At 48.1% G+C, this 56,776-nt stretch carries 61 protein-coding genes and 1 riboswitch (2 of these 62 cut by a window edge); of the genes, 12 read left to right on the forward strand and 49 right to left on the reverse strand.

All coding sequences use genetic code 11. The features are described from left to right. Nucleotides 1-15: the beginning of a hypothetical protein gene (locus HNQ47_RS05170; protein ID WP_183328241.1), read on the reverse strand. It extends 198 nt beyond the left edge of the window; the window shows 15 of its 213 coding nt (coding positions 1-15); the start codon lies at nt 13-15; its stop codon lies beyond the left edge, outside the window. Nucleotides 16-119: 104 nt separating this feature from the next. Between HNQ47_RS05170 and HNQ47_RS05175 the strand changes: the two genes are divergently transcribed. Together HNQ47_RS05175 and HNQ47_RS05180 are read left to right on the forward strand one after the other, a co-directional pair. Then, the gene (locus HNQ47_RS05175; RefSeq protein ID WP_183328243.1) at nt 120-602 is read left to right on the forward strand and encodes a flavin reductase; all 483 of its coding nucleotides are present in this window, start codon (nt 120-122) and stop codon (nt 600-602) included. Continuing rightward, nucleotides 602-991 carry an SHOCT domain-containing protein gene (locus HNQ47_RS05180; RefSeq protein WP_183328245.1) on the forward strand — a complete coding sequence of 130 codons (390 nt, stop codon included), beginning with the start codon at nt 602-604 and terminating at the stop codon, nt 989-991. Before HNQ47_RS05175 ends, HNQ47_RS05180 begins: the two co-directional genes overlap by 1 nt. Nucleotides 992-1,055: 64 nt before the next feature. Here the strand turns inward: HNQ47_RS05180 and srlE (HNQ47_RS05185) are convergent, their stop codons facing one another. From srlE (HNQ47_RS05185) to HNQ47_RS05235, 11 genes are all read right to left on the reverse strand, one after another. After that, a complete protein-coding gene (gene srlE / locus HNQ47_RS05185; protein WP_183328248.1) occupies nt 1,056-2,048 on the reverse strand; it encodes a PTS glucitol/sorbitol transporter subunit IIB in 993 nt (330 codons plus the stop codon). Between the two features lie 12 nt (nt 2,049-2,060). Continuing rightward, nucleotides 2,061-2,579, reverse strand: coding sequence for a PTS glucitol/sorbitol transporter subunit IIC (gene srlA / locus HNQ47_RS10075; protein ID WP_183328250.1), 519 nt, complete (start codon nt 2,577-2,579; stop codon nt 2,061-2,063). 285 nt (nt 2,580-2,864) lie between these two features. Then, entirely contained in the window at nt 2,865-3,887 is a 1,023-nt protein-coding gene (srlE, locus tag HNQ47_RS05195) for a PTS glucitol/sorbitol transporter subunit IIB (protein ID WP_183328252.1), read from the reverse strand. A gap of 13 nt (nt 3,888-3,900) precedes the next feature. After that, nucleotides 3,901-4,419, reverse strand: coding sequence for a PTS glucitol/sorbitol transporter subunit IIC (gene srlA / locus HNQ47_RS05200; protein ID WP_183328254.1), 519 nt, complete (start codon nt 4,417-4,419; stop codon nt 3,901-3,903). Between the two features lie 350 nt (nt 4,420-4,769). Then, entirely contained in the window at nt 4,770-6,062 is a 1,293-nt protein-coding gene (locus tag HNQ47_RS05205; RefSeq protein ID WP_183328256.1) for an NAD(P)H-dependent oxidoreductase, read from the reverse strand. A 50-nt stretch (nt 6,063-6,112) separates the two neighbouring features. Next, complete coding sequence (locus HNQ47_RS05210; protein ID WP_183328258.1) at nt 6,113-6,478, reverse strand: PTS glucitol/sorbitol transporter subunit IIA; 366 nt, start codon at nt 6,476-6,478, stop codon at nt 6,113-6,115. A 16-nt stretch (nt 6,479-6,494) separates the two neighbouring features. Continuing rightward, nucleotides 6,495-6,953: a transcriptional regulator GutM gene (locus HNQ47_RS05215; protein WP_183328260.1), complete on the reverse strand. Its 459-nt coding sequence runs from the start codon at nt 6,951-6,953 to the stop codon at nt 6,495-6,497. Further along, nucleotides 6,954-7,934 (reverse strand): sugar-binding domain-containing protein, encoded by a 981-nt coding sequence (locus tag HNQ47_RS05220; RefSeq protein WP_183328262.1) that lies wholly within the window; start codon nt 7,932-7,934, stop codon nt 6,954-6,956. It abuts the gene before it with no gap. 334 nt (nt 7,935-8,268) lie between these two features. Beyond that, nucleotides 8,269-8,958: a triose-phosphate isomerase gene (locus tag HNQ47_RS05225; RefSeq protein WP_183328264.1), complete on the reverse strand. Its 690-nt coding sequence runs from the start codon at nt 8,956-8,958 to the stop codon at nt 8,269-8,271. A gap of 2 nt (nt 8,959-8,960) precedes the next feature. Next, complete coding sequence (locus HNQ47_RS05230; protein ID WP_183328266.1) at nt 8,961-9,482, reverse strand: YjbQ family protein; 522 nt, start codon at nt 9,480-9,482, stop codon at nt 8,961-8,963. A 12-nt stretch (nt 9,483-9,494) separates the two neighbouring features. Beyond that, entirely contained in the window at nt 9,495-10,340 is an 846-nt protein-coding gene (locus tag HNQ47_RS05235; protein ID WP_183328268.1) for a class II fructose-bisphosphate aldolase, read from the reverse strand. Between the two features lie 224 nt (nt 10,341-10,564). Between HNQ47_RS05235 and HNQ47_RS05240 the strand changes: the two genes are divergently transcribed. Beyond that, on the forward strand, nt 10,565-11,320 hold the full coding sequence (locus HNQ47_RS05240; RefSeq protein WP_183328270.1) for a DeoR/GlpR family DNA-binding transcription regulator: 756 nt from the start codon (nt 10,565-10,567) through the stop codon (nt 11,318-11,320). Nucleotides 11,321-11,462: 142 nt separating this feature from the next. Here HNQ47_RS05240 and HNQ47_RS05245 read toward each other — a convergent pair whose 3' ends face one another. The 8 genes from HNQ47_RS05245 to HNQ47_RS05280 all read right to left on the reverse strand — a co-directional run bounded on the left by HNQ47_RS05245 (nt 11,463) and on the right by HNQ47_RS05280 (nt 19,001). Beyond that, nucleotides 11,463-12,434 (reverse strand): sugar-binding transcriptional regulator, encoded by a 972-nt coding sequence (locus HNQ47_RS05245; protein ID WP_183328272.1) that lies wholly within the window; start codon nt 12,432-12,434, stop codon nt 11,463-11,465. Nucleotides 12,435-12,445: 11 nt separating this feature from the next. Beyond that, the gene (locus HNQ47_RS05250) at nt 12,446-13,672 is read right to left on the reverse strand and encodes a sensor histidine kinase (RefSeq protein WP_183328274.1); all 1,227 of its coding nucleotides are present in this window, start codon (nt 13,670-13,672) and stop codon (nt 12,446-12,448) included. Beyond that, the gene (locus HNQ47_RS05255) at nt 13,665-14,330 is read right to left on the reverse strand and encodes a response regulator transcription factor (protein WP_183328276.1); all 666 of its coding nucleotides are present in this window, start codon (nt 14,328-14,330) and stop codon (nt 13,665-13,667) included. Before HNQ47_RS05255 ends, HNQ47_RS05250 begins: the two co-directional genes overlap by 8 nt. After that, nucleotides 14,327-14,923 (reverse strand): GTP pyrophosphokinase, encoded by a 597-nt coding sequence (locus HNQ47_RS05260; RefSeq protein ID WP_183328278.1) that lies wholly within the window; start codon nt 14,921-14,923, stop codon nt 14,327-14,329. Before HNQ47_RS05260 ends, HNQ47_RS05255 begins: the two co-directional genes overlap by 4 nt. Nucleotides 14,924-14,999: 76 nt before the next feature. After that, nucleotides 15,000-15,695 carry a tRNA threonylcarbamoyladenosine dehydratase gene (locus tag HNQ47_RS05265; RefSeq protein ID WP_183328280.1) on the reverse strand — a complete coding sequence of 232 codons (696 nt, stop codon included), beginning with the start codon at nt 15,693-15,695 and terminating at the stop codon, nt 15,000-15,002. Next, nucleotides 15,688-16,536 carry a patatin-like phospholipase family protein gene (locus tag HNQ47_RS05270; protein ID WP_183328282.1) on the reverse strand — a complete coding sequence of 283 codons (849 nt, stop codon included), beginning with the start codon at nt 16,534-16,536 and terminating at the stop codon, nt 15,688-15,690. The genes HNQ47_RS05265 and HNQ47_RS05270 overlap by 8 nt, the downstream gene beginning before the upstream one ends. Nucleotides 16,537-16,617: 81 nt before the next feature. Next, nucleotides 16,618-17,901 (reverse strand): O-acetylhomoserine aminocarboxypropyltransferase/cysteine synthase family protein, encoded by a 1,284-nt coding sequence (locus tag HNQ47_RS05275; RefSeq protein WP_183328284.1) that lies wholly within the window; start codon nt 17,899-17,901, stop codon nt 16,618-16,620. A 182-nt stretch (nt 17,902-18,083) separates the two neighbouring features. Continuing rightward, nucleotides 18,084-19,001, reverse strand: a complete 918-nt coding sequence (locus tag HNQ47_RS05280) for a LysR family transcriptional regulator (RefSeq protein WP_183328286.1) — start codon at nt 18,999-19,001, stop codon at nt 18,084-18,086. Nucleotides 19,002-19,113: 112 nt separating this feature from the next. On the opposite strand from HNQ47_RS05280, the gene HNQ47_RS05285 reads away from it, so the two are divergent. Beyond that, nucleotides 19,114-20,493 (forward strand): aldehyde dehydrogenase, encoded by a 1,380-nt coding sequence (locus HNQ47_RS05285; RefSeq protein WP_183328288.1) that lies wholly within the window; start codon nt 19,114-19,116, stop codon nt 20,491-20,493. Continuing rightward, nucleotides 20,490-21,371 carry a DMT family transporter gene (locus HNQ47_RS05290; protein WP_183328290.1) on the forward strand — a complete coding sequence of 294 codons (882 nt, stop codon included), beginning with the start codon at nt 20,490-20,492 and terminating at the stop codon, nt 21,369-21,371. Before HNQ47_RS05285 ends, HNQ47_RS05290 begins: the two co-directional genes overlap by 4 nt. 21 nt (nt 21,372-21,392) lie before the next feature. Here the strand turns inward: HNQ47_RS05290 and HNQ47_RS05295 are convergent, their stop codons facing one another. Beyond that, complete coding sequence (locus HNQ47_RS05295) at nt 21,393-22,343, reverse strand: sugar-binding transcriptional regulator (RefSeq protein ID WP_183328292.1); 951 nt, start codon at nt 22,341-22,343, stop codon at nt 21,393-21,395. Between the two features lie 149 nt (nt 22,344-22,492). On the opposite strand from HNQ47_RS05295, the gene HNQ47_RS05300 reads away from it, so the two are divergent. Both HNQ47_RS05300 and HNQ47_RS05305 read left to right on the forward strand, forming a co-directional pair. Beyond that, complete coding sequence (locus HNQ47_RS05300; RefSeq protein ID WP_183328294.1) at nt 22,493-22,858, forward strand: PTS glucitol/sorbitol transporter subunit IIA; 366 nt, start codon at nt 22,493-22,495, stop codon at nt 22,856-22,858. Nucleotides 22,859-22,907: 49 nt separating this feature from the next. Next, the gene (locus HNQ47_RS05305; RefSeq protein WP_183328296.1) at nt 22,908-23,951 is read left to right on the forward strand and encodes an NAD(P)-binding domain-containing protein; all 1,044 of its coding nucleotides are present in this window, start codon (nt 22,908-22,910) and stop codon (nt 23,949-23,951) included. 69 nt (nt 23,952-24,020) lie between these two features. Here HNQ47_RS05305 and HNQ47_RS05310 read toward each other — a convergent pair whose 3' ends face one another. From HNQ47_RS05310 to HNQ47_RS05320, 3 genes are all read right to left on the reverse strand, one after another. Continuing rightward, nucleotides 24,021-24,464 carry a hypothetical protein gene (locus HNQ47_RS05310; protein ID WP_183328297.1) on the reverse strand — a complete coding sequence of 148 codons (444 nt, stop codon included), beginning with the start codon at nt 24,462-24,464 and terminating at the stop codon, nt 24,021-24,023. A 148-nt stretch (nt 24,465-24,612) separates the two neighbouring features. Then, a complete protein-coding gene (gene mgtE, locus HNQ47_RS05315; RefSeq protein WP_183328299.1) occupies nt 24,613-25,932 on the reverse strand; it encodes a magnesium transporter in 1,320 nt (439 codons plus the stop codon). 176 nt (nt 25,933-26,108) lie between these two features. Then, a riboswitch (M-box (ykoK) riboswitch) is annotated at nt 26,109-26,271 on the reverse strand. 44 nt (nt 26,272-26,315) lie between these two features. Continuing rightward, nucleotides 26,316-26,516: a hypothetical protein gene (locus HNQ47_RS05320; protein ID WP_221248034.1), complete on the reverse strand. Its 201-nt coding sequence runs from the start codon at nt 26,514-26,516 to the stop codon at nt 26,316-26,318. A gap of 109 nt (nt 26,517-26,625) precedes the next feature. Here HNQ47_RS05320 and rpoD point away from each other — a divergent pair, with 109 nt between their 5' ends. Next, complete coding sequence (gene rpoD, locus HNQ47_RS05325) at nt 26,626-27,699, forward strand: RNA polymerase sigma factor RpoD (protein WP_183328303.1); 1,074 nt, start codon at nt 26,626-26,628, stop codon at nt 27,697-27,699. Nucleotides 27,700-27,730: 31 nt separating this feature from the next. Here rpoD and HNQ47_RS05330 read toward each other — a convergent pair whose 3' ends face one another. From HNQ47_RS05330 to HNQ47_RS05355, 6 genes are all read right to left on the reverse strand, one after another. Continuing rightward, nucleotides 27,731-29,581, reverse strand: a complete 1,851-nt coding sequence (locus HNQ47_RS05330; RefSeq protein WP_183328305.1) for a type I phosphomannose isomerase catalytic subunit — start codon at nt 29,579-29,581, stop codon at nt 27,731-27,733. 12 nt (nt 29,582-29,593) lie between these two features. Continuing rightward, entirely contained in the window at nt 29,594-30,130 is a 537-nt protein-coding gene (locus tag HNQ47_RS05335) for an LOG family protein (protein ID WP_183328308.1), read from the reverse strand. Between the two features lies 1 nt (nt 30,131). Beyond that, nucleotides 30,132-31,151, reverse strand: coding sequence for a putative N-acetylmannosamine-6-phosphate 2-epimerase (locus tag HNQ47_RS05340; protein WP_183328310.1), 1,020 nt, complete (start codon nt 31,149-31,151; stop codon nt 30,132-30,134). Further along, the gene (nagB, locus tag HNQ47_RS05345) at nt 31,152-31,874 is read right to left on the reverse strand and encodes a glucosamine-6-phosphate deaminase (RefSeq protein WP_183328312.1); all 723 of its coding nucleotides are present in this window, start codon (nt 31,872-31,874) and stop codon (nt 31,152-31,154) included. It abuts the gene before it with no gap. 97 nt (nt 31,875-31,971) lie between these two features. After that, nucleotides 31,972-32,289, reverse strand: a complete 318-nt coding sequence (locus HNQ47_RS05350; RefSeq protein WP_183328314.1) for a helix-turn-helix transcriptional regulator — start codon at nt 32,287-32,289, stop codon at nt 31,972-31,974. A gap of 124 nt (nt 32,290-32,413) precedes the next feature. After that, nucleotides 32,414-34,099 carry an aryl-sulfate sulfotransferase gene (locus tag HNQ47_RS05355; RefSeq protein ID WP_183328316.1) on the reverse strand — a complete coding sequence of 562 codons (1,686 nt, stop codon included), beginning with the start codon at nt 34,097-34,099 and terminating at the stop codon, nt 32,414-32,416. A 109-nt stretch (nt 34,100-34,208) separates the two neighbouring features. Here HNQ47_RS05355 and HNQ47_RS05360 point away from each other — a divergent pair, with 109 nt between their 5' ends. Beyond that, nucleotides 34,209-34,814, forward strand: coding sequence for a glycerol-3-phosphate acyltransferase (locus HNQ47_RS05360; RefSeq protein WP_183328318.1), 606 nt, complete (start codon nt 34,209-34,211; stop codon nt 34,812-34,814). A gap of 4 nt (nt 34,815-34,818) precedes the next feature. Here HNQ47_RS05360 and HNQ47_RS05365 read toward each other — a convergent pair whose 3' ends face one another. The 5 genes from HNQ47_RS05365 to lon form a co-directional block, all read right to left on the reverse strand. Beyond that, nucleotides 34,819-35,091 carry an acylphosphatase gene (locus tag HNQ47_RS05365; RefSeq protein WP_221248036.1) on the reverse strand — a complete coding sequence of 91 codons (273 nt, stop codon included), beginning with the start codon at nt 35,089-35,091 and terminating at the stop codon, nt 34,819-34,821. Between the two features lie 30 nt (nt 35,092-35,121). Continuing rightward, nucleotides 35,122-35,622 carry an HD domain-containing protein gene (locus tag HNQ47_RS05370; RefSeq protein WP_246346068.1) on the reverse strand — a complete coding sequence of 167 codons (501 nt, stop codon included), beginning with the start codon at nt 35,620-35,622 and terminating at the stop codon, nt 35,122-35,124. Between the two features lie 80 nt (nt 35,623-35,702). Continuing rightward, nucleotides 35,703-37,052, reverse strand: coding sequence for an MATE family efflux transporter (locus tag HNQ47_RS05375; protein WP_183328322.1), 1,350 nt, complete (start codon nt 37,050-37,052; stop codon nt 35,703-35,705). Beyond that, the gene (locus HNQ47_RS05380; protein WP_183328324.1) at nt 37,039-38,400 is read right to left on the reverse strand and encodes an MATE family efflux transporter; all 1,362 of its coding nucleotides are present in this window, start codon (nt 38,398-38,400) and stop codon (nt 37,039-37,041) included. Before HNQ47_RS05380 ends, HNQ47_RS05375 begins: the two co-directional genes overlap by 14 nt. A gap of 46 nt (nt 38,401-38,446) precedes the next feature. Next, a complete protein-coding gene (gene lon, locus HNQ47_RS05385; protein WP_183328326.1) occupies nt 38,447-40,720 on the reverse strand; it encodes an endopeptidase La in 2,274 nt (757 codons plus the stop codon). Between the two features lie 118 nt (nt 40,721-40,838). On the opposite strand from lon, the gene HNQ47_RS05390 reads away from it, so the two are divergent. Both HNQ47_RS05390 and nagA read left to right on the forward strand, forming a co-directional pair. After that, nucleotides 40,839-42,080: an NADP-dependent isocitrate dehydrogenase gene (locus tag HNQ47_RS05390; RefSeq protein ID WP_246346070.1), complete on the forward strand. Its 1,242-nt coding sequence runs from the start codon at nt 40,839-40,841 to the stop codon at nt 42,078-42,080. Then, a complete protein-coding gene (gene nagA / locus HNQ47_RS05395; protein WP_183328328.1) occupies nt 42,077-43,213 on the forward strand; it encodes an N-acetylglucosamine-6-phosphate deacetylase in 1,137 nt (378 codons plus the stop codon). Before HNQ47_RS05390 ends, nagA begins: the two co-directional genes overlap by 4 nt. 11 nt (nt 43,214-43,224) lie before the next feature. Here nagA and HNQ47_RS05400 read toward each other — a convergent pair whose 3' ends face one another. Continuing rightward, entirely contained in the window at nt 43,225-43,677 is a 453-nt protein-coding gene (locus HNQ47_RS05400; RefSeq protein ID WP_183328329.1) for a peroxiredoxin, read from the reverse strand. A 49-nt stretch (nt 43,678-43,726) separates the two neighbouring features. On the opposite strand from HNQ47_RS05400, the gene HNQ47_RS05405 reads away from it, so the two are divergent. Further along, on the forward strand, nt 43,727-44,236 hold the full coding sequence (locus HNQ47_RS05405) for a GNAT family N-acetyltransferase (RefSeq protein ID WP_183328330.1): 510 nt from the start codon (nt 43,727-43,729) through the stop codon (nt 44,234-44,236). On the opposite strand, the gene HNQ47_RS05410 is transcribed toward HNQ47_RS05405, so the two are convergent. The 13 genes from HNQ47_RS05410 to HNQ47_RS05470 form a co-directional block, all read right to left on the reverse strand. Further along, a complete protein-coding gene (locus HNQ47_RS05410; protein ID WP_183328331.1) occupies nt 44,233-45,219 on the reverse strand; it encodes a dipeptidase in 987 nt (328 codons plus the stop codon). The two genes, HNQ47_RS05405 and HNQ47_RS05410, sit on opposite strands and share 4 nt — an antisense overlap. Then, a complete protein-coding gene (locus tag HNQ47_RS05415; RefSeq protein WP_183328332.1) occupies nt 45,206-46,036 on the reverse strand; it encodes an HAD hydrolase family protein in 831 nt (276 codons plus the stop codon). Before HNQ47_RS05415 ends, HNQ47_RS05410 begins: the two co-directional genes overlap by 14 nt. A gap of 38 nt (nt 46,037-46,074) precedes the next feature. Then, entirely contained in the window at nt 46,075-46,899 is an 825-nt protein-coding gene (locus HNQ47_RS05420) for an HAD hydrolase family protein (protein WP_183328333.1), read from the reverse strand. Nucleotides 46,900-47,010: 111 nt separating this feature from the next. Next, the gene (pckA, locus tag HNQ47_RS05425; RefSeq protein ID WP_183328335.1) at nt 47,011-48,621 is read right to left on the reverse strand and encodes a phosphoenolpyruvate carboxykinase (ATP); all 1,611 of its coding nucleotides are present in this window, start codon (nt 48,619-48,621) and stop codon (nt 47,011-47,013) included. Between the two features lie 121 nt (nt 48,622-48,742). Beyond that, the gene (locus tag HNQ47_RS05430) at nt 48,743-50,548 is read right to left on the reverse strand and encodes a YgiQ family radical SAM protein (RefSeq protein ID WP_183328337.1); all 1,806 of its coding nucleotides are present in this window, start codon (nt 50,546-50,548) and stop codon (nt 48,743-48,745) included. A gap of 9 nt (nt 50,549-50,557) precedes the next feature. Continuing rightward, a complete protein-coding gene (locus HNQ47_RS05435; RefSeq protein ID WP_183328339.1) occupies nt 50,558-51,244 on the reverse strand; it encodes a lysoplasmalogenase family protein in 687 nt (228 codons plus the stop codon). Further along, nucleotides 51,241-51,840: an NUDIX hydrolase gene (locus HNQ47_RS05440; protein ID WP_183328341.1), complete on the reverse strand. Its 600-nt coding sequence runs from the start codon at nt 51,838-51,840 to the stop codon at nt 51,241-51,243. Before HNQ47_RS05440 ends, HNQ47_RS05435 begins: the two co-directional genes overlap by 4 nt. Nucleotides 51,841-51,879: 39 nt before the next feature. Beyond that, on the reverse strand, nt 51,880-52,290 hold the full coding sequence (locus tag HNQ47_RS05445) for a universal stress protein (protein WP_183328343.1): 411 nt from the start codon (nt 52,288-52,290) through the stop codon (nt 51,880-51,882). 53 nt (nt 52,291-52,343) lie between these two features. Beyond that, the gene (locus HNQ47_RS05450) at nt 52,344-53,654 is read right to left on the reverse strand and encodes a 4-alpha-glucanotransferase (RefSeq protein ID WP_183328345.1); all 1,311 of its coding nucleotides are present in this window, start codon (nt 53,652-53,654) and stop codon (nt 52,344-52,346) included. Nucleotides 53,655-53,767: 113 nt separating this feature from the next. Further along, nucleotides 53,768-54,331: a GNAT family N-acetyltransferase gene (locus tag HNQ47_RS05455; RefSeq protein WP_183328347.1), complete on the reverse strand. Its 564-nt coding sequence runs from the start codon at nt 54,329-54,331 to the stop codon at nt 53,768-53,770. A 55-nt stretch (nt 54,332-54,386) separates the two neighbouring features. Beyond that, nucleotides 54,387-54,653: a rhodanese-like domain-containing protein gene (locus tag HNQ47_RS05460; protein ID WP_183328349.1), complete on the reverse strand. Its 267-nt coding sequence runs from the start codon at nt 54,651-54,653 to the stop codon at nt 54,387-54,389. Next, on the reverse strand, nt 54,650-55,501 hold the full coding sequence (locus tag HNQ47_RS05465) for a DUF445 domain-containing protein (protein ID WP_183328351.1): 852 nt from the start codon (nt 55,499-55,501) through the stop codon (nt 54,650-54,652). The genes HNQ47_RS05460 and HNQ47_RS05465 overlap by 4 nt, the downstream gene beginning before the upstream one ends. Continuing rightward, a protein-coding gene (locus HNQ47_RS05470) for an ABC transporter ATP-binding protein (RefSeq protein WP_183328353.1) crosses the window boundary here: on the reverse strand, nt 55,498-56,776 show its 3' portion. The gene runs 500 nt beyond the window's last position; only the last 1,279 of its 1,779 coding nucleotides appear in the window; its start codon lies off the right edge, out of view — the gene reads right to left on this strand; its stop codon occupies nt 55,498-55,500. Before HNQ47_RS05470 ends, HNQ47_RS05465 begins: the two co-directional genes overlap by 4 nt.

Genomic DNA, 56,776 nt, shown 5'->3' on the forward strand with positions numbered 1-56,776 from the left:
GAGAATGCTTTTCATAGGATCATCTTCTTTCTGATTTCAGTATAAAACCATTGCCTGAAGAAATCCAATTGAAAGCATTTATAAACAAGATTATACTAATAAATAAAGGAGTCTTTAGGATGAATTATCAAGTGGATATTTTTCAAAAATTTGATCAGGGCTGGGCTCTGCTGACAGCCGGTACGCCCGATCATTTCAATACGATGACCGTCAGCTGGGGCGCCATGGGCACCATTTGGGGCAAACCGGCCGTAACCGTTTATGTCCGTCAAAGCCGGTATACATTGGAGTTTATGAATAGCTATGATACCTTTACCATCAGTTTTTTCCCGGAACAATATAAGAAAGATCTCGGCATTCTTGGCTCAAGATCGGGCCGTGACGGCGATAAGATCGCATTGACCAAACTGAAACCCAAAGCGATCGGTAATGCGGTCACTTTTGAACAGGCAGAAACGACATTGGTCTGCAAAAAGATGTACTGCCAGTTCATGGATCTGGATGCGATGCCGAAAGCTGTGCAGGAACAGTATTACAGCGATCACGATGTGCATTATCTGTTCATCGGTGAAGTGACCGATCTCATCGAGGAGGATCGCTGATGGACTATAAAATCAAAGGGGTCGGCAAAGTTCCGACATTGCGTTTTCTCGATGACCGGCTGATGGTCAACGATACGGTCTATATGTATGACCAAATCAGGGATATCAATATTTCCTATCATCCGTTTCTCGGCTCGTTCGGCGTCATCAAAGTGCTATTTACGAATGGAAAATACAAAGATGTCCCGTACAGCACATTCAGCCGCGACAGCATCCGCGAAGCCATTCAGGATTTCAAACGGATCAAAAAAAATCCGCCGAAAAAGGCACAGCCTGTTTCATCCGGACTGCCGGTCGAAGAACTGAAACAGCTTAAAGCACTGCTTGATGAAGGCATCCTGACCCAAGAGGAATTCGAGGCAAAGAAAAAACAATTGTTAAATTTATAAAGGAGACACAAAGAAGTGTCTCTTTTTTTCATAGAAAAAACCCGCCGAACGGCGGGCAGAAGTTTTAGAACAATCCAAAGCTGAACAAATAAGCAACGACAACTGCCAGCGGACCGGTGATGACACGGCTGTACAAGACCGCCGGAACACCCATCTCGATGGTTTCCGGTTCTGCTTCCGCTAAAGATAAACCGACAGGAATAAAATCGCATCCTACCTGTGCATTGATCGCAAACAAGGCCGGCAATGCATACTGGGCAGGAATATTTCCTTTGGCAATTTCAGCACCCAACAAGGTTCCGACGACCTGTGCGATGACGGCACCTGGACCCAGGATCGGGCTCAGGAACGGCAGACCGCAGATGAAGGAAATCAGGATCATGCCCGGTAATGTGGAACAAAACGGACTGATCGTGTTGGCAATGACGTTTCCTAAACCGCTGGCCTGAATGATTCCCAACAACGTGGAAGTAAAAGCCATGAACGGCAGGATGTTGCGGATGACCATGTCGATGGAATCACGGCCGGCTGCGAAGAATTTATTGACGACGTGGCCGACACCGACACCGATACGGGTCACCAGGTTTTGTTTCTGGCCTTCCTGTGCCGCAGCCACTTCTTGTTTTGCTTCTTCCTTGGTCTTCGGCTGATTGTCTGCCGAAACCGTTGCAGCAGATGCTGCTGATTCATCGGTATAAGACAAATTGGATTCTTTTACATCCGATACATAAAGATCTGGTGTGATATATTGAGCCAGCGGACCGACTGCACCGACCGGCTCAACATTGACTGTCAAAATTTTCTTTCTCGGATAGACACCGCAGCGAGCGGTGCCGCCGCAGTTCACGACCGCAACCGCGACTTGTTCATCCGGCACCGTGGTCGAGAAACCATCCACTAATTCACATCCAGTCATTTCGGCGATCTTCTTAGCGACCGGGCTGATGGTCTGTCCGGTTACACACAGGACTTTATTTCGTGTTTCTGTTGGTTCGATGATCAGCGGTCCGCCGAATCCATCTGCACCCTTGGTAATTTTGATATTTCTGTAAGCCATGTTTGTAACCTCCTAGTCATCTGCTTTGGTCAAGTGGAAATAGATCTTTTCAGTAATGACCCCACGGAACAATGCAACGATCAAACCTACGATAAAGTAACGAACAGCCAAGCCGCCTAATTCATAACCAGCCTGCTGCAGTCCTTGTGCAATACCCATGTAGACAAACAATTCACCGGCATTGGCATGCGGGAATAATCCCGTTACCGGGTGTGCAAAGGCTGCAAAAGCATCAAAATATGCGGGTTTGTATTTTTCATCCAAGAAACGTCCTAAACTGTATCCCATCGGGTTTGCCAAGAACAATAAAGCAAGCATAGGGAAGATCGTATAACGCAGCAGCGCATACTTTGTGAATTTTTGTGCGGTCCTTTCTACTTTTTCTTCTCCGACCAATTTAATGATCGAGTTCATGAACGTTAACAAGCAAACGATTTGAGGAATGATATTGGTGACCCAGCCTGTGAACGTTTCACCGCCAGTGGTAAACCATCCAATAAATCCTTGCGCAATGTTTGTGATGATATCCATATGTCTTCTCTCCTTTGATAAAAATGAGCGGCCGACTCATCGATCATTCCTTTTTGGGTCCGAATTCACCGTCATGAATCCGAAAAAGCAATGATCTGATCCAGAAACAGCATGTACATATTTCCATATATTGTTGCATATTTCCTTTACAATTTCATTATACGATAATGTAAGCGTTTGTCAAATAAAAATGAACATATTTGCATATTTAGTTGCATATGTTCATTTGCCTTAAATATTCATTTCAACAACATAAAAAAAGAGGGCCGAAGCCCTCATTAAATTTTAGTACATACCAATACTGAAGAAGTACGCAATGACAACGGCCAGCGGACCGGTGATGACACGGCTGTACAAGACGGCCGGAACACCCATCTCGATGGTATCTGGTTCTGCTTCTCCTAAAGACAGACCAACTGGAATGAAGTCGCATCCTACCTGTGCATCGATGGCAAACAAGGCCGGCAATGCATACTGAGCAGGGATGTTGCCCTTTGCGAATTCAGCACCCAACAGTGTACCAACGACCTGCGCAATGACGGCACCTGGACCCAGGATCGGGCTCAGGAACGGCAGACCGCAGATGAAGGAGATGAAGATCATGCCCGGCAATGTGGAGCAGAACGGACTGATCGTGTTGGCGATGACGTTTCCTAATCCACTTGCGGAAATGATTCCCAACAAAGTCGAAGTGAAGGCCATGAACGGCAGGATGTTGCGGATGACCATATCGATGGAATCACGGCCGGCTGCGAAGAATTTATTGACAACGTGGCCGACGCCGACACCGATACGGGTGACCAGGTTCTGTTTCTGACCTTCCTGTGCTGCAGCTACATCGGCTTTGGCCTGATCTTTGGTTTTCGGGCCGTTATCGCCTGCTGCATCGGCAGCTTCCAATTCTTCGGCAGCGGATTTTGCGGCAGAAGCATTGGTTTCATCGGTATAGCTCAAGTTCTTTTCGCTGACATCCGATACATAGATGTCTTCCGTGATATATTGTGCCAAAGGACCAACCGCACCGACTGGTTCTACATTGACCGTCATAATGTGCTTTCTTGGATAAACACCGCAGCGAGCAGTACCGCCGCAGTTTACAACTGCAACTGCAACTTGATCATCCGGAACAGTTGTTTTAAATCCGTCGACCAATTCACAACCAGTCATTTCGGCGATCTTTTTTGCGACCGGGCTGATGGTCTGTCCGGTAACGCACAATACTTTATTACGAGTTTCCGTCGGTTCAATGATCAGCGGTCCGCCGAATCCTGCTGAACCTTTCGTGATTTTAATATTTCTATATGCCATATCCATTTCCTCCCTACTTCTTAATTCCAGCTAAGTGGAAATAAATACGCTCAGTAACCAAACCACGGATCGTGATCACGATCAAACCAACGATAAAGTAACGAACTGCCAGACCGCCTAATTCATAACCGGCTTTCTGCAGACCTTGGGCAATACCCATGTAAACGAACAATTCACCGGCATTGGCATGCGGGAACAGTCCGGTGATCGGGTGGCAGAAGCTGACGCATGCATCGTAGAATGCAGGTTTATATTTCTCGTCAATGAAACGTCCGAATGTGTAAGCCATCGGGTTTGCCAAGAACATATCTGCCATCATTGGGAACAAAGAATAACGCAGAATTGCATTTTTCGTCATTTTCTTTGCGCCGCTCTCGACTTTTTCTTCACCGACCAATTTAACGATCGAGTTCATGAAAGTCATCAAACATACAACTTGCGGAATAATACCAGTGACCCAACCGGTAAAGGTTTCGCCGCCGGTGGTAAACCAGCCGATAAACCCTTGCGCAATATTAGTAATTACATCCATAATGTCTCTCCTTTTTTTTCGCAGCAGCCCAGTCGGCCGAACTGTTCTGTTGCTCTCTTGTTTTGTGCTTCGTCAAGCAGGATCCCGTCGAACCCTTTTACAAAACCAGAGTAATTAACTTTTTTTGTGATTCTTTTGAAACTAAATCAAACATTCCAATAGAAACCATGGCTTTTAAAGCGCTATGTAAACGCTTTCCTACTATATGATAACATAATTTTCCCAAATTCAATCTAAATTGTGTTGAAAATATGTATAAATCAGCGCAGCTCAACACACATTTAAACATTTGTTCAAATCATGCCTCAAAAAGAAATGGGGAGCCCAGGCTCCCCATGATCATTCAGTAATTAACCGAAGATTTTATCCTGCTCAGCACGGATCTTGTAGATCAATGTATTCGTATCGATTTCAACATCATCGTAAGTCAGCAGCTGACCTTTCTTGACGTCTTTCTTCAATACGGCATTCTTGTTGATCAAGCCAAACGGAACATAACCAGCCTTCTTAGCGTGTTCATGTGTATCAATGGATCCATAAGTCGTGTATCCGCCGATACCATCCAGTTTTTCGCCGGCTTTCATATCTTTCTTCGCAACTGTGATGACTTCGGAAACCAAACCATTCTTCGGCACGATGATCGGTTCATGATAAATAACGGCACGTCCGATCGTCAGCGGAGTCTCCAGGTTGCACAGGTGATATGGACGATACAAAGTCCACAGCGGTCCTGGACCCATCGAGTGATACTGCATCTGGTATGCGATCTCCTGGTTGTCTGTCGAAACAGTTACGAAGACGCCCGGTGCGATACCACGTACGTACTCTACAACACCATGTTTATTCAGGATACCGCCTTTGTCTTTCAGCATGTACATATCGTTCAAGCCTTTGACATCGCAGGCAATACCATGACCGCCGATCACATCCGGTACCAAACCAGTAGCGTTGGACATTGCGGTCATTTCTACCATTGTCTTCGTACCATCTTTAAATGCGCACAGCATTCTCGGAGACATCTTACGACGAGTAGCTTCTTCTAATACAGTGTCCGGATTGCATTCGTAATCCAAACGGTTGTTTTTACCTTTACCCATAACTTCTACTGTGAAGCCCATTGCTTCTGCGAAGTCATACAGTTCCATAACAGTACCTGGTTCATCACCGGAAGTACCAGTATAGATAACGCCTGCTTCGTCGGCTTTCTTCTTCAAGTAAGGTCCAATGACGACATCGGACTCAACGTTCATCATAACGATGTGCTTGCCGGCAGCGATGGAATCCAAGGCAATGCGGGCTCCGACATCAGGAACACCGGTAACATCGACAACGACATCAATTTCCGGAACTTTCGTGACTAACGAAGAATCGTTGGTCGCAACGTATTTACCTTTGGCAATGGCATCACTTGCCGTACCCGGATCCGTTGTCTTTACGATCTGGTCTTCCGTAACACCTGCATATTCGAATGCATGAACGGCTAAATCAATGTTGATATCTGCACAGATGGCAGGTCTCTCACCTTTGATCAAAACCAGTTCCGTAACCATTCCTCGACCCATCTGGCCGGCGCCGACAACACCAACTTGGATCGGTTTTCCTGCTTCTTCCAAAGCAGCCAATTTTCTGTTCATGTTAAACATACTTGATTCTTCCTCCTATACTTTATTTTTAGCCTCGTGGCTTTCAACCATTACTCAATCTCGATCTTGCCGCCGACATAGAACTCTTCTGGTTTCATCGGCTCACCGATCAATTCGATAATACCTGGACGTTCGACTTCGTCCAGACCTTTGAACGATACCGTACAGTGGCCCAGTTCACGCAGCGTGTTGATAGCTTCCCAGCCAACATCACTGATCGTGTACTCTTTTCCGCAGATACGGAATTTGTCGCCTTTTTTCGGTTCTTCTTTCAGTTCACATTTTGTGTGCAGAAAAGAAATCTCTGCTAATTCCGGGGGTGCATCTTCATTGAAGATGATGATAAAATTCGCTGTCGGATTCAAGAAATCCATCGCGAAATCACCCCAGCCGGTAATTTCTGCCTGATACTTCATGTCTTAAACCTCCGCTTTAATTCTCTGCTGCTGAAGACTCAACCGCTTCTGTTTCGCTTTCCCCTTCTTCACTTTCCTTATTAAAACGCATTTCCAGCGCTTCTAAAGCTTGAATATAACCATGCTGGCGTTTCTGCTGCTTTTCGTCCAAGCCCCGCAGCATGTCCAGTAAACCTTCCACTGTCTGGCCTTTCAGCGTTTCGCCAAGCAGTTTCTCTTTCGGATGAAATCTGGCCAAAATCGTGGCGCCGTCCATGATCTCACAAGCGGTGATCACATGATCCCGGTCACAGGCGATGATCACAATATAACCATTGAAGAACCGTCCGCGTTTCTGACCGATCCCCAGCGATCCATATTTGTGCATCCGGTGAATGGCTTTCCGATATCCTTTGATCTGAAAAAATCCGCCGATCCCCTGCATGACCATCAAAGCCAGCGCGACCAAAAAGATAATTTTCAAATTATCATTCATCTATTCATCCTCCACAAGCGAAACAACTTTCTTCACGCAGCTGATATCCGTGATCAACACATTGATACGTTTCGATCGCAGCGCACCGAGTACCGCCCAGGCTTTTTCTTCCCCGACTGCGATGCCGATCCGATTTTCCACTTTCATCAGCTGCTCGGTCGAAAGCCCCATCACACGATCATTGAAATCGTTGTACGGCTCTTCATTGCCGTCTTTGCCGTACATCCGCAGAAGAACATCACCGACAACACCGCGTTCGGCAAACTGCTGATACTCTTCTTTGGTCACATAACCGCATTCAACGATCCGGGAACCCTTAGACGCGGTTGCGCCGATTCCCATGATGACTGCATCCAACTTCATAAATAATTTCGTGACTTCCTGAATGGTTTTTTCCTGTGACAGTCCGCGCATAACTTCGACATTGTCAAAGATCGCGGGGGAATAAAACTGTACCGCACTGCCATGAAATTTTCGTGCAAATGCGTTAGCAATTTCATTGCTGTGGTACGCTTCATCACCATGCAGCTTTGTGCCGACACCGCCCAACACTGGAACAAATGTACAATTGACTTCTTCGACGTTCAGATTGGTGCTCGCAATGTTATAGAGCGTGCTTCCCATGCTGACACCGATATAATCATTGTCATGGAAGACTCGGGAAAAATAGGACAAGGCTTCTTCTTTGACCCGCTGCAGATGATCGTATTGGTTCCCCAAATCGATTTCATCTACGATCAGCAGCTCTTTCAAGCCTAGCTTTCCTTCCAGCTTCCTTTCCAGTTCACCGTACAGGACACTGTCCGGATTGTTCAATGTGATCTGAACCACATTCCGTTCACGTCCGGCTTTCAGCAGCCGGGAAACGGTGGAACGGGAAATTCCCAGTTGGTCACAAATTTGGAATTGAGATAAACCGTCCTTGTAATACAAATAACAACATTTGTAAATCAAGCGTGGATCATCAACTACTTTTTTCACAATATGCCTGCTTTCTATTCTTGGAACCGTTTTCTTTATCCGCTTTCAGCATATCACAATTCAATTAAGAAACAATATCATATTGCTGAACAAATGTATAAATAAAGAAATTTGGATTTTCATTTGCGCAATTGAATGAATTCAATGCAATTGTATTAAAAGCGGAAAAGCGCCCGGTTTCTCATCTTGTATGACTGTTTTCAATCATTTAACATGATTGAAATCCTCCATCTAAACTTTAGCACACCCATCATGAAAAGTCACTTCATCAGGAGCAATTTTCACAAAATTTCTGTGAAAAAAATCCTTGCACATAAAGTACAAGGATCAGCTGTTATTTTCCCGTTCTTTCGTTATAGGCTTTTAATATAGCTTCGGCCCATAAACGAACTTCTTTTTTCGGATCCGGCGCTTTCAAAATACCAGAAGTTGCCCCCGTTCCGTCACAGCCTAAAGATACGATCCGGTAGCAGTCTTCCGCGCTGTGGACGCCGGAAGCCGTCATCGGCTGGACGCTTGGATCAATGTCATGAAGAGCCTTGGCAACATCCGTCGTATACGAAGCCGGTGCTGTCTTGCCTGTGCCGATCAGATCCGTCGGTTCGGCAATGATGATGTCCGGATGCAGGCAGGCAACGGCACGCGCTTCATCCATGGAATCTGCACAGGCGATCGACGTAATGCCGACTTCTTTGGCACGCTTGATCGTATTGTATAAATCCGTTAATGTTTTCGGATGTTCCGCATGATTCAGGAAAACCGCACCGGCGCCGGCCTCTTTCAAAGCCTCTGCCAGGATCTTTCCTTCGCCGCGTCCCGGACGGAGCGGATCCATGTTCTGTGCCGTAACGGTAATATACTTCGTATTTTCCTTGATCAGACGAATATCACAGTGCGGGCATGTAAAATAAATCGTAATGCCTAAATCTTTGGCAACTTGATCAGATGCCAGAGCCAGATCCAGGCTTTCTTTACCGTACAAATAGTTCTTTGGATTGACAACTAAGAATGGTCCTGTGCTCATAATTACTCTCCTAATACTGTAATGATACAGCGGCGTCCGCGCGGACGGCTGCGGTCAAAGTCTGCAAAATAAACATAGCCAGTTGAACCGACGCCCAGTTTTCCTTCGGTCACATCAAATGTTTCACTGGAACCCAGCAGCGTGGATTTTAAATGTGCATCGCCGTTCCACAAAGCGGAACGATCACCGTTCGGCAGATAATCTGCCGCATTCGGCCAAGCTTCCACGGCCTTGTAATGGGCTTCTCCCGGATAATGATAAGTATCCAGCGAATCTTGATTCGGGATGATCTTTTCCAGCACTTCGTTCAGATCTTGCTGCAGGTATTCATCGCCGTCTTCGTTAATATCGTGGCAGAACTCCTCAAAGAATACGGAGCAAGTCGTATGCGGGGAGATCACAGCGCAGATGCCGGTCTGCACACCGCTTTCTTCAATTGCCTTGCGTACTTCATCGGTAATGTTTGTATAGGTCGGGCGGCCGCCATGCGACTGCACTTTGATTACTTTTCTATAGACTGTCATTGTATATTCCTCCTAAAGCGTAACGCTTTGCGTTGCGAACAGTTCATAAACGTGTTTCAGCATATCCTGCATGCCTTTTTTCGCAGCAGTTTTGTATGTGTAATAGTCTTCCACTTCGGCTTCCTTCGGTGCCAGGGCATAAACCGATTTTGCGGAAGCAACCATGAAATCAGAATAAACGTTGATCTTGGCAATGCCTTCGGTTGCGCAGCGATGCAGATTTTCATCACCGGAAGAAGATCCGCCATGGAGGACCAGCGGCGCCGAAACAGCCGCTGCCAGCTCATGCAGACGGTCGAAATTGATCTTCGGTGTTCCTTTATACAAACCGTGCGCGGTTCCGATCGAAACGGCTAATGAATCCACACCGGTCTGTTCAACGAATTTCGTCGCCTCTTCGACCGTTGTATAAATATCATTGTCGCTTTCCACCTCGTTGCTGCCGACATGACCGATTTCCGCTTCGACCACGACACCTTTATCGTGTGCGTATTCGATCACTTTTTTGGTAATGGCAACGTTCTCTTCGAACGGTTTCATGGAACCGTCGATCATCACGGACGTAAATCCCAGATCAATGGCTTTCTTGCACATTTCAAATGATTGACCATGATCCAGATGCAGAACAACAGGGACCTTTGCCTGCTCGCCCCAGATCTTTGCCATTGTCGCCGCATCTTCAATGGTGATCAGTCGATCTAAATGACTTTCTGCCAAGCTGATGATGATCGGTAAATTCAATTCTTCAGCTGTCTCTAAATGCCATTTTAGTGAATCCATGTCAACAAAATTTGCCGAAGGGATCGCAAAGTGCTTTTCTTTGGCAATTTGAAACAATTTTTTTGATGTAACCAGCATATTCTAACCTCACTCTTCTTGCGATTTGCAACAATTTATAACTATATTTTTGTTATTATTGTTGTGCTATATCTACAATATAGCACTGTAAGCCATTTCACGCAACTTTATTTTCTTATTTTTTGTTATTATTTTGTTATTGAATCACATTTTAACAATTAATGTTATTGTTTGTTGCTATTTTTGTTAAAATGTGATATCCTGTTCAGTAAGAGGTGTAATATATGAACAAAAAAGATTTACGTATTCAGTCCGTCGTCAAAGCGCTTGCTGAAAATCCAAACCAATCAGCTGCTGAATTAGCTGCACAGTTTAATGTATCCAGCATGACGATCCGCCGGGACATGCAGTATATCGATGAGCATCATCTAATGGACTCTTACCTGCTGGCTGAGCCGTCGGAAGGCAGTTACGAATATCAAATCGAAGAAGTGAAAAATGCCGATCTAAAACGGAAGATCGCACAGGCTGCCGTTAAAACGATCAAGCCGAATGAAGTCATTGTTCTGGATTCAGGAACGACCAGCGGCATGATCGCCGCATTGATCCCTAATGATCTGCCGCTTACAGTCATTTGCTACAGCTATCATATATTATCCAAGCTTGCCAACAAGAAAAACATCCGGCTGATCATGGCCGGCGGCTACTATCACCAAAATACGCAGACCTTCGAAGCACCTGAAAGTGTGGAATTCCTGCATAAATTCCGAGCCCATAAAATGTACGTGTGTGCCTCCGGTATCCACGAATCCCTCGGTCTCACTTGTGCCGATCAGCGGGTGGCCCCATCCAAACAGGCAGGCATCGATATCTCACTGAAAAAGATCCTTGTTTCGGATTCCACAAAATTCGGACACATCAGTGCCGGTTTCTTCTCTTCCATCGATAATATGGACATGATCATCACCGACGACGGGATCACCGAAGACTGGAAATCGCTTTTAAAAGACAAAGACATCCGTGTAGAAATCGTTCAATAAAAATATCTCCGCCATAAGACGGAGATATTTTTTTGGCCGCCTGTCACATATCTTTCGGACATCCGCATTGATATGATATCGTTTCTTCATGCACCATTTCATGATTTTCCATTCTGTCCAATAAAAAAGACACCGAAGTGTCTTATTCTTGATATTCAAGCAGATAACGGGCGACCTTTTCATCCGTGATCAGCACATTGACAAAATGACCGAGCAGCGTACTTAAGATGATCTCCTTCTTTTCTTCTCCGCAGGCAGCGCCGACCCGCAGCGGAATTTTTTTCATATCCTCAGCAGAAATCCCGATCATTTTATGCTCATAGGAACAATTTACCAGTTCCCCATGTTCATCCAGAATATGACCGCTGATCTCACCGATGCCGCCCTTCCGCATAATATCTTCTCGATCCTGACGGGTGACCATCGGATCATTCATGATATTGGATGTCGGTCCGAGCGTACCGATGCCGGTCACCGCCATATCAGCCTGCCGCGTGCGTTCCAGCACTTCCTGGATACAAGGCTCATTCATCAAGATATCCCGCACTTCTGCGCTTGATGCCACGATAGGGGCCAAAAAACTGTATCCGCTGCAGTCCAGCAGCAAAGCGATCCGGTCGATCAGATAATTCGTAAACGAAAACCGGTAATGTTGGTCATTGGTCGGGTTGCGGTTGCTGGAGCCCTGCATCGGCAGGATCTCCAAGTCTTTGTACTTCTGAGAACGCAGACGCATATCCTTTTCCATGTATTCCACGGTCCGCTGCAGCGTGGTTCCGCGGCTGAACGCTAGTTTCATGCCATTATGCAAAGAACGCAGAATATAGTCGGAAGTATAATAGCCGACTTCACTTTTGATATCGGAATCGGCCCGATCATAGACAATGATCACTTCTTTCAGCCCATATTTTTTCTCGATCTGTTCTTCAATATTCAACAAGGAGTCATTCGGCCGATTGATCTTGATCTGCACATACCCTTCATCACGGGCCTTCTCCAGTGCCCGGAATATCGTCGTGCGCGAAACGTTCAGCGCCTTGCCGATTTGCTGCTGCGACATGCCGCGCTTATAGTACATCTCTACGACTTTATAGATAAAACGTTCATCTTTCATTGCTCTGCCCTCTACCTTAACTCACAAATAAACGAAATCATACCATCTTTCCAGTCCGCCTGAATGCTGCCATGATACTGCCGGCAGATTTCCTGTGCGATCGACAAACCGATCCCATACCCGCCTTGATCGATATTATGCGATTGATCCTGCCGATAGAATCGTTCAAAAAACTTGGAATAATCGACATGTTCTCCTTCTGCATAATGGTTGGATACAATCAGCCTGATACCTTTTTTCTCTTCATGCAGCGCAACATCGATCGTGCCATTATCATCACAATACTTGATCGCATTATCGATCAGAATGGTCGTCAGCTGCCGGATCTTGCCCTCGCTGCAGACCAGTTTGACATCCTGATCGATATGAGTCGTCAAAGTCTTATGTTCCTGTGATGCATTGGCCTGATACGGCTGAACGGTATCCGCAACGATCTTCGAAACATCGACTTCATGCATGCCTGTTTTATCTTCCTCTTCCTGCGAACGCGCGATCATGACAAGATTCTGAATCAGTCCATTCATCCGATCAACTTGCTTCAGGGTCGACTGCGTCCACTCATTTTCTCCGTTCATCATTTCCAGCACCTCTGTATTCGCTCGGATCACCGCCAACGGCGTTTTTAATTCATGTGATGCATTGGTGATAAATCGCTGCTGACGGCGGCTGTTTTCAATTTCCGGCTGGATCATGCGGGAACTGAATTTCTGTACCAGGAAATACGTAATGACCAGTCCGATCAAAGCGGCACCGGCGGTAATGTAGAGCAGCCGCCAACGATTGTTGATCTCAGAAACGCAGTTCAGATAAACGACTGTCGTACTGTTTCCATGTTTTTCTATTTTGTAGTAGTAGTCACCGCTGCGGCCGTATCCTGCGGCGTTATCAGCCTTCTTGATCATCCGTTTTTTCATCGTTTTGATCCAGGCACTGTCGTTGCTGTCGGTGCGGAACGATTTTAATTTTCCATCTTCATAGACCGCAATGCAGAAGCGATTAATTTCCTGCGTAGAACCGGAAAATACCTGTCCTGGATTCCTTTGACCGCTGTTATTATCTTCAAACTGATAATTTTCTACATTCACCAATAAGTCCAGCGACCGCTGGATTTTATAGCGGCTGGACGCATAGTAACTCAGATTGATCACGATGCCGATAAAAAGCATCGCGACAAAAATAGCCACCATGGAGATCCACACAAACTTGCGCCGGAGCTTTTCGATCGCGCGGCTATCCATCGCTTTCCTCCCGGATAAAAATACGTCCGCCTTCCGCTGCAATTTCAATATCGGCACCGATGGATGCCAACTTTCGCTTAAGATAAGACAAATAGAGCTTCACCGTATCTTCCTGCGCCGGTTCATCTGGCCATACTTGCTCCAACAAGTACTGGGTATTCATAAATTCATGCATCATCAACGTACGCATCAGTTCAAATTCTTTGTGGGACAGCCGAACTGAATTGGCTGCCGACAACGAATAGTCATTCGCATGCAGCGTCACGTTGCCTTTCTGCAGATCGGTCTCGCTTTCATACTGACTGCGGCGGACCATCGACCGGATCCGCGCTGCCAGTTCTTTCATCGAAAATGGTTTTGCCAGATAATCATCGGCCCCGGCATCCAGTCCGGCGACCCGGTCATCGACCTCACTTTTCGCTGTCAGCAGCAGCACCGGAGTGAGGATCGCATGCTCGCGCATCGTTTTTAAAACCGTAATGCCGTCGACCTGAGGCATCATGATATCCAGTACGACCACATCATAGCTTTCCTTCTTTAATGCATCCAATGCCTCCTGGCCATCAAATACGCTTGTAACATCATAACCCTGATACTCCAGCACGGTAGTAACGGCATGATTTAGATCTTGTGTGTCTTCCGCAAATAAAAGTTTCATGATCCCGCCTCATTTTCTTCAAATATCAAGTCCCGCAGCGTCTGCATCGAAAGGTCGGTGGAAGCCAGTTCATCGGCACAGCGCTTCAGTTCGCTGACGATCAATTCTTGATTTCCTTTATATTGCTTTTTGTATTTTAAGTGATGTTCCAACGCGGCCCACGTATCCATCGAGATCGTGCGCAGCTGAATTTCTACATAATATCCGTTATCTGCCTGCAGGATCATATGATAGCTGCGGTAGCCGTTTGGTTTGACATTTTTTATATAATCCTTCTCGGTGACAATTTTGGCGTCCTGCCACTGCGCCAAATTGTCACGAATCGTATAAACATCATCCAAAAAGGCACAGACCACCCGGATCCCGATCGCATCGTGAATTTCTTTCAATGCGCTGTCACACGTCTCAGGCAGACCTTTGCGGCGGCATTTTTCCCGCATGCTTTCTTCTGATTTGATCCGGCACAGACAGTGTTCCACCGGATCCATTCCCAATCGTTCTTTCATCTGATGCCGGCATGCATCGATACGCTCCATAAAGCGCTGCATCGTTGCCTCCATTTCCGGCAAATGATCTTCATAAATACTTTGCATGCAATTATTGTAACATATCGCTACTTTAAGAAACATGAAAGAACGCCCACAATATAAAAAAATGAGCATTTTTTGCTCATTTTGTGAGATCATTGATGATTTCAGCCGCCATAAACAATCCCATCGCCCCGGGCACGAACACGGTACTGCCTGGGACCGGTTTCCGGCTATTTGGTTCAGCAGCCGGTTTGATCGGCTTTTCTTTCGAATAAACGACTTTCAAATGTTTGATGCCGCGTTTTTTCAGTTCCCGACGCATCACTTTTGCCAGCGGATCCATTTCTGTCTGAAACAGGTCAGCTGTCTGCAGCGCATCCGGATGCACTTTGTTCCCCGCTCCCATCGCACTGATCACCGGTACCCGGCAGGCTTTGGCCTGCATGATGATATCGATCTTCGCCGTGATGGTGTCCACACAATCGACAATGTAGTCATACTGCGAAAAATCAAACGCATCATGATTATCCGGCAGATAGAAACAAGGATAGGCATGAACTTCACAAGCAGGATCGATGTCCAGGATCCGTTCTTTCATCGCTTCGACTTTCAGCCGGCCGATCGTAGAATGCAATGCTATGATCTGTCGATTCAAGTTCGAAAGTTCGACCGTATCATGATCTACCAAGTCCAGATGGCCGACACCGCTGCGGGCCAGCGCTTCGGTCACATAACCGCCGACACCGCCGATACCGAAAATCAGGATCCTGGCTTCCTGCAGCCGATGGACGGCCGTCGCTCCGTAAAGCATTTCCAGGCGGCTGAACTCAGTCATCGGCCCCTCCGACAAACGGACCGATAGCTGCCGCATCGTTGAATCCATCCATATACAATTGTTGGATGGCTTTTTTGTCTTTGGTCAGCGTCTTCATGCCGCTGATATCTTTTGGTGCAACGATCAGGACTTTTCCTTCCTGTTCCAATTCTTTGGCTCTGCGCACCTGGTCATTGTAAAGCGGACCGCGCTGTGCCAATTTACGGGCACTGGCCGGATAAGCGCGGCGGATCAATTTTGCCATGCGGGCGTCATTCTTCGAAGTTCGGACATAGTCCCGCGGCTTGGTCAGGATCAGAACAACTTTCTCGCAGCCTTCTGAAAAGGCTTTTTCGATCGGCACTGGATCTGAGATGCCGCCGTCATAAAAGAGACTGCCCATATAAGGATACGGCTGGTCGAGCACCGGTACGCAGGATGAAGCTTTCACAATGAAGTAGTCGTCTTTTTTCACATCAAAATTTGTAAAATAAACTGGTTCACCGGTGATCGCATCCGTCGTCACCGCCCGGTAAATTTGATCCGATGCGTGAAAAGCATCATAATCCAACGGAAATTCACCGTCTGTATCGGTCAAATCACCGTAAATATAGTCCAGATCCAAATACGATCCGGTCTTCAATAAATTTGACCAGCTCATATATTCTTTGCGGAATGCATATTCTTTATAAAATACCAGATTCCGTCCTTTTTGTCCGGCAATGTATGCGATGCAGTTTGCGCTGCCGGCAGAAACACCGATACAGTAATCGAAGCGGATCCCGTGTTCCAGACAATAGTCGAATACACCCGCTCCATAGGCACCGCGTAAGCCGCCGCCGACATCAATCACTCCGATCATGATCTCACTTCCTTTTCGCTGCCTCCCATTCTAACACAGAAAAAAGAGTTCCGCGTTAGGCAGAACCCTTTCAATGTGCAACTATGCGACGGCTTGAAAGGCAGTATCCAACGCATCGATCAAATCATCGATATTTTCGGTACCAATGCTCAATCGGATGGTATTCGGATAAATGCCCTGATCGGCCGCTTCGGCCTCGGTCAGCTGGGAATGTGTCGTACTGGCCGGATGGATGACCAGCGACTTGACATCCGCAACATTCGCCAGCAGCGAGAAAATCGGTAAGTTGTCGATCCAACGGCGGGCACGATCGGCATCGCCTTTGATCTCAAAGGTAAAGATCGATGCACCGCCGTTCGGGAAGTATTTCTGATACAGCTCCGGTTCTTCGATCGATGGATGATGGACCGCTTCCACTTCCGGATGGGTTTTCAAATAGTCTACGACTTTCAGCGCATTTTCAACATGACGCTCGACGCGCAGTGATAAGGTTTCCAATCCCTGGATGAACGCCCAGGCATTGACCGGCGAAATGGTTGCCCCTTGATCCCGCAGCAGGATGGCCCGAACATAGGTAACAAAGGCAGCCGGTGCAGTTGCATCATAGAAACTGATGCCATGGTAGGATGGGTTTGGTTCTGAGATCCACGGATATTTGCCGGATGCTTTCCAGTCAAATTGACCGCCCTCAACGATCACTCCGCCCAAGGTCGCGCCATGGCCGCCGATAAACTTGGTCGCACTATGGATGACCAAATCTGCGCCCCATTCAAACGGACGGACCAAATACGGCGTCGCAAACGTATTATCCACAGCCAGTGGGATCTGATGACGATGGGCAACTTTTGCCCAGGCTTCAATATCCACGATATTTCCTAACGGATTGCCCAGGGTCTCGATCCACAATCCTTTCGTCTTCTCATCGATGGCTGCTTCGACAGCGTCCAGATCATACGGATCGACGAATTTTGCGGTAATGCCGTATAAAGGCAAGGTATGCGCCAACAAGTTGTAGGTGCCGCCGTAAATGGTCTTTGCGGCAACAATGTTTTCCCCAGCTTTCGCCAGCCCCTGGATCGCATAGGTCACGGCAGCCGCACCGGAAGCCACTGCGATCGCGCCGGTGCCGCCTTCCAAAGCAGCGATACGCTTTTCGAATACATCCTGTGTCGAGTTGGTCAGACGCCCGTAAATATTGCCTGGATCAGCCAGCCCAAAACGATCGGCGGCATTCTGTGAATCTTTAAAGACATACGATGTTGTCAAATAGATCGGTACCTGGCGGGAATCCGTTACCGGATCGGCCTCTTCCTGTCCGACGTGCAAAGCAAGTGTTTCAAATTTATATTGTTTTTTTTCTGTCATGTGTTCTTCCTCCTTCATTGTTTATTCATTAAAAAGAAGTCCAACACATTCGATTGATATTTAATATTCTCAAACAAAGGGAAGTCTTCATATTTTTCTCCTTTTCCTATCAGATTACAAGGATATAATAAGTCAGACTTCCCTATTTGTATAATATAGAATTTAAATACTAGTTATAAATTTTATTTATTAAAATATTCTTTCAGACATTCAATATATTTTCGCCCGGCATCGGACAATATACTATTTTTCTTCACAATATATCCAATTTCCATTATGGCATTCGGGTTTTGAGAATCCGCTTTATATGGAATCGCGATAAAATCACTGCCGTTCAATTCCTCATCGATGATTCCCGAACATAACATATACCCATTGATCCCGACCATCAGGTTCAACGCTGTCGCCCTGTCGTTCACCTTGACCACCCGGGCATAATCGTTTTCCGACAAGATTTCTTCCGCCAAGTAATAAGCACTGTCTTTTCCTTGTTCAAAAGACAAATAAGGATAATCCTGCAGCTGTTCGAAGGTTATCTCTTTTTCCTTCCCTAACGGATGGCCTTTGTATAAATAAACATAAGCACTGCAGGAAACCAGCGGATGGAATTCCAGGCTGTCCCGGTTCAGCAGTTTCATGATATATTTTCGGTTCAAACTGCTCAGATACAGGATCCCAATCTCACTTTCTTGCTGGGCCACATCATCGATCACATCCAGTGTCCGCGTTTCCTTGATCGCAAATTCGTACTGTGCCGGATCGTATTCATTGACCGTGTTGGCAAACGCTTTGACCGCAAAAGAATAGTGTTGGCAGGAAACGCTGAATTTTCGGCGGACCGTACCTTCCGGGCTGTACTTTTCCTTAAGCAGTTCATATTGTTGGTAGATCTGACGGGCATACATGAGAAAATCACGGCCGTCAGCCGTCAGTGTCACACCACGGCTGGTGCGGTTAAAAATTGTGATGCCGGTTTCACCTTCCAGTTCTTTGATGGCACTAGTCAGCGTCGGCTGAGAAATATATAATTTTTCGGCTGCTTTATTCATGGAACCCATATCCGCAGTCGTTAATGCATAAAAAATTTGTTGGAGTGTCATATATCACCCTCCCTTTTGAATTATATAATACCTATCAAAATTGTAAAGTAAATATTTGCTTTCCCCCACGGAATAAGTCTTGTATAATAATTGCTATGTAAAGGAGGCAACAATGAACGAACAAGAAATCAAAGTCATCCTTCAAAGTCAGAAGAAATTTTTCCGTGAAGGACATACACTGTCCGTCACGTATCGTATCGATGCGCTGAACCGTTTGAAAGCTTCGATCGAAGCCCATGAAAAAGAACTTTGCGAAGCATTATACAAGGATCTCGGCAAAAGCAGCGACGAAAGCTATATGACCGAAATCGGTCAGGTGCTCAGTGAGATCAGCTATTTGCTGAAGCACATCCGCTCCTTTGCTAAAGAACATCGGGTCCGGACGCCGCTGGCCCAGTTTGCGGCCCGCAGCTTTAAAAAACCGTCTCCTTACGGTACGGTGCTGATCATGAGCCCGTGGAATTATCCATTTTTACTTTCTCTGGATCCGCTGTGTGAAGCAATTGCGGCCGGAAATACCGTTGTGCTGAAACCTAGTGCCTATGCGCCCAATGTCAGTGCAGCCATCCAATCCTTGATCGAAGAGTCCTTCCCAAGATCCTATCTGGCCGTTGTCACCGGCGGGCGACAGGAAAATACATCGCTGCTGAATCAGCAGTTTGACCTCATTTTCTTTACCGGCAGTCAGGCTGTCGGCAAAGTCGTGCTGGAACATGCAGCGCAGTATCTGACCCCGGCGGTCTTGGAACTGGGCGGCAAAAGTCCCGTCATCATCGATGAACAGGTCAATATCGACCTGGCTGCCCGGCGCATTGTGTTCGGCAAATTTTTGAACTGCGGCCAGACCTGCGTTGCTCCGGACTATGTTTTGTGCCATACCTCTGTTGTAGACACCTTCGTTCAAGCCTGCGAGCGGGAGATCATCAAACAGTTCGGCAAAGAGCCGTTATATAATGAAGACTATGGAAAAATCATCAATGAAAAGCATTTTCACCGGATCCTGAATTTGATCGATCCGGAAAAAGTTTACTTCGGCGGTCATAACGATCCATTCAATTTAAAGATCGAGCCTACCATCTTGGTCAATGTCGACGAACAAGATGCCATCATGCAGGAAGAGATCTTCGGACCGGTATTGCCGATCTTGACCTATGACGACATTCACCGCATCCCAGACTGGCTGAATGACCGTCCGCATCCGCTGGCGTTCTATGTCTTCTCGGATAATCAGGAAAACATCCATTATCTGACCGAACATTGCCAGTTCGGCGGCGGCTGCATCAACGACACGATCATCCATCTGGCTACGCCGTATCTTGGATTCGGCGGTGTCGGTGCCAGCGGCATGGGGGCTTATCACGGCAAAGTCGGCTTTGATACGTTCTCCCACACCAAATCCATTGTTGATAAGAAAACTTGGATCGATCTGCCGATGCGCTATCAGCCGTATACAAAACGGCATCGTTCCATGATCAGGAGATTCATGAAATGACGCAAGCATCTCATTCATGGAAGCATGCGCTGCTGTTGGTACTGACGGCATTGATCTGGGGCTGCGCATTCGTTGCACAAAGTGTCGGTGCGGATTACGTCGGCCCTTATACCTTTCTGGCAGCTCGTTATCTGATCGCGTTTTTGGTCCTGCTGCCGATCGCACATCATCGTGCAGATGCATCAAAACGCAGAGCTTCGATCAAAGCCGGTCTCTTCTGTGGTGTGTCATTGTTTTTGGGCTCGCTGTTTCAGCAGATCGGCATCGCATATACCACTACGGCCAAATCTGGTTTTATCACCGCCATGTATATGATCATCGTTCCCTTATTAAGTGTTTTTCTGGGCCAGCGGATCAAACCAAAGGTATGGCTTGCGGTTGCTATGTCCTGCATCGGTCTGTATCTTTTGTGCATTCACGGAACGATGTCTTTTTCCTTCGGCGATGCCATCACGTTGGTTTGTTCCCTGTTTTTTGCGCTGCACATCCTGATCATCAATCATTTTGTCAAGCAAGCTGATCCCTGGACACTGAGCGCCGTTCAGCTGTTGGTCTGCGGCGTATTGGCCGCGTTCTTCATGCCGACCGAAGCACCGACACCGCATGCTTTATATCTCGCCTTGCCGGCTGTTCTCTATGCCGGTGTGCTCAGTTCAGCTGCCGGTTATACACTGCAGACCTTCGGCCAGCAGGGATTGGATCCAGCTGTGGCCAGCTTGATCATGTGCCTGGAAAGTGTTTTCAGTGCATTGGCAGGCTGGGTCTTCCTGCATCAGACCCTGACGCCGATAGAAATTTTTGGCTGTATCTTGATGTTTTTTGCGATCGTCTGGATCCAGCTGCCGGAACCTCAAAAAAAAGCGGTCCGCTCTGTTTAAGATGTCTGCGGACATCTTTTTTTATTGTCCTTTATCGGCTTTCAGCAGCATACCTGCACATTCTCTGTCGATATAAAGTGTATCGGCATAGCCGCCGCGCAAGCATCCCAAGGTCGGCAGCATCTTTGCCGGACCGACCGATACGATGACTTTGTTCGGGATTTTTTTGATCATATCCAGCGGCACGGAAATGACGCGGGCATCTTGTTGGGCATCGACCACATGGCCGTTGATGTCCAGATAATGTGAAAATACATCGCCGACCGCATTCTGTGCCAGGCGGTCATATTCCTGCTTGGTAAAATAGCCCATCTGGTAAAGAGTTGAGTCATAGCCGATACATCCTGGTGAATAAATCGCTGTTTCACAGTTTTCAGCCATGGAAAAAATCTTCTGAATGGATGAATCCGACATGATCGCATGAGCAATTTCTTCCGAGTCGACCATGGCCGGCGCCGGAAACAAGAAGCCATCCGTATGCAGGACATTGGAAAAACGCCGGATCGTATCCGAGCCCTGCGAATCAAATAACGTACGTGAAATGCCGCCGTTCAGCTGAATGACAGCTCTGCACCGGCGCTTCGTGTTGATCAGCTGCGTGGACAGCGTGGACGTCGTCCGGCCCCAATCGACACCCACGATCGTATCATCGCGCACCATCCGGTTCAGATCTTCCGCGGCGGTCCGGCATAGATCTCTTAATAACTGTGTCCGGTTGCCGACGATATCGTTGACGATCACGGCCTTTTTTAGATGGAAACGTTTCATGATCTCCATCTCTAAATCGGACGATTCTTCGATCGGTGCGCGAATTGTGATCTGGACCAGGCCTTGGTCATGGGCCTGCTGAATTAAACGGCTGACCGTCGATTTTGACATGTGTTCCTTTTTAGCAATTTCGATCTGGCTCATGCCCAGCTCATAGTGCATCTTCGCAACGCGGAGGATCTGGTTCATTCGATATTGATTCATATAGCCCCCTGATTTTCATCATTTCTATTTCACAACATGGTTGTTTTTTTGTCAAATGTACATATGTTCATATTTATGTAATTTTGTTTATTTTTCTATTGACATCTCATTTTTTTGCTTTATATTAAAAGTGTAAAGAGGTCATGAATATGAAATATCAATCCACAATTACTGGCTGGGGCGAATTTGCCATGGACTTTTTAAATCCAACAGCCAATTTCATTATTATCTTCAACGAAGATGCACCGCCGGAACTCGCCGAAATCTCATTTCTTCACACGAAAAGTGAATTAAAAGGAGAACCAAAACCAGGCGACACCTTCCGCATCTGTGATAAAGAATACACGATCAGTGATGTCGGATGGGAAGCGTTGAACACCCTGCGCGAACTTGGCCACTGCACTGTTTCCTTCCAAGGACGGGATACGGTTCAGCGACCGGGAGTCATTGAATTGATCGGTGAGCCGATGAAACCGGAAGATTTCTATGTCGGCGGTAAGATCGAAATTGAATAAGGTTGATCGTTTCAACAGAAACTGAAGAGAAATATAGGAGGACCAAAACATGGCAATTTTAACATTTATCGGAGCCGGACAGATGGCTTCGGCATTGACTTTCCCTACATTCGAAAACGGACACGAGATCCGCTTGGTCGGTACGCCGCTGGACCGTGAGATCATCGATCAGCTGCGCAAAGATAACTACCATATCAATTTAAAACGCACGCTGCATGACGGCATCAAATATTATCAAGTAGAAGAAATGGAAGAAGCCATTCAAGGTGCAGATGTGATCCTGGGCGGTGTTTCCAGCTTCGGTGTTGACTGGTGGGCAGATGAGGTACTGCCGAAATTAAACAAAGACGTGCCGATCATCACCGTCACAAAAGGAATGATCGACCTGGAAAACGGCGATATGATCACATATCCGGATTACTGGCAAAGCAAGCCGGCCGGCAAAGAACTAAACTTCAATGCGATCGGCGGCCCATGCACCAGCTATGAATTGGCTGATCACGATGATTCCTGGGTCGCATTCTGCGGTCATGACATTGAAACACTGCGTTATTTAAAACAAATTTTCGAAACATCCTATTACCATATCAGCTTATCGACCGATGTGAAAGGCGTCGAGTTCTCCGTTGCGTTAAAGAATGCGTATGCTTTAGGCGTCACCCTGGCGGTCGGCCTGGCAGAAAAACGGGAAGGAATCGGTAAAGTGCACTATAATTCGCAGGCTGCCTTATTCGGCGAAGGCGTATGTGAAATGCGTAAACTGCTGAAATTGGCCGGAGCCGGTGCAGACAACATTGTTTACGGTGCTGGTGATTTATACGTTACCGTATTCGGCGGCCGTACCCGTAAGATCGGTACCCTTTTAGGACGCGGTCTGAGCTTTGATGAAGCCATGGCCAAACTGAAAGGGGTCACACTGGAGTCTATTGTCATCGCGACCCGTACCGCTCGTGCGGTCCGCAATCTGGCTGCCAATGGTAAGGCTGATCTGAAGGACTATCCGCTGTTGATGCACGTGGATGAGATCATCAACCAGGGCAAACCAGTCAACATTCCATGGACGGCTTTTGAAACAGAATACGTCGGTGAATGATCTTCCTCTATGCAAGGCTTCGGCCTTGCTTTTTTCATGAAAAAACTTCCGCTTCATGCGGAAGTTTGATTAGTTGCTGTCTTTGACCGGACCGTCTTTATCATAGGTCGCGGTATATAGAATATCCCCATCGTCGTTGGTAAAATTAAACGTCATCTTGACACCGGAAATATCTCCTTCATCCTCTACATCTTTAATGGCATCAATCAGCTGATCATAGTTATCTTCATCGTATAAATACGCTTCCAGCTGTTCTTTCTGCTGATCGGTCAATGATTCCATGCTTCCCATCGAAGCCGTAAAGATAATGGTGTTTTCTTTAATTTTGATCTTCATATTATTGGAATCAGCGATGTCATCGATTTCTTCCTGCAGATCTTCATCTTCTTCGACAACTTCCTCCAACGTTTTCTGATGACATGCCGTCATCGTCGTCATCACAGCCATTGCCATCATTACAGCTAAAAGAAACCGGCCGAGACCGAACTTTTTCAATTTTCTACTCTCTTTCATAACTCCTCCTCAAATTGATAAGTCTATTAAACTACTTTTATTTTATTCACTTGAAACTTGTCATGTCAATGTAAAATTTTTAAAGTATTGGTTTTGATTTTTAAAAAAATCGTTTCATAAGAAACGATTTGTCGAAATTTTCATTTATTTAAACCAATTTTTGTAAAAAAACTGTCGCCAGTCCCAGGAAAATAAAGAATCCCAGGACATCGGTCGCCGTGGTCAGAAAAATCGATGATGCGATGGCCGGATCCGCGTTCAGTTTCTTCAGCGTCAGCGGGATCAGCAGACCGAAAATGCCCGCGATCACCAGATTGCCGATCATGGCCAGTAAAACGATCAGTGACAGATAGAAATTGCCATACATAAAATAAACGATCACTGCGGTCACCAAGCCGGTCGAAGCCCCGTCGATGATCCCCAGTAAAATTTCTTTGATCAAAGCCCGGACAGCCTGTTTCGTATGCACTTCGTCATGTGACAGATCCCGCACAAGAATAGACATCGTCTGGGTGCCCGCATTGCCGCCCATACCAGAAACAATGGTCATGACGGCCGAAAGGGCAACCACTTGTTCGATCGTGCTTTGGAACATCTTGACCGTAAACGAAGCCAGAAAAGCCGTTGCCAGATTGATCATCAGCCAAGGCAGACGCATGCGAATAGACTCTCCCAAGGTCGTATCGATGCTTTCTTCTTTACTGACACCGGCCATCTGTAAGATATCTTCATCGTACTCGTCGATGATAACATCGATGATATCATCGACCGTGATGATACCGAGGATCGCACTCCGTGCATTCACGACCGGGATCGATTTCAGATCGTATTTAGCCACTAAGCTCGCTACTTCCTCCTGATCGACTTCCGGATGCACACTGATCACATCGTTGTCCGTGATCGACTGGACCGTCGCGTCCTTCGGCGCGGCCAGCAGATCACGTAGATCGACCGTCCCAACCAGCTGCCGGTGCACGTTGATGACATACAGCGTTTCAATGACTTCCGTCTTCGGACCAATTTCACGAATTTTCTGCAAAGCCTGTGAGATGCTCAAGGTTTCTTTTAACGCGATATACGCCGTGGTCATGATGCCGCCGGCGGATTCTTCCGGATACTGCAGCAGCTTCGCTATGACCCTGCGGTCATCTGCCGTCATCCGGTTCATCAGGGCTTTTTTCCGTGCAGTCGGCAGCAGTCCGATACAGTCGGCAATATCGTCCTTCTGCATATGCTCAAACAAACGGACCAGCCGGTCGTCATCGACCTGTCCGGCAATGTCTTCCCGTTCATCATCATCACATTGTTCCAGCACTTCCGCCAGATCCTCATCTGAAAGATAAGTACACATCTTCTGCAGATCTTCCGGTTCCCATTCACCGATCTCTGCCGCAATATCTGCCGGATGCACCGATTCATAATAAGCCAGAAACTTTTCTTTACTGCTCAATACTTCTTTGATATCCATACCGTTCGCCTCCTTTTTCTATTCGAAGCGAAGGTCAACCTGTGAATTTATCGACGAAGTGGTTCGTGTAAAGACGCAGATTCCTCCGCTGTCCACCGTCGATCCGGAACTGATGCTTCCATCTTTACACTTCCTTTCCGTAAAAAAACCGTGTGTCCGGCCGAACACACGGGAAAAGTCCCACTCGATTCGTTTGAGCTTTGACTTTGCGGGGCATGAAAAACTATATTAAAATGCACCTTCGGAATCGATACATCCTGTTCACCAGCGCATGGTGTTTCCACCACTCTGCGGCAATAGCCCGGATCCCCGTAGTAGCCTCACCTACCGAACAATATATCCACATTCAGTATCGTCTTTTCCGTTTCAAGATGCAAGTACTTTTAACGATATTCCATTAAAATTTCGGTATAATCCCGCCGGCCATCGATATAATCCTCAAACACATCCAGCGGATCTTTCCGATGAAAAAGTGTGCAGATCCCGCACATCTCACAATTGGACCGGCATTGATACATTTTCTGGATAAAAGATAAACGTTCTTCACGCGTAGAATGAAGATAATCAGGAGCCATATTCATCACCGTTTTCATTGTACACCAGGCAAAGAAAAAGGAAAAACGTCACGCATAACGCAAAATATTATATAATAGAAGGAGAAACTCCGTATTGTTTTGTAAAAAGGAGAAACACATGGCAAAAAAAATTACCTATCATTCATTAGAGGAAGCGAAGCAAGCTCTCCTCAAAGAAAACGGCAAAATAAAACAAAGCGACTTTATGGAAGCCATGAACGATCTGGAACTGGACGACAGTCAGATCGAAGAACTGATGAACTGGTGCACCGATCATAAAATTACTTTCTCGGATGAAGAAGCCGAAACGGAACAAAACGATATCGAGCAGCTCGAAAAAGATTTCTCTGACGGCCGCTCCTACTCATCTAATAATTCCGTCAAAGTCTATTTGCATCAGCTGGGTGAATATCCGCTGCTAAGTCCGGAAGAAGAACAAGAAATAGCCAAACGCGTCAAGGAAGGTGATCCGGAAGCCAAACAGACGCTGATCAATTCCAATCTGCGTCTGGTCGTTTCCATCGCCAAGAAATACAACGGCCGCGGTCTGTCCTTCCAGGACCTGATCCAGGAAGGAAACTTTGGTCTGATGCGCGCAGTGGATAAGTTCGACTACACCAAGGGGTATAAATTTTCGACTTATGCGACATGGTGGATCCGTCAGGCCATCACCCGCGCCATCGGCGATCAGAGCCGTACCATCCGCATCCCGATCCATATGGTCGAAACCATCGGGCGGGTCAAAAAAGCTGAACGCGATCTGATGCAGAATTTAGGCCGGGAACCGACTTATGAAGAAATCGCCGCGAAGATGCAGACGCTGACGCCGGAAAAGGTGGCCGAGATCAAACAGATCGCCCAAAGTCCGGAAAGCTTAGAAAAACCGACCGGAAAAGATGACGGTTCCTTTGTGGCTGACTTTGTGGAAGATAAAAGCACCGTACGTCCGGATGAATATTCTGATCAGCTGCAGCTGAAAACGGAAATCAAGGAAGCGCTGAAACACTTAAGCGACCGCGATGCACAGATCCTGCGCTTACGATACGGCTTAGAAGACGGCAAGACCCATACCTTGGAAGAAGTCGGAAAACAGTTCGGCATCACGCGGGAACGGGTCCGGCAGATCGAAGCAAAGGCACTGCGCCAGCTGCGCAATCCTAGAAACTGTAAAAATCTAAAAGACTTTATGTAAAAAACGAGAGAGGTCATCCTCTCTCGTTTCTTTATAAGCTGGCTGCGCCGATCATACCGGCATAGTCGCCCAGTTCGGCAACCGCCAGTTTCGGTACACTGCTGTTCGGTCCGCCGAAACAGTCACGCGCCATAATTTCTTCCAGCGGCGGAATCAAAACATCCGCATGTTCGCTGATCTTACCGCCCAAAAGCACCAGCTGCGGACGGAAAATATTTACGATGTTGACAATGCCCGTGCCGAGCATTTGTTCATATTGCTCAACGACCTCCTGCATATCAATATTTCCGTGCGTCGCTCTGCGGAAAATTTCATCCAGCGGCATGTCTTTGCCGGATGCTTCTTTGGCAGCCCGCAGCAGCGCCGGCACAGAAGCATAGGCTTCCAGACAGCCGCGCCGGCCGCATGTACACGGACGGCCGTTGACCCGCACGACCGTATGGCCGATCTCACTGCCGCCCATGATGCCGCCTTCGAACACTTCGCCGTTCAGGATCAGACCGCCGCCGACACCGTTGCCCAACGTGAACATGACGACATCGCTGTAGTCTTTGCCCGCACCGGCCACCGCTTCGCCCAAGGCAGCGCAGTCCGCATCGTTGGCAATGCGCACTGGACACGGGATCACTTTGCCCAGACGCTTGGCAAGTTCAACATTTTCCCAATGAATATTATTCGAATAGATCACAGTTCCCTTCTTGCGGTCGATCGTGCCCGGCACACCGACACCGACAACCGTGCAGCGATCCAGCGGGATCGCATTCTTTTCCAACAATGCCAGCGTATTTTGAGCGATCTCGTCGATCACATCCTCGGCAGCCCGGGAATTATCCATCGGATATTTCTCTTTTGCCAGCAGATGATCCTCATTGTCGACCAAACCGATCTGGATCTCGGCAGAACCAATATTGATACCGACACGAATCGGATCTTCCTTTTCGCGGATCGTCGTCATCAATGCTTCACAGCGGCCCTCAATTTGCCAGTTGCCGCTGTCTGCGGACAGGAAGAAACTGTCCCCTTTGGTAAACGGCAGTGTTTCCCCATGCGAACTGATCGTGCCTTCGCCGTCCATGATCAGAATGCTCAGGAAGGAATCTTCATTGATCGATCCTTGCGTCCGGCTGCGCGTTTTCCCGTCCAGAAGCAGTTTATCGACCGTAAAATAATCGCAGTCTGCCACATGCGGATACCCTACGTTTCGCTGCTCGATCGGTTTCCGGTTCGTGACATCCAGTGCCTGCCGGATATGCAGATCACGCGGTTTTCCATCTTTGCCCATACGACCGTAATCATAGATCCGGTATGTGACATTTGAGTTCTGCTGAATTTCCGCGATCAAGATTCCTTTGCCGATCGCATGTAACGTACCGGATCGAATAAAGAACGTATCGCCTTTATGGACCGGCACCGCATTCAGCACCTCAAGCAATGTATTGTCTTTGATCCGCTGTTCGAACTCTTCCTTGGAAATTTCTTTTTTGAACCCATAATAAAGGAACGAGCCCGGTTCCGCGTCAATGATATACCACATTTCCGTCTTGCCGTATTCACCTTCGTTTTTCAGCGCATACGTATTGCCCGGATGGACCTGAATGGATAAATTATCTTTCGCATCGATAAACTTCGTCAGGATCGGAAATTCACGGAACCTGCGGCAATGCGTGCCCAGCACTTCAAATCCTTCCGCATCAATGTATTCCTGTAAGGTCTTACCGGCATATTTTCCGTTGACGATGGTCGACGGTCCTGCGGGATGGCAGGATAATTCCCATGCCTCGGCAATGACCGGACCAGTGTCCTCTACACCATATTCATCGGCCAGCCGATGACCGCCCCAGATATAATCTTTGGTGGCGGGTTTTAATTTCAATAAAGCCATAGCTTTCTCCTCTTATTTCATTACCAAGCGATCTTGAATTTCCTCCAATGATGAACAAAATTCAAATTTCTGCCGATCGTGTGCTCCCACAAATTCTTTTTCAACCATGTGATCCAAAAATTTTTCCAGATCATCATAATACCCATTGATATTAAAAAACAAACACGGTCCTGTTTCGCGGTCCAGCCGCTTCAGCGACATCACCTCGCTGATTTCTTCCAGTGTCCCTGGCCCGCCGGGCAGCGCTATAAACGCATCTGCCAGTTCGATCATCTTGCTTTTGCGCTGCGGCATCGTATCTACCATGATCGTCTGGGTCATGTTCGGACAGATCTTCTCTCGATCTTTGAGAAAATACGGCATGACACCGATCACCTGGCCGCCGGCATCCAAAACCGTCCGGCTGATGATCCCCATCAGTCCGTTTGTCCCGCCGCCGTAAACCAAGGTATGTCCCGCCGCAGCGAGCCATTTCCCTAACGCTTCGGTCTGGGTCCGGTAATTTGGATCGCTGCCGAATCCCGATCCGCAGTAAACCGCAATATTCATACTATTTTCCTTCTTTCTCAAGGGCTGCCGTAAACCGAGCCGCAATATTCTGCGGCCGCGTGATCGCCGAACCGACAACGACACTGAAACAGCCCAGATCCAATACACGGCGTGCCTTTTCCGGCGTATCGATATTGCCTTCCGCGATCAATGGCACATGGATCTGTTCAAGCGCCTGCCGGATCCATTCAAAATCATTCTCTTCGATCCGATGTCCCCGGCTGGCTTCTGTATATCCGACCAGCGTCGTGCCGATATAATCAAAGCCTAGTTCATCGGCCTGCAGGATCTCTGCCGGTGTTGAACAGTCTGCCATCAACTTCTGCTGCGGATAACGGGAACGGATCGCTGCCACAAAATCCGCCAGCGATATATTCCCCGGACGCAGACGATCGGTCGCATCCAGCGCGATCACATCTGGACCAGCAGATACCAGTGCATCGATCTCTTTCATCGTCGGTGTGATGTATACCGGACTGTCCGGATATTCCGCCTTGATGATCCCGATGATCGGCAGATCGACCTGAGTACGGATCGCCTGGATATCCGCGGTCGAATTGGCCCGGATCCCGGCTGCGCCGGCTCGTCTTGCCGCCTCTGCCATGCGGGCCATGATCACAGAAGAATGTAACGGTTCTTCGGGCAGTGCCTGACAGGAAACGATCAGCTTTCCGTACACGTTTTCAAACGGGCGCTGAGCAGAAATATGAAAAGCCTGAGATGTTCCGTCCGGTGAAACCAGCTCTGCCTGAGCACTGCGGAAATAACACCGGCTGTCTTCGATCAAAAGGCGGCCTTCCATCCGAAGCTGCTGCTGCCCGCTGACTGCCAGAAGCGCTGCTTTAGGATTCGTATTAAGCCGCTGCAGCGTTTCTTTGTCGCAGCCGATCACATATAGTCTGCCATTCTCCAAATGAACGCTTCGAATAGGAAGAATGTGCGGCTGTCCTTGTTCCTGTGTTGCCAGGTATAATTCCGGGAATTGGACCAGGAATGTATAAAGGCGCTCGATCTCATTCATTTATCGATCCAATCCAGCAGCTGCCGCCTGGTCCAGTACAACGACGACATCATCGTGCTTCTGCAGTGCACTGGCTGGACAGCTTTCTGTTGCCGGACCTTCGATCATCGCCTTGACAGCGTCTGCCTTTTCAGCGCCGGATGCCACCAGCAGGATCTTCTTAGCTTTCAGGATCGAACCGATGCCCATCGAAATGGCCTGCTTCGGCACTTTATTGATATCGTGATCAAAAAACCGCGAATTGGCTTCGATCGTGCTCGGGGTCAGATCCACAATGTGTGTCGTCTGTGCAAACGGTGTCCCCGGTTCGTTGAAACCGATGTGGCCGTTTCGGCCGATACCGAGCAGCTGAAGATCGCACGTAACGGCATCCCATTGTTTTTCATAAGTGTCTGCTTCTTCCTGTGTCGAGCCGCTTGGCAGATGGGTGTTCTCTTCTTTGATATCGATATGATCAAATAAATTTTTATGCATGAATGTATAGTAAGATTCCGGATGATTTTTTGGCAGCCCGACGTATTCATCCAAATTGTATGTCGTGATGTCTTGATAGCTCGTGCCGTTTTCTTCATGATCCCTGACCATGCATTTGTACAACCCTTCCGGACTGCTTCCGGTTGCTAAACCGAGCACGGCTTTTGGATTCTTTGTGATGACATCTTTCATCACTTCAAATGCTTTTTCTGACATTTCATTATAATCTTTACAAACAATGACCCTCATAAATACCTCCGCTATTGTCCCTCATACTATAGCATACCCCCCTGCTTTTTCAAACGCTTCAGCCGGAAAAAAAGATGCCTTCCGGCATCTTCTGCTTTTATAATTCGGACTGCTGTAATTCCATGATCTCCGGAAATATTTCGAGCCGGCGGATCATGATATGTGTACGAGGATTATAATCAAAAAACATCAATAATGCCAGGTAGGTATTCCAGGACATTTTGCGTTTTCCGCCTTCGATCGCATTATAGGTCTGACGGGAAATTCCGACTGCTTCTGCCAGATCCTCCTGCGTAATATTAACGGTACTGCGCAGAACCGGCAGTTCATCTGTCAGTTTCTCAATGAAATAGTCTTTCTCTTCCGGCATAAAATGCCATGCCTGTTTCTTTCCGGCATGCTTATTGATTTTCATAATACTCTCCACCCAGCTTTAATTGCATTATTAATTATACATCATTTTATTTCAAAATAAAACTAATGTATAAGGAATTCACTATTTTATCATCAAAAAAGCACACCCGAAGGTGTGCTTTTCTTTATTTTTGATAGAAAGATTCAAAATCGTACTTATAAACACGATAGATCATATACTTGCTCAGTTTCATCTTGAACTGACGGATCAACTGGCCGTCATTCGTATACTCTCCAAAGATGCCCTGGAAGCCGGAATCCGCAATGACCGTCGAACCCGTCTCCTGCACGCTGGAAACAAAGCTGGAATATGGTACCGCAAACGAGGTTTCCAATTCATAAGTACCGGCATTTTCATCTACTTTATACCGATAATAATATGAGTTGGCTGCCGCCAGTTCTTCAGCCGACATCGCGGAAACCGTCTTGGTTTCGATACCGGAGATCTGGGTCCAGTCGTAATCCGGCTGTGTCGTGCTCTGACCATAGTTATTGTTGAAGAGGTATAAGTAATATACGCCGTCTTCATCCGTCGGTACATAAGTCACACTGTGCTGGCCGCCGGTATTACTGAAGGTGCCGACCTGTGTCAATACCTTGTCATCATAACCGCTTTCGGTCCAGAAATCTTTCTGACCGATGATGTAATCCAGATTCGGGCTCTTCGAGAACAGCTTGGAGATCTTGATGATCGACGAAGTCTCTCTTGAGGATAAGATAACGGTTCCGCTGCCTAACCATTGAATCGAGTTGACATGGATCCAATCCAGACCGTAGACGCCTTCACCGTTGACGCCGCTTTCCGGCATGGTCGTCGTCTCTTTATAATCACCGAGGATATCACCTAGATCAACAACATCCAGGATCTTGTCGGTATCCGGATCGATGCGGATGATCAAATCTTCTGCCTTACACTTGTCTACATCATCTGTCTGATACGATGCCAGCACGACAAGGTTGCCGTCATCATCGAAGCAGTAATCATGATGCAGTTCATATTTACCCGTATGGATCACTTTTTGTACCTGACCTAGATTATCAACGGCCGCAAGTGTATGCTTGCCGATGCTGTAGTACATCAAATTGCCTTTGAATAAGATCCGATGCGAACGATAACCAAGGATCGGCACTTCGCCGCGGATCGTGCCGCTATTATCGTAGTAGTACATGAAATCCTGTCCGTCGCTGTCATTGCCCAGGATCGTATACAAACCATTGCTCAACGCTTGTGTGGACGTTCCGTCGGTGGTTGCTAAAGTTGTTTCTTCCGAGCCGAGCAGTTTGCCCATTTTATACGTAACTTTTTCGGTTTTTGTATTGCCGTTGGCATCGGTCATCGTAAATGTGATCGTATTCTTTGTATTTGGCACCAGACCGATGACAGTAAATTCATGCGTCTTGGTCCGTTTGGATTCAGCCTGCGAAGAGTAATCTTCATAGCCTTCTGCCGATACAGTATATGAAGTCTTCACGGCTTTATCGGTCTTGAAATAAACATAGAGCGATAATGTATTGGTGCCGTATGGATTATGAATGATCAACATATTTGATTCGTCATAATCATCCTGGCTCTTTAGGTCTTCGATATTGTCGTGGATCTTTTCAGAATACTCCGTGGTATAAATTTCTTCCACTTTATCAGCCAGTTTGTCCGCACTTAAATGATTGTCCGTCGAATTGTTATCTTGTACGTCCTTGTCTTCCGATACGGTGATCGTATCCGCAAAGGTCTCTTCCTGCTGCTGACAGCCTGTTCCTGCCGCCAGCATCGCCGCTGTACATAATGCAGCCAGCCATTTTTTGCACTTCATATTTACCTCCTGTCAAATCACACTTTTTTTTATTATAGTATGCGAAGCTTTATTTTTGCTTAAAATATTTTTTACTTGTTTTTTTCTGATTTCGGGTTACGCTGAAAGTATGGAACGATTGATCAGTCTGTTGATCGGTTATTTGTTCGGCTGTTTTTTGACCGCCGAGCTGGTAGCCCGCATCTATGCCCATACTTCTGCCTTTTCCCTGGGCGGTACCAATAATCCTGGCATGGCCAACGTCATGCACCAGCTGGGACTGGTCCCAGGCCTTCTTGTACTGGCCGGAGACTTATTAAAATGTATCCTGGCCATGGCGATCGTGCAGACGTTGTTTGCCCCGCACATCTGTGTACTATATGTGGGACTAGGCTGTACGCTCGGTCATGATTTTCCGTTCTGGACCAAAGGAAAAGGCGGCAAAGGGGTTGCCGTGACCTGCATTGCAGTCTTTTTATTCGAACATTTTTGGGGCGGTGCAGCGGTGCTGACCGGAGCGGCCATCGTATTGCTGACTAAATATTTATGTATCGGCGGCGTCGCGATCCCGGCCTTGTGCATCGTGCCGTTTTGGTTAAAATACGGCACGGAAACCGGCTTGATCATGATCTTTCTGACCCTGCTGATGCTGCAGCGGCACTACTCCCGGATCAAAGGGATCTTTACCGGTGAAACCGAAAAAACAGATCTCATAAAAAAAATAAGAGGTCATTGACCTCTTACCAATAATAACGAACCTCCATTTCGGTCTCACCGCGGACTTCAGGAATTTCCCGCGCTGAGATCTTCGTGATCTGAATATTGCGGAAGCTCTCCAGCTCATGAACGACCCGGTCAATATTCTGACGGGTCCCCTGCAGCTCAGCGGTCACCGTGCCGTCGGCATCATTGCGCACCCAGCCGGTCACATGGTTTTCCTGCGCAAACCGCCGAAGCATCCAGCGAAATCCAACGCCCTGGACCGTACCATAAAAGTGCATATATTTGCGCATCCTGATCATCCTTTCAAAAAATGGGTGCGTTTATGCCGCACCCATGACCAATTCCTGACGAACACCTTTGTTCAAATATGAAATATTTAAAAACTCCGCACAGGCACATACCTTATCCATCAGACATACCGCAATTGCCTCACGGTATTTTGGCGGGATCGGAGTCAGCGGGAACATGTGACGATGAATGATATTCGCCTCGATCTTACCAATCTCAAAATCCTGGCTGGCCCGTTTCAGCGCGATGCCCGGATGACGGAATCCGTGCCATTTGTGGTAGTCTTCTTTGACATGCCAATCATAGAGAAAATAATCATGAAGCAAAGCTCCTCTTACCAATGCATCCTCATCGAAATCAATATGAAGACGTTTCAGCAGCCAATAACTGGAATATGCAACGCCTAAGGAATGATCATAAACCGTCGTACCGTTGTGCTGTGTGAAGGTTTTCTCCATCTGCATACCTTCCGACGTCAAAATATCTTTACTCTTTTCGATAAATTCTTTTTGTGTTTCCGTTAAGGATCCCATCTGTAAAATATTCCTTCCTTCTTATTTCAGAAGTAGCATACACAAACGATTTCAAAATTTCAAGATGAATGCCCGAAAATTTATGAAAAATTTAGAAGTTTGCCGCTGCGGCGGGCATGAACATAAACGACCGTCAAGATGGCAGCCGTCACCGCCCAGCTCAGCGGATACACCGACATCAGCGTACCATAGTCGTGCGAACGCGCAAAGACCGTCAGCACCCATGCGATCCGCACTCCGCAGACCCCAAGAACCGTTACGACCGCCGGTTCCAGTGAACGTCCGTACCCGCGCATCGCACCGGACAGGACTTCCATGATCACATCCAGCAGCTCGCCGCCGACCAAATACTGCAGCCGGATATACCCGTACTGCACAACGACGGGATCTTCGTTGAACAATCCCAGCAGCGGTTTGCCGAATGTCAGTAAGATGAACATGATGCCCAGCGTTGCTGCAAGGTCCTGCAATAAAGCCAGTTTGGTCGCCCAGCGGCAGCGGTCCAGTTTGCCGGCACCCAAATTCTGCGATACAAATGTCGTACATGCCTGGCCGAATGAATTAATAATATAGTAGGCAATGATCTCAATATTAAATGCGGCACTGCTGGCCGCCATGATATCCGCTCCAAGCGAATTGATCGCACTTTGGATCGTGACATTGCTGACGGCAAAGACCATGCCTTGTATGCCGGCCGGTACGCCGATCCGAAAGATCTCAGCCGCCTGTGTGCCGTGGATCCGGATCTCACGCAGACGGACACGGGTCCAGTCTTCCTGATGACAAAGCAAGGTCAGCAGCAGGCCCGAGCTTACGCAGTTGGCGATTACCGTTGCCCAGGCCACACCGTCAACAGAATGATGGAAGACGACCACAAAAATCAAATTTAGAATTACGTTGATCACACCAGAAATCACCAAACAAATCAGCGGCGTACGCGTATTTCCCTGACTGCGGAAGATCCCGGATTCAAAGTTATACAGCAGGATCACCGGCAGACCGAGAAAATAAATGCGCAGATACAACACCGAAAGCGGCATGACCGAAGCCGGTACACTGAGCAGACGTAAAAATGGCACGGCCAGCGCTTCTCCGACCGCCATTAAGGTCAGTCCCGAAACCAAAGCAATCGCAATGGCGGTGTGCACCGCATCATGCACCTTTTCTTCATTCTGCTCACCGGTATACCGCGCGATCACGACGATCGCGCCCAGCGAGATACCGACAAACAAGTTCACCAGCAGACCGATGACCGGCGTATTGCTGCCGACCGCGGCCATGGCTTCCTTGCCGACAAAACGGCCGATCACCACAACATCCGCCGCATTGAATAATTGCTGGAGGATACCGGTCAAGGCCAGCGGCAGCGCAAACCGAAAGATCTTATCGCCCAGGCTGCCTTGGGTCAAATTGCTTTCATTCGTGTTCATTTTCTCTCTCCATCCGTTTTAATTCCGGCAGGACCGTTACCAACATGGTGATGAAACAAGCCAGGCCGCCGATGATATTTGAAATAGGTTCCGCCATAAAGACACCATCGGTTGCTGGTTCAACCACGGTAGGCAGCCATATGGTCAGCGGAATGACAATGACCGCTTTTCGAAGCAAGGAAAAAAAGATCGCTTTTTTCCGCTTATTGAGCGCTTTGAACGTGGTCTGGCCCGTATATTGGAAGACCATGAACACAAACGCATAGAAATACAAATGCAGACAGCGCACGGCTGCTTGTTCAATGGCCCGGTCATCACTGAAGATCCGGATAAAGAACGACGGAAACCGTTCGATCAAGCCTGTCACGATCAATGCATAGGCAAACCCGATCAGAAACATGATCTTCATCGCACTTCGAATGCGCTGCGGATGGCGGGCACCGTAATTAAAGCTGATAAACGGGCTGGTGCCCTCCATGATGGCCAGGATCGGCACCTCCAACATCTGCCGGACACTGGAAACAATGGTCATGATCGAGATATAAAGTTCTCCGCCGGTCGACGCCAGCACATTGTTACAGACGATGTTGACCAAACTGTTGGTGATCTGCATCACGAATGCGGAAGAACCAAGCATGAGGATATCTTTGATATAAGCACGGGTACAAGTAAATGAAAGCGGGAAAAGCGAACGATCGCTGCGCAGAAAACGCAGCACAAACAGAGCCGATACCGCTTGTGAAATCACCGTTGCCGCAGCCGCCCCGCGGATCCCCATGCCGAATACGAAAATAAACACAGGATCCAGTACAATATTCAGTACCGCACCGATGATGACTGTCGTCATGCCGACCGACGGAAATCCCTGCGCATTGATGAACGGGTTCATGCCGGTGGCGATCATAGAAAAAACGGTCCCCAGCGCATAGATCCGCAGATACTGCAGACAATAGCCGATCGTTGCCTTTCCGGCGCCGAATGCTTCCATCATCGGCCGCGCGAACAATTCGATCCCGACGATCAGAATCAAACCGGTCACCACCTCTAACCAGAACGAGGTATTCATCAGCTCGGCTGCTTTCTTTTCGTTCTGCCGGCCGCGTTCAATCGCAAACAGCGGTGAGCCGCCCATACCATAAAGATTTGTAAAAGCTGTGATCAAGATCACGACCGGAAAGCACAGCCCGACTGCGCCCAATGCGGTCGTGCCGATCTCAGGGATACGGCCAATATAGACCCGGTCGACGATATTGTAGAGCAGATTCAGCGACTGAGCCACAAACATCGGCAGCGTCAGACGAAGAATGGTTTTGGTGATGCTGCCGTTTTCATAATCCATCGGTTTCATAACATTTAGTATATGCCAAATAAAAAGGAAAGTGAACTTCACTTTCCTAAAGAATACCGGTTTTTTTTAAAACATCACTGACTTCTTCCACAGGGATGATTTCCAAGTTGTTCTTCACTTCATCCGCCACATCTTTTAAGTCTTCCACATTTTCTTTCGGAATGAAGACCGTTGAGATGCCGGCACGGGAAGCCGCCATCAGTTTTTCCGGCAGACCGCCGATCGGCATGACAACACCGCGCAGTGAAACTTCACCAGTCATCGCATACTTCGGATCCACTGCCTTGCCGGTAACCAACGAGGCCAACGCCGTCGTTAAGGTAATACCAGCGCTTGGGCCGTCTTTTTTGATCGAACCTTCCGGCACATGGATATGGATATCGTTTTCCTCAAAGTATTTTGCCTGCTCCGGGAACATCGATTTCACTAATGTGATGGCGATCTGGGCGGATTCTTTCATGACATCGCCCAGTTGTCCGGTGATGATCAGTTTACCGCTGCCTTTGGTCATCATCGTTTCGATGAATAAGATCTCGCCGCCGGCCATGGTCCATGCCAGACCGGTCACGATGCCTGGTTTCTTTTTTGCCAGCACATGTTCGTGATGGATCGGCTTCATATCCAGATAATCGTGCACTTCGTCCGGCTGCACGACGATCTTTTCATGATTGCCTTCGACGATCCGCACCGCCGCGAACCGGCATAAGGTGTCCAGCCGTTTTTTCAGACCGCGCACGCCGCCTTCCATCGTATAATCCGAAATGATCGTCTTGATCGTTTCATCCGGGACTTCCAGATCATCGGCCGTGATGCCGGCGGCTTCCATGGCTTTCGGCAGTAAGTGACGGCGGGCAATTTCAAATTTCTCCGTTGCGCTGTAACCATTGAACTGGATCACTTCCATCCGGTTCAGCAGCGGTTCCGGAATGGTATCCAGGGTATTGGCCGTGCAGATGAACAGAACATCGCTTAAATCATACGGTACATTCATATAATGATCCGTAAAGGTGCTGTTTTGTTCCGGATCCAGCACCTCCAACAAGGCGCTTGCGGGATCGCCGTTGTAGGATGCGGACAATTTATCGACCTCATCCAGGACCATGACCGGATTCGAGACACCGCTCTTGTGAATGCCGTCCATGATCCGGCCCGGCATAGCACCAATATACGTCCGACGATGGCCGCGGATATCTGCTTCGTCGCGCACACCGCCTAAGCTGACACGCACATATTTACGGTGCAGCGCCTTGGCGATGCTTTGGCCGATACTGGTCTTGCCGGTGCCTGGTGCCCCGACGAAACAAAGAATGGAACCCTTCTGGTCATGGTTCAGATCCATGACCGCAATCTGCTGAAGAATGCGCTCCTTGACCTTCTTCAAGCCAAAATGATCTTCATCAAGCACCTTGCGCGCCTGCTCCAGATCCACCGGCTGATAGGTTTCATGTTTCCAAGACAAGCTGGTCACAAAATCCAGGTAATCATACAATGTACCGTATTCCGGCGAGTTGTTGCCTTCCTGTTTCAAACGATTCAGCACTTTTTCGGCTTCCTTGCGTGCTGTTTCGTTCATATCGGATTCCTGCATCTTGATTTCCATCTTCCGCACTTCGGTGACGTTTTCCGGATGCATTTCGTCCAGTTCCTTCTGCAGATATTCCATCTGTTTCTTGATGGCCTGCTCCCGATAGGCCTTCTGGTTGTCTTCTTCCTGCGCCGTGGCCGCTTCGTTGGTGACCTTGGTGATCTCCAAGAACTCATAAAGCATGGTTTCAATCATTTCGGTCTGTTTTTTGACACTGTCTTCGGCAACGACCGCGTACTTTTCGGCCGCCGTATTGTTCAGCCACGAAGACATGGCGACAATGATCTCATTCAAGGAATGCCACTGATTGATATAGTTTCGGGAAATGGTTCCCCATTTAAAATTGGAGACAAAATCGATCAAGGCGCCTTTCATGGCTTCAAGCTTGTTGTTGGCTTCATCCACTTCAAGATCATTGATGTCCGCCCGTTTCGCGATCGTCAGTTCGATCGGCCGGTCATTGGTGACCGTCAGCAGGTCGACATTGACCCGATCGGTGGTACGGATGACAAGGTAGTTGTTTTCGTTGATTTCAGTGATATACCCGGAAACACCGATCGGATAAAAACTGTTTTCATCATAATCGTCCCGGTCTTGTTTTTCTTTCGCAAATAAGAAAACGACTTTCTTATTCAGCTCCGGTTCGCGTTTCGATAATTCGGTGAAGTTATCACTTTTCATATACACATTCGCGCCCGGCAGGATAATCGCATCATAAATAGGTACTACGATCATAGGTACACCTCCTTGTAGCAGTCGTGTGATGAGAGTGCTAATCTCAAGTAATCGTATTATACACCCTCTACCGGTAAAATCAAGTCTGATGTTTCCGCATGTAAAATTGAATGGTATAATGGCTATATTAACAAAGGAAGGTATGCTGAAGATGGATAAAATTCAAATGAAAACGCCGTTGGTCGAAATGGACGGCGACGAAATGACACGTGTGTTATGGAAAATGATCAAAGAAGAACTGATCCTGCCTTTTGTGGATCTGAAAACCGAATACTATGACTTAGGCCTGCCGCATCGTGACGAAACCAATGATCAAGTTACGATCGACGCCGCCAATGCCAACCGCAAGTACGGGGTATCGGTCAAATGTGCGACCATCACGCCGAATGCCCAGCGGATGGAAGAATATCATCTGCACAAGATGTGGAAAAGTCCGAACGGCACGATCCGTGCCATCATGGACGGTACTGTTTTCCGGGCGCCGATCATGATCGATCCGATCCATCCGGTAGTCAAAAACTGGAAACAACCCATCGTCATCGCCCGTCATGCCTATGGGGATGTCTACCGGAATACGGAAATGGTCATCGACCGGCCGGGCAAAGCGGAACTGGTCTTCACGGATCAAGACGGTCATCGTACGGCGCAGACGATCTTTGATTTTGACAGCGCCGGGGTCCTGCAGGGCCAGTACAACCGCCAGGACAGTATTGAATCGTTTGCGCGTTCCTGCTTCAACTATGCGCTGGATGCCAAAAAAGACCTTTGGTTCGGTGCCAAAGATACGATCTCAAAACAATATGACGGCAAATTCAAAGAAATTTTCCAGCGGATCTACGATGAAGAATACAAGGAACGCTTCGAAGCGGCCGGCATTACCTATTTCTATAGTCTGATCGACGACATCGTCGCACGGATCATCCGCAGCGAAGGCGGTATGATCTGGGCCTGCAAAAACTATGACGGCGACGTGATGAGCGATATGGTTTCGACCGCTTTCGGTTCGCTGGCCATGATGACCAGTGTCTTGGTCACCCCGGACGGCAATTATGAATACGAAGCTGCCCATGGTACAGTGACCCGTCACTATTATCGCTATTTAAAAGGAGAACAAACTTCCACCAATCCGATGGCAACGATCTTTGCCTGGACCGGCGCGCTGCGCAAACGCGGTGAAAAAGACGGTCTCAACGATTTGGTCACCTTTGCCGACAAGCTGGAGCAGGCCTGCCTGGATACTTTGAACGAAGGCACCATGACCAAAGACCTCTGCCACTTGGCTGAAGGCATTGAACCAAAGGAAGTCAATACTGCTGAATTCATTCAAGCGATCCGCAGCCATCTTGAGGCTTCGTTATGATCCTTCAGAGCAAGCGCATCTGGGCTGTCAATACATGGATCAAAGCCCAGATCACGATCGAAAACGGCAGGATCGAACGCATTGATGCATACAATGCCCGGACCCCGGACATGGATTACGAAAATAAACGGATCATTCCGGGCTTGATCGATATCCATACGCACGGCGCCTACGGATTCGACACCAATGATGCGAAGCCGGACGGACTGCGCCACTGGGCAAAGAACGTAGTAAAAGAAGGCGTCACCGCCTTTTGCCCGACGACCATCACCCAAAGTGAATCGGTATTGACCAATGCGGTCGCCAATGTCGCTGCGGTTGCTGGATCCGGGTATGAGGGCGCTGAGATCTTAGGCATCCATTTTGAAGGACCCTATCTGGATCAAACATACAAAGGTGCCCAGCCGGAGGAATACTGCGTACCGGCAGATGTGGAACAATTCAAACGCTATCAGGCGGCTGCCAAAGGCATGATCCGGATCATCACCATGGCATGTGAACACGATACTGATTTTGCTCTGACGCGTTATTGTGTCCAGCACGGCGTTGCCGTCAGCCAGGGCCATTCTGGTGCCTCTTATGAACAGGCATGTGCGGCGATCGCCAACGGCGCTTCCGGTATGACCCATGTTTTCAACGGCATGGCGCCGTTTCATCATCGGCAGCCCGGTCTGGTCGGTGCCGCCTTTCGCTTCCGTAACGTTTACAGTGAAGTGATCGGCGATGCCCGGCACAGCACGCCGGCTGCCCTCTATAATTTCTTTCAGGCCAAAGGAGCTGATTCCGGCATCCTGATCACGGATTCCCTACGGGTCAAAGGCCTGCCGGCCGGAACCAAAGCGCTGTTCGGCGGACATTGGATCGAATTGTACGAGGACGGCAGCGCCCATCTGGTCGAAGCCGGCAACTTGGCTGGTTCGACCCTGCGGATGAACGATGGACTTCGCATCCTGACAGAAGAAGCGCAGGTGCCTTGGCAAAGTGCCATCAACGCCTGCACGATCAATCCGGCACGCTACCTGCATATCGACGGCCGCAAGGGATCGATCCAAGCCGGAAAGGATGCCGATCTGGTCGTATTAAATGATGATTATTCGGTGCTGTGCACCTATGTAAAAGGACAGGAGATTTAATTTCCTGTCCTTTATAATAATGCTAATTCATTTTGTGCGTCTTCCGCTGCTTTTACCCGGCCTTTGGCATGGGTGATGATGCCGTTTTCATCGATCAGGTACGTCGTGCGGATCACGCCCATGGTCTTGCGGCCATACATGTTTTTCTCTTTCCACACATCGTACATCTGCAGGACATCTTTGTTTTCGTCCGAAAGCAGCAGGAACGGCAGATCGTATTTTTGTTCAAATTTTTTATGTGAAGCCGATGAATCCTTGCTTACGCCGATCACGACTGCGTTCTTTTCACGAAAGTGCGGATACAATTCCGCATAAGCGCAGGCCTGCTTGGTGCAGCCGGCCGTCATATCTTTCGGATAAAAATAAAGCACGACTTTCTGTCCGCGATAGTCCGATAAAGAATGCTCCTGCCCGTCTTGATCCGGCAAGGTGAAATCCGGAGCGGGCGTGCCGATTTCTAACATAGGTATTCCTCCTTTGTACCCATTCTACAAAAGATGATAGAATAATGCCATGGAAATACATTCGTTTCAGCCGGCGGACCGTTTGGCCGTGCGCCGATTATATGAAGCTGCCTTCCCGGCTGCCGAGCGGCTTCCATTTGAAGATCTTGTACGCTGGGGCCAGCAGGAAGATTATCTGTTTGATTGTGCCTATGAAAAGGTTTTCTGCGGCTTTTATTTTGTGCGTCTCTATAAAAATATATTATATCTGTACTACATTGCCACCATACCGAATGCCCGCGGACAAGGGCTTGGCGGACAGATGCTCGATCAGCTGCAGATGCGCTATCCCGGCCGGCAGATCATCGTAGAAATTGAATGGCCGGATACGCCGATGCATATTCGGCGCCGGCAATTTTATCTGCGCCACGGGTTTCACAGTACACGCATGTGCATTCACGGTGACAGCTGGAAGTTTGAATTATTGTGTACCAACGGCCCCTTCGATGACAAATCTTATCTAAAACTCGTTAAAAGCTTTAATGAACCATCGTTCGATCCCCACCTGGAATCTTTTTAGAACATTTGACGCGCCAGCCGCAGCGCATTGCGATAATAGATTTTTTCGATCTCATCGTCAGGCATGCCGGCTTTTTTGAGTGCCTCTGCTAATTTCCCGATTTGTGATGCATCTTCGATCTCCCGCTGACAATCAATTCCGTCAAAATCCGTACCCAAAGCAAGGCAGTCGATCCCAGCCAAATTCCGGATATACAAAATCTGCCGAACAATGGCTTCTATCCGGCTCGGTCCGTTTTCGATCGTCTGCTGTTCAAGAAAATCGCCGCAGAAGTTGATGCCGATCAACCCGCCGCGCTGGGCGATGCTCCGGATCATTTCATCGCTCAAGTTCCTCGCTGCCGGACAAAGCGCCCGCGCATTGGAATGGGATGCAACGATCGGTCCCCTAGAATAATGCATCACATCCCAGAAACCCGCATCGCTTAAATGCGACACATCGATCAGAATACCAAGCTCTTCCATGGTCCGGACATATTCGATCCCAAAATCTGTCAAACCGTGCTGCTCATCAATGACCTGTTTGACACTGCGGTGAAAATCCGATGCCTGACCGATCATACGCTGCGGATAACCAATTTCATTGGGATAATTCCAAGTCAGCGCGATCATGCGTACGCCCATCTGGTACCAGTTTTGCAGCATCCCTAAATCGTGATCGACGACCCCGCCGTCTTCCAGCGTCAGCACGGCAGAAATTTTGCCGGCTGCTGCATTTTGTTTTATATCCGCATAGGTCCGAGCCTGTGCGATCTCATCGTCATGTTCTGCCATCATTTGACAGAAACGGTCATAAAGTGCAAGCGCATGATGCTTCGGATCCTGCGTTTTTGAACGATCGGTAAACAACGCAAAATTCTGGACCAGATAGTCCCCTTGGTGAAGTTTCTTCAAATCAACCGCAAAAGAATTTGAGGCAAACGATTCCTGCGGATGCAGATACAATTCTGAGATCGTATCACAATGCAGATCAATGACTTTCATACGGATGTTCCGCTAGTTCTTTCAGCCAGACCAGACAGCCGTCTTCATCCACGGAAGGCAGGATGCGGTCCGCCGCGGCTTTACAAGCAGCACTGCCGTTTTCCAGCGTCACACCATAGGCCGCTTTTTTTATACACGACACATCCCCGTCGGTATCGCCGATCGCTGTGCAGTGCTGCCATTCGATCCCAGTTTTCGCAAACAGCTCGTCCAAGATCTTCATTTTATCCACACCGGCAGGAATAATGTCGATGATCCGCGGCACGCTGTAGACGGCGTTTAAACCAATTGCGGCCAGTTCCGTTTTTAGTTTGGGAAACAATACGGCTAGTTTTTCCGGATCCCCAGAATAACAGCCTTTCCAGATCGGACTGTCTGTATATTTTTCATAATGATCGGTGATGATATAATCGGCATCGCAGTTGTGATGATCCATACGGTACCCGCCGGTCAGATCGGATGCGATCATCCAGCTGCCGACATTCAAACAGGGCACGATGCCGCAGGCTTTGCCGATTTCCCATACCTGCCGTCCTTGCTCAAGCGTTAAATGATAGCCAATGAACGTTTCCCCGGTTTTGAGTTCTACGACCTGCGTCCCATTGTTGGAGACCGCGTATCCGCCGTAGGTGTCCATCTTCAGCTGATAGGCCAGCGGCAGGACGCCGGCACTTTCCCGGGCCGAATTTAATATAAAAGTATAACCTGCTTTTTCCGCTGCAAGCAATGCATCCCGGACCTGCGGGGAAACATAAAGTCCGCCGCCGATCGGCATGAGCGAACCATCAATATCTAATATCACAGTATTTAATTTCATTTTTCACCTCAAAGAAAAACCGCGTATATCCGCGGCTTTCAATCAATCTTCCCTTCGATCAGCTGATTCAGCCAGACCAGACAGCCGTCTTCATCCACCGAAGGCACCACAAAATCTGCTGCTTCCTTACAAAAGGCACTGCCGTTGGCCGGCGTTACGCCGTAAGCCGCTTTGCGGATGCACTCCGCATCGCCGTCGGTATCGCCGATCGCTGTACAACTCTGCCATCCGATCCCAATTTTTTCAAACAGTTCATCCAATGCCCGCATCTTACTGACACCGTGCTGAAAGACATCGACCGTCGAAGGAATACTTTGGATCGCATCCAGGCCGAGGGCCGCCAGATCTTTTTTCAAATTTGGGAAAGCCTTTGTCAATGCTTCCGGTTCCCCCGAAACGCAGCCTTTCCAGACCGTATCGGTCATAAATTTTTGATAACGCGGTGTTACGACAAAGTCGGTTCCGCCATTGCCGAAATCGATACCGTAGCCTTCTGTCCAATCGCGCACGATCATAAATTCTTCGGTGCCGATGCATGGGACAAAATCATAGGATAAAGCAATCTGCCACAACCGTTCTGCTTTTTGATCCGGAATCGGATATTGAAGAAACTGCTCACCTGTTTTCATATCCGTGCCCAATGCGCCGCTGAAGGAAATCACATAGCCGCCATATTTTTCCATTTCCAGCTGATGAGCCAGCGGCAGCACGCCCTGGCTTTCCCGCGCCGAATTAATAATGAATGTATAACCTTTTTTCTCCACTTCGATCAAAGCGTTTTTTACACTTTCTTTAACGTGGATCCCGCCGCCGATCGGCATCAGCGAACCATCAATATCCAATATTACCGTATTTAAATTCATTTTTTCACCTCAAGAAAAGTATACCATATTTGTTTCTATTCAAAGATATTCGAATTTCAGCTGTTGTGTGTCATTGTTTCATTAAAAAAGAGCTGCTTTGCAGCTCTTTGATCAGTCGTCTAAATGCGGTCCGGCTTTGACCAGTTCTTTGCCGGCGGCATTGTTTTCGTATTTTTTGAAGTTCTTGATGAAACGTCCGGCCAGATCTTCTGCCTTCTTGTTCCATTCTTCCGCATCCGCATAAGTATCACGCGGATCCAGGATGCCGCTGTCAACGCCCGGCAGTTCTGTCGGCACTTCAAAGTTGAAGTACGGGATCATCTTGGTCGGCGCTTTATTGACCGATCCGTTCAGGATCGCATCGATGATACCGCGGGTATCTTTGATCGAGATACGCTTGCCGCTGCCGTTCCAGCCCGTATTCACTAAGTAAGCTTTGGCGCCGGACTGCTCCATGCGTTTTACCAATTCTTCCGCATACTTGGTCGGATGCAGTTCCAGGAATGCCTGACCGAAGCAAGCCGAGAAAGTCGGGGTCGGCTCCGTGATTCCACGTTCTGTACCGGCTAATTTTGCGGTGAATCCGCTTAAGAAGTAATACTTCGTCTGTTCCGGTGTCAGGATCGATACCGGCGGCAGGACACCAAAGGCATCGGCGGACAGGAAGATCACATTCTTCGCAGCCGGTCCGTGCGAGATCGGTTTTACGATCTTTTCAATATGATCAATTGGATAGGAAACACGCGTATTCTCAGTCACAGACTTGTCGGCAAAATCAATCTTGCCGTCCTTGTCAACGGTTACGTTTTCCAGCAGTGCATTGCGTTTGATCGCGTTGTAAATATCCGGTTCAGATTCTTTATCCAGATTGATGACTTTTGCGTAGCATCCGCCTTCGAAGTTGAAGACGCCGTTGTCATCCCAGCCGTGCTCATCATCACCGATCAGCAGGCGCTTCGGATCGGTCGACAGTGTTGTCTTACCAGTGCCGGACAGACCAAAGAAGATGGCTGTATTTTTACCTTCCATATCCGTGTTGGCCGAGCAGTGCATCGCCGCAATACCTTTTAACGGCAGATAGTAGTTCATCATCGAGAACATACCTTTCTTCATTTCACCGCCGTACCACGTATTGATGATGACCTGCTCATGACTGGTGATATTGAACACAACGGCTGTTTCTGAGTTCAGTCCTAATTCTTTGTAATTTTTTACAACTGCCTTGGAGGCGTTGTAGCAGACGAAATCCGGCTCAAAGTTCTTCAGTTCTTCTTCAGTCGGCTTGATGAACATGTTGCGGATGAAATGTGCCTGCCATGCGACTTCCACGATAAAGCGGACAGCCATGCGGGTATCTTTGTTTGCGCCGCAGAATGCATCGACCACAAACAAACGTTTGTTGGACAATTCTTTCTGTGCGATCTTCTTGACTGCTTCCCAAGCTTCTTTTGATGCCGGATGGTTGTCGTTCGGATATTCATCCGAAGTCCACCAGACCGTATCTTTTGAATTTTCATCCATCACGATAAATTTATCCTTCGGAGAACGGCCTGTGTAGATGCCGGTCATGACATCGACCGCACCCAGTTCAGTTACAGTACCTTTTTCATAACCGGTCAGTCCCGGTTTGGTTTCTTCTTCAAATAATGTTTCATACGACGGGTTGTAAACGATCTCGGCCGTACCGGTAATTCCGTACTTTGTCAAATCAATGGTTCCCATTTTTAACCTCCTGCAGGCGCAAGCGCCTATAAAATTCCACTTTTCATTATATATGAAACCGTTTGTAATGTCACGTTGAAACCTGTAATTTGTTTCAGCCGACTGAAACAAAAACACATCGTCAATGACGATGTGTTTTCCGTTCCCGGATCAGACATTTTGGTCCGCTGCCGATCAAATCACGGCGTCCGGCTTTGATCAAGGCTTCATGAACTAAATCATAATTGCGCGGATTACGATATTGGATCAACGCCCGCTGCATGGCTTTTTCATGTGGATTTTTTGCCACATAGACTTTCTTCATGGTCACCGGATCGTATCCGGTGTAATACATACAAGTTGATACCGTTCCTGGTGTTGGATAAAAATCCTGCACTTGTTCCGGTGAAAGGTGATGATCCCGCAGATATTCGGCCAGCGCGACGGCATCCTGCAGCGTACTGCCCGGATGACTGGGCATCAAATACGGCACCAAGTATTGGTCCATGCTCAGTTCTTTATTGATCTGTTCAAATTTTTTCACAAAGCGGTCATAGACCTGCACCGGCGGTTTGCCCATTTCCCGCAGGACCGCGTCGCTGATATGTTCCGGTGCGACACGCAGCTGGCCGCTGACATGATAGCGGCACAGATCCCGGAGAAACGAATCATCTGGATCAGCCAACAGGTAGTCAAAACGGATACCGGAACGGACAAAAACTTTTTTGACCCCTGGCAGCTGACGAAGCTCTTCAAGCAAGGCGGCATAATCGGAATGGTCAACTTCCAAATTCGGACATGGCTTTGGAAACAGACACTGCCGGTTTTTGCATGCCCCGGCCGTCAGTTGTTTCTGACACGCCGGTCTGCGGAATTGCGCGGTCGGTCCGCCGACATCATGAATGTACCCTTTGAAATCCGGTTCCGCGATCATCTGCTTTGCTTCTTTCAAGATCGACGCATGACTGCGGGCCTGCACGATACGGCCTTGATGAAAAGTCAAGGCACAGAAACTGCAGCCGCCGAAGCAGCCCCGGTTCGAAGTCAAAGAAAACTTGATTTCTTTCAAAGCGGGGATCCCGCCTTGTTTTTCATACATTGGATGGTAAGTCCGCATATATGGCAGATCGTAAACATCATCCATTTCTATTTCAGTCAGCGGCATCGCCGGCGGATTCTGCACCACGAACATCTTGCCGTCATATGCCTCATACAGCCGCTTTGCCTGGAACGGATCCGTATTTTCATACTGAATGCCAAAGCTCTTCGCGTACATTTTTTTATTGTTTTTAATTTCTTCAAAGTCGGGCAGCCGGATCGCATCGTAGATCTCATCTTCCTTGCGTGTCTTATAGACGGTGCCGTTGATGAACGTGATGTCCTGCACGGCCAGGCCGCTGTCCAGCGCATCTGCAATTTCAACGATACTGTGTTCCCCCATGCCGTAGGAAATCAGATCGGCTCCCGCATCCAGTAAGATCGACCGGCGCACCGAGTCCGACCAATAATCATAGTGGCCCAAGCGGCGCAGGCTGGCTTCCAGACCGCCGATGATCAGCGGCGTATGCTTATACGTGCGGCGGATCAAGTTGCAGTAGACGGTCGTTGCCCGGTCCGGACGATAACCAATCTTGCCGCCCGGACTGTATGCATCCTGACGGCGGCGTTTTTTCGCAACAGTATAGTGATTGACCATGGAATCCATGTTGCCGGAAGAAACCAAGAAGGCCAGCCGCGGTTCGCCGAACACATCGATGCTCGCCGGATCGCGCCAATCCGGCTGGCAGATCATACCGATGCGGTAGCCATGTGCTTCCAGCACGCGGGTGATGATGGCAGCACCGAAGCTGGAATGATCCACATAGGCGTCCCCGCTCACATAGACAAAATCCACCTGATCCCAGCCGCGGGCCTTCATTTCTTCATATGTTACTGGTAAAAAAGGCATCGTTTCTCCTTATATGCTCATATAGATGGCAGAGACCATCAATAGCTGAGCGGCATAATACGTAAAGTGATTCAGCCAAAGCATCCCAAATCCCGTTTTATGTCTGCCAAAATAAATATGGCTGAGCAGCAAGTCAGAAACCAGGAACAACAGGCCGCCTAAAAACAGCCGATTCATCTGCGGATCCTGCAATTGAGCAGCGCCCGCGCCGAATAATCCCATAAACATCGTCGAAAACAACGCAATGCCGTAAAGAACCGAGATCGGCCGGAACTTGCCGTAATGGATCTGCAGACGGTCACCGCTGAAAACGACCGCAAAGCTGGCAATGATGGCCAATATGATCGGCAGGACCGGCGCAATTCCCAGTTCTACGACCATCGCTGTACAATAGAAAACATGCCCGATCAAAAACGCGATGAATCCGGCGTACAAATACGTATCGTCATCATGCGTGTACGACCATTTCAAACCAAGCCAGATGTCCCCAAGCAGTCCGAAGATCAGCCCCGTCAACATCAATAATGAAAATAAATAAGGTTTTTCATACGTGGCCATGATGCCCGAAAGCACAAAGCCCATGGAAGCCGACGCCTTCCACAGTAAAGATGAAACCATTTTCCGACGATTGCGCTGCACCACAAATCCGTTCATCAAAATGAACACGATCAGCGCAAAGATCCGTTCTTCACTCATTGAACGAACCCGAACGGCGCTTCATCGGATACAAACCGGGATAACGGATACGCAGTCTGTAAAGCGACGTTTTCCTCTTCTAATATACGGCGTGCTTCCTGTCGGTCAGCCAGCACGATCTCAATCTCTTCGCTTGGTTCCGCAAATGCATCGGAAATTGTTCCCGATGCATAGCCATAGACCATCGCATTGGTCTCGTCGGTCATGCCCACGCTGGTAAAACGCGGTTTCTCATACAGCGGATCGACATCCAGCAGTTTCAGCTCTAAGCCCGTTTCTTCTTTCATTTCCCGGACCGCCGCTTCGTGCAGTGTTTCGCCTTCTTCCACCAAGCCGGCCGGAAATTCATAGACTGCGCCGTCGATCGGATATCGATATTGTTTGACCAGTACCACCTGATCGTTGTAGATACTGTAGATGACCACCGCATCGGCGGCTGAATAATCGTGGGTGACCGCTTTCAGCTGCTCTTTTGACCGGGCACGGGTCGCCACCATATAATGGGATTCATGTCCTTTCGTATTGATCCCGTCAAATTCATACAAATTGACGAAATGTTCATCTGTTTTCTTTTGAATCGAAAATATTTTTGCCATTTGTCGTCCTCCAAAAAAAATGCCCTTTCGGGCACTTTGTTATTTGTTTTCCGGAATGATCATAACCGGACACTTCGCATATTTTACGACATAAGTCGTGACCGAACCGATCGTATCGAACCAGTTCTCTTTTGTCGACTTTGTCATCACAATGATATCCGCTTTGTTTTCTTTCGCGTAATCACAAATTTCTTTGCCCGGATCGCCAAACAGTGCTTCAAACGAAACCTGATATCCTTTTTCTTTCAAAACACCACAGTTTCGCTTCAACGTTGTGATCATGTACTGCGCAGCCGAATTGTACTCCTGCTGATAACGCAGTTCATCCATCGAATCTGCCACCATCACGATCACAATTTCTACTTCTTCCGTCGAATATGTATTCATGACCCAAGTGGCTGTCTGTAAACTACGTTTCGTTCCGTCAATCGGTAAAATCAACTTCTTCATAAACGTTCTCCTTAAGAATCACTTCTTATTTATCAATTATAAAATTAAGTGAATTATTCGTCAACTGCCGGCAGCCGACCGTACAGCTTGCTTAATTGATACATGCTGTCCGCCAATTCATCCGACAGAAAGTTTGGTTCCAGCCGCCACTGCCAGTTGCCCTGCGAAGTTCCCGGCTGATTGATGCGTGCTTCCTCGCCCTTGACCAAATAATCCTGCAGCGGCACAATGATCGTATCCGCCACCGAACGGTACGCTTCGCGGATGAAATCCCACACAAAACCACCGGTATTCGTATTTTCTGAATGGATGTAACGCCGCACATAATCCCGGTCGTGATCGTTGATCGTTTCGATCCACTCTGCGGCCGTCGGATTGTCATGGTTGCCCGTATAGACCACGCAGTTGCGAATATGTTTATACGGCAGATAGAAACTGTCTTCATTCCAGCCGGTAAACGCATACTGTAAGATCATCATGCCCGGCAGTCCGGGCTCCTTCAGCAGTTTGGCATTCGTCTTCGTGATGGTACCCAGATCTTCTGCGATCATCGGTACATCGCCCAAGGTATCCTGTAATTCGGTAAAAAATTTCATGCGCGGACCGGCCATCCATTTTCCTTCTTCGGCTGATTCGGCATCGGCCGGAATCTGGTAATAATCCGAAAAACCATTCATTTTAAACGATTCCGGATGCGCCCAGACATCGGCACTGTCCAATCCCATATAAAACGGCAGATCCCCGATGATACGGATGCCGTTTTCCTTCGCATAAGCACGCAGCTTTGTCCATTGTTTCTGAAACATATACTGCAGGAACGAATAGAAATCAATTTGCTCTTTGTATTCCGTTTCAATTTTTTTCATGGCGGCCGGCGTACGTTTCTTATACGCCGCCGGCCAATCCTGCCAGCTCTTGCCTTCTTCCAGATTTTTCAGCGTCATGAACCGCGCATAATCTTTGAGCCAGTATGCTTCTTTATTGACAAACTTCCGATAATCCGCATCCGGTTTGAATCGCGCAAATGCCTGCTTGAGCATCGGATAGCGATAATTGTACAGTGCGCCGTAATCGATTTTATGAATATCGTCACCGAATGAATAGGCTTCTGCTTCTTCCTTGGTCAGCAGTCCTTCTTCGATCAAGCCGTCCGGAGAAATAAAATACGGGTTGCCCGCAAAAGAAGAAACCGGTTGATACGGCGAATCGCCGAATCCCGTCGGCCCTAACGGCAAGATCTCCCAATATGTTTGGCCAGCTTTTTTCAGGAAATCAATAAAATCATAGGCTTCCTGTGAAAAGCATCCGATCCCATAGGCGGACGGTAATGAAAATATCGGAAATAATACTCCGCTTCCTCTCATGTAAAAACTCCCTTTCTGCGTATCGGATCCAAAAAACAGAGAATCCTGGCCGCTATAAATATATATTTCATTATCCTACATTTTCAGGCAAAAGAAAAGGCCTGCTCTGCAGGTCAGTCTTTTTCCAGATCAGGGTATGGGATCAATTTCTGCGGTACATCCGGATGCGGACCAAGCATCTTTTCCATCCACACCATATCGTACCAGCGGCCGAATTTATACCCGCACTTGTGGAACAATCCGACCCACTGATACCCGAGATGCGCATGGAAATCCACACTGTTATGATTCAGATATTCATCTTCCTCTTCCACATAACCAATGCACGCATTGATATTGATCACGCCCATTTTCTTTAATAAGCTTTCCATTTCGTTATACAAGGCTTTGCCGATACCACCGTGCCGGGCATTCCAATCAATATAAATCGACATTTCTGCCGACCAATCATATGCTTCCCGGCCGACAAACGGTCCGGCATACGCATAGCCGATCACCCGGCCTTCTTTCTCAGCGATCAAATACGGATATTTTTTCAATACGGCTGCCATACGGCGGGCCATCTCATCGGCATCCGGTGCTTCATATTCAAAAGAGATAGCGGTTTTCTCCACATACGGACGATAAATTTCTGCGATCCGCGGCGCATCGGCCGCCCGTGCTGTTCTGATCTTCATTGCGTTCCCTCCAATTTTTTTCATTATCCTACAAAACCATCCAATTGAAAAGACGTTATACAAGTCCTTCACGGATCCCGCCGATGTTTTTGACAAACCGGAATCCTTTTGCTTTTAAAATTCGGCAGGCAAGGCCTGCCCGCGATCCGGTCGCACAGTAAACATACAGCGGGGTATCCAGCGGTGCCTGAAACTTTTTGATCGCCGAAAGCGGCACCGACAGGCTTTCTTCAATATGGCCTGTTTCGTATTCTTCTCTTGAACGGACATCCAATAATAATCCGCCTGATTGTTTCCATTCCTCAATATCTGTCTTTTTCATACGATCAAATTGATGCAGCCGAGCACAAATCCGATCAAGGCGCCCAATCGGATGATCAACGTCAGCTCTTTGTTCATGGCCATCAGCACCAGATCCTCCACTTGTTTCACACTCATTACGTTGATCTTTTCTTCTACCATACCCGATACATGAAAGGTTTCCAATACCGTCGGCAGATAACGATCGACCGCCTGCCGATAATACATATGGATCCGTTCATTGATCCGGTCTTCATCCAAGCCGCCGTCGGTCATCAGCTCGTGCAGCGACTGATGACGTAAAGCAGAAACTTGATCATGAACGGCCTGTTCGATATAATCCGGACCTTCTTCTGCAACGAATTTTTCCACTTCATCGGCCATCATGCCGGCCATCGAATCGCCGAAACCATCCGAAAGCAGACGGCCCACAAAAGATCCTTTGGTTTTTTCTGCGATCATCTTAGATGCTTTCTTCTGGACCATACCATGAATATCTGCTTCGTTCACGGTCTGTTCGATCCGTCCGGCAATCAGCTTTTCCCACGGCTGCGTATCAGCCGGCATCCAGTCGCTCAATGGCTGCTGCAGCGCCTGTCGAATTTTATCGGTGATCAATTTCTCCAATGGGCTGTCAATGAGCTGACTGCGCACATCTTCAACAGACATCAATTGTTCCGATACGATCGCGCCAGCCGCTTTGGCGATCCGCGCTTTGCCTTTCGGCACCGCCCCGGGCGTAAACGGCAGCCGGAAACCAAACAGCCGGATCTCCCGACGCGGATAAAACAACATCTTGACCGCAATATAATTGGTGCAGTAACCAATCAAGGCACCGATCAGCGGTCCGGTCCACATTTGTAAATTCATGCAATTCCTCCGTTTTCGGCTGACGCCGACATGTTTTGATGCCGAACCAACTCGGCATAATATCCATTTTGTTTCATCAATTCAGCATGTGTGCCTTGTTCCTCGATCTTGCCGTCACGGATCGCGATGATCCAGTCCGCATCGGTAACGGTCGATAATCGATGGGCGATCACGAACGTCGTCCGGCCGGCAGAAACCGTACGGATCGCATTTTGTATCTTCCGTTCCGTCAGTGTATCAATGGAAGCCGTCGCTTCATCCAGGATCAGGATCTGCGGATCAGCCAGCAGCGCCCGGGTAAGCGACAGCAGCTGTTTCTGACCGGTAGACAGACTGTCGCCGCCTTCCCCGATCTCATGGTCAAGACCTTCCGGAAACTGACGGACAATATCGTCTGCCGCCATCAAGTGCAGTGCTTTTTCAATTTGGCGGTCATCCGCCTGTTCATTGCCATACTTCAAGTTCTCCCGGATCGTTCCTGAAAACAACTGCGGTGTCTGCAGCACATAACCAATATGGGCATGCAGCCACGACTGACTGCGCTTTCGGACATCTCTGCCGTCGATCAGGATACGGCCCTGCTGCGGTTCGTAAAATCGGCAAACCAGATTGACCAACGTTGATTTTCCGGCACCCGTTTCCCCGACAATGCCAACGGTGCTGCCCTGCGGCACATGGAGCGAGAAATGTTCCAGAACATTTTCTGTTCCGTCCGGATAACGGAAAGTCACATCTTCAAAGGACACATCGCCGTTCAAAGGTTCCCAGTTGTTACGTTTCTGGACAAAAACTGTGCCGTATTTTTCAATTACAGCCGGCGTATCTTTGACTTCCGGCTGCTGTGCCAGCAGTTCACTTAAACGATCAATGTTGACGCGGATGCCGATCCACGACGCAATGGTATCCATGATATTCTGGATCGGAGAAAGAAGGCCGATCGCATAGGACATGAATACCGCCAGCGTACCGATGCGCAAAGCTCCCGAAGCGGTCAAATATCCACCCTGCTGAAGGACGATAGCCAGCGCACAGGAGGACATCATCGTCACGACCGCGGTCAGCAGCGCGGCATAATGCGTCGTTTTGATCGATGTCTGATACATCCGGCTGGTCGTATCCTGAAACCGACGAAACATTTTTTGTTCCACATGGTTGATCTGAATACTTTGCATACCCGACAATCCTTCATTGAACCGGTCAGTGATTTCCGCATTGATCTCACGGACCTTTCGGTTATAGCCGGTCAGCTTTTTTTGAAAGCTGTAAATGATCACG

This window comes from Catenisphaera adipataccumulans, from assembly GCF_014202755.1.
GTDB classification, from domain to species: domain Bacteria; phylum Bacillota_I; class Bacilli_A; order Erysipelotrichales; family Erysipelotrichaceae; genus Catenisphaera; species Catenisphaera adipataccumulans.

Coding starts and splice junctions, on each gene's coding strand:
- HNQ47_RS05175 (WP_183328243.1), top strand. CDS start 120: ATGAATTATCAAGTGGATATTTTTCAAAAATTTGATCAGGGCTGGGCT.
- HNQ47_RS05180 (WP_183328245.1), top strand. CDS start 602: ATGGACTATAAAATCAAAGGGGTCGGCAAAGTTCCGACATTGCGTTTT.
- srlE (WP_183328248.1), bottom strand. CDS start 2,048: ATGGCTTACAGAAATATCAAAATTACCAAGGGTGCAGATGGATTCGGC.
- srlA (WP_183328250.1), bottom strand. CDS start 2,579: ATGGATATCATCACAAACATTGCGCAAGGATTTATTGGATGGTTTACC.
- srlE (WP_183328252.1), bottom strand. CDS start 3,887: ATGGCATATAGAAATATTAAAATCACGAAAGGTTCAGCAGGATTCGGC.
- srlA (WP_183328254.1), bottom strand. CDS start 4,419: ATGGATGTAATTACTAATATTGCGCAAGGGTTTATCGGCTGGTTTACC.
- HNQ47_RS05205 (WP_183328256.1), bottom strand. CDS start 6,062: ATGTTTAACATGAACAGAAAATTGGCTGCTTTGGAAGAAGCAGGAAAA.
- HNQ47_RS05210 (WP_183328258.1), bottom strand. CDS start 6,478: ATGAAGTATCAGGCAGAAATTACCGGCTGGGGTGATTTCGCGATGGAT.
- HNQ47_RS05215 (WP_183328260.1), bottom strand. CDS start 6,953: ATGAATGATAATTTGAAAATTATCTTTTTGGTCGCGCTGGCTTTGATG.
- HNQ47_RS05225 (WP_183328264.1), bottom strand. CDS start 8,958: ATGAGCACAGGACCATTCTTAGTTGTCAATCCAAAGAACTATTTGTAC.
- HNQ47_RS05230 (WP_183328266.1), bottom strand. CDS start 9,482: ATGACAGTCTATAGAAAAGTAATCAAAGTGCAGTCGCATGGCGGCCGC.
- HNQ47_RS05235 (WP_183328268.1), bottom strand. CDS start 10,340: ATGCTGGTTACATCAAAAAAATTGTTTCAAATTGCCAAAGAAAAGCAC.
- HNQ47_RS05240 (WP_183328270.1), top strand. CDS start 10,565: ATGAACAAAAAAGATTTACGTATTCAGTCCGTCGTCAAAGCGCTTGCT.
- HNQ47_RS05245 (WP_183328272.1), bottom strand. CDS start 12,434: ATGAAAGATGAACGTTTTATCTATAAAGTCGTAGAGATGTACTATAAG.
- HNQ47_RS05250 (WP_183328274.1), bottom strand. CDS start 13,672: ATGGATAGCCGCGCGATCGAAAAGCTCCGGCGCAAGTTTGTGTGGATC.
- HNQ47_RS05255 (WP_183328276.1), bottom strand. CDS start 14,330: ATGAAACTTTTATTTGCGGAAGACACACAAGATCTAAATCATGCCGTT.
- HNQ47_RS05260 (WP_183328278.1), bottom strand. CDS start 14,923: ATGCAAAGTATTTATGAAGATCATTTGCCGGAAATGGAGGCAACGATG.
- HNQ47_RS05265 (WP_183328280.1), bottom strand. CDS start 15,695: ATGACTGAGTTCAGCCGCCTGGAAATGCTTTACGGAGCGACGGCCGTC.
- HNQ47_RS05270 (WP_183328282.1), bottom strand. CDS start 16,536: ATGATCGGAGTGATTGATGTCGGCGGCGGCTTACGCGGTGCCTATGGA.
- HNQ47_RS05275 (WP_183328284.1), bottom strand. CDS start 17,901: ATGACAGAAAAAAAACAATATAAATTTGAAACACTTGCTTTGCACGTC.
- HNQ47_RS05280 (WP_183328286.1), bottom strand. CDS start 19,001: ATGACACTCCAACAAATTTTTTATGCATTAACGACTGCGGATATGGGT.
- HNQ47_RS05285 (WP_183328288.1), top strand. CDS start 19,114: ATGAACGAACAAGAAATCAAAGTCATCCTTCAAAGTCAGAAGAAATTT.
- HNQ47_RS05290 (WP_183328290.1), top strand. CDS start 20,490: ATGACGCAAGCATCTCATTCATGGAAGCATGCGCTGCTGTTGGTACTG.
- HNQ47_RS05295 (WP_183328292.1), bottom strand. CDS start 22,343: ATGAATCAATATCGAATGAACCAGATCCTCCGCGTTGCGAAGATGCAC.
- HNQ47_RS05300 (WP_183328294.1), top strand. CDS start 22,493: ATGAAATATCAATCCACAATTACTGGCTGGGGCGAATTTGCCATGGAC.
- HNQ47_RS05305 (WP_183328296.1), top strand. CDS start 22,908: ATGGCAATTTTAACATTTATCGGAGCCGGACAGATGGCTTCGGCATTG.
- HNQ47_RS05310 (WP_183328297.1), bottom strand. CDS start 24,464: ATGAAAGAGAGTAGAAAATTGAAAAAGTTCGGTCTCGGCCGGTTTCTT.
- mgtE (WP_183328299.1), bottom strand. CDS start 25,932: ATGGATATCAAAGAAGTATTGAGCAGTAAAGAAAAGTTTCTGGCTTAT.
- rpoD (WP_183328303.1), top strand. CDS start 26,626: ATGGCAAAAAAAATTACCTATCATTCATTAGAGGAAGCGAAGCAAGCT.
- HNQ47_RS05330 (WP_183328305.1), bottom strand. CDS start 29,581: ATGGCTTTATTGAAATTAAAACCCGCCACCAAAGATTATATCTGGGGC.
- HNQ47_RS05335 (WP_183328308.1), bottom strand. CDS start 30,130: ATGAATATTGCGGTTTACTGCGGATCGGGATTCGGCAGCGATCCAAAT.
- HNQ47_RS05340 (WP_183328310.1), bottom strand. CDS start 31,151: ATGAATGAGATCGAGCGCCTTTATACATTCCTGGTCCAATTCCCGGAA.
- nagB (WP_183328312.1), bottom strand. CDS start 31,874: ATGAGGGTCATTGTTTGTAAAGATTATAATGAAATGTCAGAAAAAGCA.
- HNQ47_RS05350 (WP_183328314.1), bottom strand. CDS start 32,289: ATGAAAATCAATAAGCATGCCGGAAAGAAACAGGCATGGCATTTTATG.
- HNQ47_RS05355 (WP_183328316.1), bottom strand. CDS start 34,099: ATGAAGTGCAAAAAATGGCTGGCTGCATTATGTACAGCGGCGATGCTG.
- HNQ47_RS05360 (WP_183328318.1), top strand. CDS start 34,209: ATGGAACGATTGATCAGTCTGTTGATCGGTTATTTGTTCGGCTGTTTT.
- HNQ47_RS05365 (WP_221248036.1), bottom strand. CDS start 35,091: ATGCGCAAATATATGCACTTTTATGGTACGGTCCAGGGCGTTGGATTT.
- HNQ47_RS05370 (WP_246346068.1), bottom strand. CDS start 35,622: ATGGGATCCTTAACGGAAACACAAAAAGAATTTATCGAAAAGAGTAAA.
- HNQ47_RS05375 (WP_183328322.1), bottom strand. CDS start 37,052: ATGAACACGAATGAAAGCAATTTGACCCAAGGCAGCCTGGGCGATAAG.
- HNQ47_RS05380 (WP_183328324.1), bottom strand. CDS start 38,400: ATGAAACCGATGGATTATGAAAACGGCAGCATCACCAAAACCATTCTT.
- lon (WP_183328326.1), bottom strand. CDS start 40,720: ATGATCGTAGTACCTATTTATGATGCGATTATCCTGCCGGGCGCGAAT.
- HNQ47_RS05390 (WP_246346070.1), top strand. CDS start 40,839: ATGGCTATATTAACAAAGGAAGGTATGCTGAAGATGGATAAAATTCAA.
- nagA (WP_183328328.1), top strand. CDS start 42,077: ATGATCCTTCAGAGCAAGCGCATCTGGGCTGTCAATACATGGATCAAA.
- HNQ47_RS05400 (WP_183328329.1), bottom strand. CDS start 43,677: ATGTTAGAAATCGGCACGCCCGCTCCGGATTTCACCTTGCCGGATCAA.
- HNQ47_RS05405 (WP_183328330.1), top strand. CDS start 43,727: ATGGAAATACATTCGTTTCAGCCGGCGGACCGTTTGGCCGTGCGCCGA.
- HNQ47_RS05410 (WP_183328331.1), bottom strand. CDS start 45,219: ATGAAAGTCATTGATCTGCATTGTGATACGATCTCAGAATTGTATCTG.
- HNQ47_RS05415 (WP_183328332.1), bottom strand. CDS start 46,036: ATGAAATTAAATACTGTGATATTAGATATTGATGGTTCGCTCATGCCG.
- HNQ47_RS05420 (WP_183328333.1), bottom strand. CDS start 46,899: ATGAATTTAAATACGGTAATATTGGATATTGATGGTTCGCTGATGCCG.
- pckA (WP_183328335.1), bottom strand. CDS start 48,621: ATGGGAACCATTGATTTGACAAAGTACGGAATTACCGGTACGGCCGAG.
- HNQ47_RS05430 (WP_183328337.1), bottom strand. CDS start 50,548: ATGCCTTTTTTACCAGTAACATATGAAGAAATGAAGGCCCGCGGCTGG.
- HNQ47_RS05435 (WP_183328339.1), bottom strand. CDS start 51,244: ATGAGTGAAGAACGGATCTTTGCGCTGATCGTGTTCATTTTGATGAAC.
- HNQ47_RS05440 (WP_183328341.1), bottom strand. CDS start 51,840: ATGGCAAAAATATTTTCGATTCAAAAGAAAACAGATGAACATTTCGTC.
- HNQ47_RS05445 (WP_183328343.1), bottom strand. CDS start 52,290: ATGAAGAAGTTGATTTTACCGATTGACGGAACGAAACGTAGTTTACAG.
- HNQ47_RS05450 (WP_183328345.1), bottom strand. CDS start 53,654: ATGAGAGGAAGCGGAGTATTATTTCCGATATTTTCATTACCGTCCGCC.
- HNQ47_RS05455 (WP_183328347.1), bottom strand. CDS start 54,331: ATGAAGATCAGAACAGCACGGGCGGCCGATGCGCCGCGGATCGCAGAA.
- HNQ47_RS05460 (WP_183328349.1), bottom strand. CDS start 54,653: ATGAAAAAGACAGATATTGAGGAATGGAAACAATCAGGCGGATTATTA.
- HNQ47_RS05465 (WP_183328351.1), bottom strand. CDS start 55,501: ATGAATTTACAAATGTGGACCGGACCGCTGATCGGTGCCTTGATTGGT.